Raw genomic sequence first — 57,193 nt, forward strand, 5'->3', positions numbered from 1 at the left:
TACTCGGGGGCGCGGGCGGTGCGGATCGACCCCGCCACCGGCGAGCAGAGCGTCTACGCGACGTTCCCCGATCTTCCGTCCTGCGGTCGCGGCGTGGTGCCGTGCGAGCCGAGCCCGATAGACCGGCCGGCGTGGCCCAACTACCCGGTGTTCGACGGCGACGGGAACATGTACGTCAGTGACCTGAACCAGGCGACGATCTGGAAGGTCGCACCGGGCGGTGGAGAAGCCCGGATCTGGTACCAGAGTGCTGATTTCGCGTCCATCTACAGCGTGAACGGCATGCAGTTCGACGCGCAGGGCCGGTTGGTGTTCGCCGTGACGATCTCACTGACCCCGGACGCGTCGATCTTCCGCGGCAAACTGTTCCGCCTCGGTGTCGAGGCGGACGGATCACCCGGCACGCGGGAACAGATCGCCACGACGTCCCAGGGAGACGGCATCGCCATCGGCAGTTCCGGCCGCATCTACGTCGCCGTGGCGAATCCGGTGATCAACGATGTCGAGGTCGTCGAACCGGGGCGCGGTGTCGTGGACGCTCTGCCGTCGCCTCTGGGCCGATCGATGTTGTCCGTCCCCTTGGTGACGCCGGCATCGCTGGCGTTCCGGGGTACCTCGCTGCTGGCGACCAATCACTCCCAGTACGCACTCGATCCGCGGGAGTGGTCCATCCAGGAGCTGGGTGTCGACGAGGGCGGGCTTCCGCTGTTCCATCCGACTGTCGGGTAGGCGTAAGTGTGCGCGTATCGCTGCCCGGGTACACGGGTAGTAAGGACGCGTGCGTCACGCAGATCAGCAGGAGGCACAGAACCACATGACTCGACCCGACACCCCCACCGCCAAGCCCACGACGAACAACGCCGGTATTCCGGTCGCCAGCGACGAGCACTCGCTGACCGCAGGGGCCCAGGGCCCCATCCTTCTGCAGGATCACTACCTGATCGAGAAGATGGCCCAGTTCAACCGTGAGCGGGTTCCGGAGCGCGTCGTGCACGCCAAGGGTGCGGGAGCTTTCGGAACGTTCGAGGTCACCGGCGACATCTCGAAGTACACGCGGGCCGCAGTGTTCCAGCCCGGCACGAAGACCGAGATGCTGGCTCGTTTCTCGACCGTCGCGGGCGAGCAGGGCAGCCCCGACACCTGGCGTGACCCTCGCGGTTTCTCGCTGAAGTTCTACACCACCGAGGGCAACTGGGACATGGTCGGCAACAACACGCCGGTGTTCTTCGTACGGGATCCGCTCAAGTTCCAGGACTTCATCCGCAGCCAGAAGCGGATGCCCGACTCCGGCCTGCGTGACAACAACATGCAGTGGGACTTCTGGACGCTCTCTCCCGAGTCGGCGCACCAGGTGACCTGGCTCATGGGAGACCGCGGGATCCCGAAGTCGTTCCGCCACATGGACGGATTCGGCTCGCACACCTACCAGTTCATCGCCGCAGACGGCACGAAGTCGTGGGTGAAGTTCCACTTCAAGACCGATCAGGGAATCGACTACCTGACGCAGGACAAGGCGGACGAGCTGGCGGGCACGTCGCCGGACCACCATCGTCAGGATCTGTTCGGCTCGATCCGCAACGGGGACTTCCCCAGCTGGACCGTCAAGGTCCAGATCATGCCGTACGACGAGGCCGAGACGTACCGCTACAACCCGTTCGATCTGACCAAGGTCTGGTCGCAGAAGGACTACCCGTTGATCGAGGTCGGCACCATGACCTTGAACAAGAACCCGGAGAACTTCCACGCGCAGATCGAGCAGAGCTCGTTCGAACCGTCCAACCTCGTTCCCGGAATCGGCGCCAGCCCGGACAAGATGTTGCTCGGTCGCCTCTTCAGTTACGCGGACGCGCACCGGTACCGCATCGGCACCAATTACGCGCAGTTGCCGGTCAATCGCGCCAAGGCGGAGATCAATTCGTACTCCAAGGAGGGTGCGATGAACATCCATTACAACTCCGCGGACACTCCCGTCTACGCCCCGAACTCGTACGGTGGTCCCGCTGCGGACTCCAACGCATACGGCGACGACGGCGCATGGGACTTCGAGCCCCGATTCGTGCGTACCGGGTACGTACAGCATCCCGAGGACGGCGACTTCGTCCAGGCGGGCACTCTCGTGCGCGAGGTCATGGACGACGACGCCCGTGAGCGTCTCGTCGGCAACATCGTCGGTCACGCGCTGAACGGCGTCACCGAGCAGGTGCTGCAGCGCGTGTTCCAGTACTGGAGCAATGTCGATCCTGAGATCGGCAAGAAGGTCGAAGAAGGTGTCCGCGCCGGTCAGGGCGACACAGCGCCGACCACCGGTGCAGGTGCCGTGGACGATCCGGCCGACGAGGCCGCGCGCGTCTGACACGCATGTAATCGACGCCGCCCGTCGCGCCCTCTCGGGGTGCGGCGGGCGTCGTTCGTCCGTGCGGCTGTGACACAAATCACGTTTGGCGGGGAGCCAAGCGTTTTATGTCCGATTCGCTGTTTTGCCGTCACAACCGTTGATCGATCGGCGGATCGTGGCCGGTCGACGTGTGCGCGACGGTTTCCTGTGAGTGTCGACCTCTGCCGGTTCGTGTGACGGCCGGTACCGCCAGACGGCTGGCAAGAAAGGCGGAACGTTCGGTATGTGAAAGCCGAGTAATGGTTCTACAGTTCGCTCGCAGCCATTGAGGAATGGCGCTACGAGCCGAAACGGGGACCGCCATGACGACCGATCTCATCAACCATCAGGAACCCGATCGGCGCGACGACCGGCGCCGTAAGGTTCGTGCGTTGCTCGCCGGCGGACTGGTACTCGGTATCGGAGCGGCGGTCACCCTGGCGGCGTGGACCGACAACGTGTTCGGGCAGGCACAGTTCACAGCCGAGAACTGGAACGTCCAGGGTGACTTCTCGGCCGCGGGCTCCGGCGCGTGGCAGGAGTACAACACCACCGGCACAGCAGGAACGTTCAACTACACGACCGGTTTCGCGGCATTGAGCCCCGGCACGACGGTGTATGCGCCCGTCGCTCTGCGTGTCGGCCTGGGTCCCACGGCCGGCGGCGCATACGACGCCGCGGTGACTCTCGTCGGTGCGACTCCGACGACGGGACCGCTGACGTCCTTCCTTACCTACCAGGTGGTCAGCAATGTCACGGCCGCCAACTGCACCGCAGGAACGATCACCGGTGGGGCGAGCGTCGTCGCGGCGGGAAGCACCCTGGGAACAGGTAGTGCTGCCAAGGCCATCACTCTCCCCAAGGCCGGCACTGCTCTCCCGCTCTGCTTCGCGGTCACGCTGCCCGCGAGCGCCACGGCGGACCAGGTTGCCGGCAAGACCACCAACACCCTGACGTGGCAGTTCCAGGCCGAGGCGGTCGTCCCGGCCACTCCGTAATCGATCGCTGGATCATCTCGACATGTCTCGACATGCAGCCGGTAGCGCCCCGGCCCGGATCTCCGACATCGGTCGGCGGATCCGGGTCGGTGCCGCGCTGGGACTCGTCGGCGGAGTCGTCGTGGCGGCGGTGACGGCTACCGACGTCGCAGCATCGTGGACCGACAAGGTCCTGGGTGGAACATCCTTCTCGACACAGGCTTTCGGTTTCGAATCGTCGGTGAGCGGAGGCGCGTACTCGATGCATCCGCAGAGCGCGCCGGCTCTGCTCTCGCTGACACCCGCGGCGCCCCTGCTCCCGGGCGAGTCGTCCTACGCCCCGATCTCCTTGCGCGCTGCCGTCGGTTCGCCGACCGTGGCAGTGACTGTCGACGGTACGACGCCGACGGGCACGGGTCTGGGAGAGGTGTTGCAGTACGCGGTGATCCGATCGACGATCTGCGGCAGTGCTGCGTTCACCTCGACCGCGTCGTACGTCGTCGGTTCCTCGACGGGCGGTGTCGCGATGTCCGCGGATTCGGCTACCGGCGCCGTGATTCTCCCGGCGGGATCACCTGGTATCGCGGGTTCCGTTGTGCCGCTGTGCTTCCGGGTGACTTTGCCGGACACTCTCGCGGTGTGGACCAGCTCGGCAGCCGCGTCGAAATCTGTGTCCGCCACCTGGACCTTCCCGGGTACCGCGTGACCGACCATTCTTCCGCATCACCAGAAAGCACACGTGACATGTCGACTCGACACGCAGCCCGCCCCCGACGCCGTTCGGCCGTGTCGCGTGCGGGTGACGTGGTGCTGAACGTTCTCGCACTCGGCGGTGTGGTCTGCATCGTTCTGGTGATCCTGTCCTTCACCATGAACATCTCGTTGATCATGTTCAAGACGGGGTCGATGGCGCCGACCATCCCGACCGGTTCCCTCGCCGTCGTCCGAGAAGTCCCTGCAGACTCGGTCGTTCCCGGGGATGTCGTGACCGTCGACCGGGTCGGAGAGCTTCCGGTCACGCATCGAGTGGTGGAGACGTCGCCGGGACGCGACGGTGACACGTTCCTCGAGTTGAAGGGCGACGCCAACGAGTACGAGGACCCGGCGGGTTACAGCGTGCGGGAGGTGCGCAAGGTCCTCTGGTCCGTACCCGGCCTCGCGAAGGTCGTCGTGTGGTTCTCGAATCCCATCGTTCTCGGCCTGCTGACCATCGGCATCACCGTGTTGGTCGTGGCGATGTTCTGGCCACGGTCACCGAAGCGGCAGCAATGACCACCCATCGCTCATGCCCGGCAGCGCTCGCCCTCGCCGCCCTGCTTCTGACCATCGTGTCGACAGTGCTGCGAACCGAGACCACCGACGCCGCCTGGCAAGGACGCGACCATGCTGCGGCCACCGTGACGAGCGGGTCGTGGCCCAATGCCGGAAGCGCCTACGCGGAAGTCGGCCGCGTCGCCTCGGCGTCGGGCGTCGCGTTCGATCTGTTGAGGGGCGGAACCAACCCACCGTGGCCGGGACCGTCGTCAGCCAGGTCGCAGGCGGTTCCGGGTACGGCGACCGGAACGACGGCCGGGCCCTACAGCAGCGCCGGGGTGCTCGGTCTGGCCAACGAGCTGACCTCGCGAGGCGCAGTCGCCGGGACACCGATCACGGGCGCCGCGTGTGCGGCCTACGGATGGGCACCTGCGACTCCTGCGCCGTGTGTCACGGTTCCGTCGCAGAGAGTGAACGCGAGTGCGACTCTCTCCTCCTACACGCTGTACGCATCACTGCTCTCGCTCCTGGGGCTGGGTTCGACGGACGTGGTCGCAGTTCCGTCCCCCGTGACGTCCTCCGTGTCCTGTGACCTGACGTCGTCCGGTCCCACGTACACCGCAGCCGCTCCGAGTGCCGCCAACGTGACGGCATCGAACCCCCGCGGCTCGATCTCCGTTCGAGGCGGAAGCGTCGTTGCCGTACCGCCCGCAGGCGGCACGACGTCGTTCGACTTCCCTCAGAGCGGATCGACAGTGGTCGTTCCCGGAGTGTCGGGGACTCTCCGCAGTGTCATCGGCACGACGACGTCCGCACGCTCGAGCCTCGTGCTGGAGAACGGCAGGATTCTGCGGCTCGGAGTTCTCGGGAACATTCTGCTGGACATCAGGTTCACGCTCGTTCTCGTCGACGCGGCGTGCGGAAGCGGAGCGACGGGTCCTGTCGCGACCACCGCTGCCGTTGCCGCGCGTGTCGCGGCCCCGGAACAACCGACTACGACGACTGCGCCCACGACTGAACCCGCCACGACGACAGCGCCCATGACTGAACCCGCCACGACGACAGCGCCCACGACGTCGATTACCACGACGTCGGAGGATGCCACCACGACCTTCGAGGCCACAACGACGAAGACGACGACACCGCCTGTCACCAGCACGACGACACCGCCTGTCACCAGCACGACGACACCCCCTGCCGTGACGTCGTTCTCGGGGTCGGGTGCTGTCACAGCCATCACGACGTCCGGCGGGACCCGGTGCACGGTCGGCTCCGACGCCGTTAGCTTCGCGTGTTCCGACGGCTCTGTCCTTACCTTCGATCCGGATGCACTGACAGCAGTAGGTGTGGCTGCGAACACGATGGACGGCCTATGGACGCCGGTCACCACCGCCGGTGACGTGGTGACGGTCGCAGCCGCGATGCGCGGCTGATCGTTTGTCCACGGCCCTCCGCGGGTAGCCACCATGCGTGACTTCCCCCGCCGTTCTGTTCGACATCGACGGCACACTCGTCGATTCCAACTACGCGCACGTCCACGCATGGGCGCGAGCGTTCGCCGATGCGGGGATCGCCGCCGACTCGTGGCGTATCCACCGCTCGATCGGAATGGACGGCGCGAAGCTGCTGTCGTCGCTGGCCGGCGACGCGGACGAGGCCGCTGCCTCGCATGCGAAGGAACTGCACACGCAGTACTACGAGGAGATGTCCTCCCTGCTGTCGCCGCTGCCCGGTGCGCTCGATCTGCTCGGCGCGGTAGCGGACCGCGGGCTGCAGGTCGTTCTGGCCACCTCGGCTCCGGAGAACGAACTCGCGATCCTTCGCGGTCTATTGGGGGTCGAGGAGATCGTCTCGGAGTTGACGTCGTCGGAGGATGTGGAGACGGCGAAACCGGAGCCGGGCATCGTTCGTATCGCGCTGGACAAGGCCGGGGTCGACGCTGATCACGCCGTGTTCGTCGGCGACTCGGTATGGGACGTCGAAGCGTCCGTGGCCGCCGGTGTCCCCTGCATCGGTGTGCGGAGCGGCGGAGTGTCGGCCGCCGAGTTGATCGATGCGGGAGCCGTTGCGGTGTATGACGATCCGGCCGATCTACTGGCGAACCTCGACAGTTCCATGGTTGCGCGCCTCGGATGAGAGAGAACGACTACGCGGCGATCGAGGACTACGCCGCGATCGGCGACGGCCGAACCGTCGCGCTCATCGCGAACGACGGACGTATCGACTGGTTCCCGGTACCCAACCTCGACACGCCACCGGTGTTCGCGGCGCTGCTCGACGCCGATGCCGGTGGGTACATCTCGATGCGGCCGGCGGCGGACTTCACGGCGACGCGTCGCTACGCGGACGGCTCGAACGTCCTGGTGACCACGTTCACCACGGATTCGGGTGTCGTGAACGTGACCGATTCGCTCAATACCGGAGTGGCGGGCCGTCTTCCGTGGACCGAGCTCGCCCGACGCATCGAGGGCGTCGAGGGCAGCGTCGACATGGAGTGGACAGTGGCGCCCGGAACGTGCCTGGGGACCGCGTCCCCGTGGTCGTACGAGACCGTGCACGGGACGGTACTGCGGGTGGACGGCGTCAGCCTCGGTGTGCGGACGATGAATGCCGACGACGTCGAGCTCGGATCCCGTTCCATCAGTGGGCGATTCACCACCGAGGTCGGTACCCGGTCACTGGTCGCCGTGGTCGGCACCGAGGTGGAGCCGCTGTATCTCCCGGTGCCGGAGGATGTCGATGCAGGAATCGACCGGACGATCACCAACTGGCAGATGTGGTCCGAAGAATTTCGATACGACGGACCCTGGCACGACGAGGTCCATCGCAGTGCCCTTGCCTTGAAGTTGTTGTTGTACAGCCCGTCCGGTGCCATCGCGGCTGCTGCGACGACGTCGCTCCCGGAGCGGTGGGCCGGTGCGAAGAACTGGGACTACCGCTACGCGTGGGTGCGCGACGCTGCCTACACGATCAAAGCGCTCATCCGTTTCGGTCTTCGCGAGGAAGTGCACGCCGCGGTCGCCTGGTTGCTTCGCATCATCCGCAGCAACGAGCAGATCACGCAGGTGTTCTATACCTTCGACGGTGAAGTTCCCGCGGGGTCGAGCTATCCGGACGTTCCGGGGTGGCGCGGCATCGGCCCGGTCGTCAACGGCAACGAGGCGGCCACGCAGCTCCAGCAGGGTATCTTCGGCGACCTGTTCGACATCGTGTCGCTGTACGTCGACGCGGGCAACATCCTCGACGCCCCCACCGGCCGACTGCTCGCGCAGATCGCGGACACCACGTGCGACATCTGGCGACGCAAGGATGCCGGCATGTGGGAGCTGCCCACCGAGCAGCACTACACGTCCTCGAAGATGGGTTGCTGGCACGCGCTCGATCGCGCCGTCCACCTCTCCGAGCAGGGCATGATCCCGGGTATCGCGGATCGGTGGGTGACCGAGCGCGACCATATCGCGCAGTGGATCGCGGACAACTGCTGGTCCGAGTCTCGCGGTGCGTACATCTGGTACCCGGGAACCGATGAACTGGATGCATCCGTGCTGCTGCACGCGGGCAGTCGGTGCGTCGACGACGACCGTATGTCCCGGACCGTGGACGCTCTTCGCGACGAACTCGGCTCCGGAGATCATCTCTACCGCTACTCCGGAATGCGGATGGTGGAGGGCACCTTCGTCGCCTGCTCGTTCTGGGTCGTCAGCGCACTGGCCAAGCTCGGCCGCGACGAGGAGGCCTCCGCTCTGATGGACCGGCTCGTCACGACCGGCAACGACGTCGGGCTCTTCGCCGAGATGATCGACCCCGACCGATCCGCCGAGGGCGAACCCTCGACGTTCCTGGGCAACTTCCCGCAGGGCCTGTCCCATCTGGCGCTCATCAACGCAGCGCTGACACTGGCCAGCGGTCACGACCACACGACCTCCGACACACGAAAGTAGGACCACACATGGACCTCGGAATCACGGGACGCACAGCAGTCATCACCGGAGCGGATTCGGGAATCGGCTGGTGCACAGCGCAGATGCTTCTCGACGAGGGCGTCCGAGTCTTCGTCACCGACAAGGACCAGGACAAGCTCGCTGCCGGTGCGGCAGAACTGACGGGGCCTGACGGATCCGTCACCGCGTTCGCCGCCGACGTGACCAAGCCGGCCGAGGTGGAGGCGCTGCATGCCAAGGCTGTCGAGGCGCTCGGCACCGTCGACATCCTCGTGCAGAGCGCCGGGATCACCGGCGCGCAGGGCATGTTCCACGAGATCGACGACGACGGCTGGTCGTCCACCATCGAGGTCGACCTTCTCGGTCCGGTGCGCGTCGTGCGCGCGTTCCTCCCGGAGCTGCGCCAGGGCGGGTGGGGACGCATCGTGCTGCTGGCATCGGAAGACGCCGAGCAGCCCTACATCGACGAATTGCCGTACTGCGCAGCGAAAGCCGGAATCCTGTCGCTGGTCAAGGGATTGTCCAAGACCTATGCGTCCGAGGGTGTCCTGGTCAACGCGGTGTCTCCTGCCTTCATTCACACGCCGATGACCGACGCGATGATGGACAAGCGCGCCGACGAGCGCGGTACCGATCGCGACGAGGCCATCGAGAGCTTCCTGAAAGAGGATCGGCCGTTCATGGAACTCGGTCGACGGGGTACCCCGGAGGAAGTGGCGTCGGTGGTCACGTTCCTGTGTTCGGAGCGTGCCAGCTTCGTCAACGGCTCCAACTACCGCGTCGACTCCGGTTCGGTCGCGACCATCTAGAGAGGACCACTTCCCATGACCCGTTTCGGATACACCCTCATGACCGAGCAGAGCGGCCCCAAGCAGCTCGTCGACTACGCGGTGAAAGCGGAGAACGCCGGCTTCGACTTCGAGGTGTCGAGCGATCACTACTCGCCGTGGCTGTCCTCGCAGGGGCATGCCTCCTACGCATGGACGATGCTGGGTGCGGTGGCGCACGCGACGTCGACGGTCGAGCTCTACACGTACGTGACCTGCCCCATCATCAGGTATCACCCCGCGGTCGTCGCGCAGAAGGCAGCGACCCTGCAGATTTTGTCGGACGGCCGTTTCACCCTCGGTCTCGGCAGCGGGGAGAACTTGAACGAGCATGTCGTGGGCCAGGGTTGGCCGTCGGTGGACAAGCGCCAGGACATGTTCGAGGAAGCCGTCAAGATCATTCGGCAGTTGCAGTCGGGGGAGCTGGTCACGTGGGAAGGCGAGCACTACCGGGTCGACTCCGCCCGGCTGTGGGACACCCCCGACACACCGCTCGAGATCGGCATCGCGGTCTCGGGGTCGAAGTCCATCGAGCGTTTCGCCCCGCTCGGTGACCACATGATCTCGACCGAGCCCAAGTCGGAGCTGGTCCAGGGCTGGGACAAGGCGCGGCACATCGGCACCGGTCTGAGTCGTGACTCGAAGAAGATCGGGCAGATCCCCATCTGCTGGGGTCCCGACGAGGACGAGTCGATCCGGATCGCTCACGATCAGTTCCGTTGGTTCGCCGGTGGCTGGGCCGTGAACGCGGATCTTCCGACGACGGCCGGTTTCGCCGGTGCCACCCAGTTCGTCCGACCCGAGGATGTCGCGGGGACCATCGCCTGCGGTCCGGACCTCGATGCGATCGTCGAGAAGGTCAAGCCCTACTGGGAGGCAGGATTCACCGACATCGCCCTGGTGCAGGTCGGCGACGAGACGCAGGATCGATTCCTCGCCGAGGCCGCCGGCCCGTTGCTCGAGAAGCTTCGCTCCGCCTCGTCGTAGAGAAGATCAGAGCGCCGGTCCACGCACAGCGTCGTGGGCCGGCGGATCTGTGTCCTCGGAAAGCTTGTCGCGCAACGACTCCGAGTTCAACAGCAGGTTGAGCACGACCGCGCACAGCGCACCGGCACTGATGCCGGAGTGGAAGATGGTCTGGAACCAGTCGGGGAACTTGTCGTAGAGGTCGGGGGAGACGGTCGGAAGCAGGCCGACTCCGACGGAGACAGCCACGACGAGGATGTTGGTGTTGTTGAACCGCACCTGTGCCAGTGTTCTGACGCCGCTCGCGGCGACCATGCCGAACAGCGCGATGCCGGCTCCGCCGAGCACGGGTAGCGGAACGCCTTCCACCACGGCGCCGAGCTTCGGCAGCAGGCCGAGCAGGATCAGGATGCCGCCGGCGAACGTGGCGACGTGTCGAGTCTTGACCCCGGTGATCGCGACGAGGCCCACGTTCTGTGCGAATGCGGTGTACGGGAACGTGTTGAAGATGCCGCCGAGCATCGTCGACAATCCGTCCGCACGGAGTCCGTCGGCCAGGCGGCGAGGCGGAACCTTCTTGTCGACGATCTCGCCGACAGCGATGATGTCGCCCGTGGTCTCGGTCATGATGACCAGCGCCACGATGCACATGGTGATGATCGCGCTGATCTCGAACGTCGGGAACCCGAAGTGGAACGGCGTGGTCACGCCCACCCAGTCCTGCTCGGCCACTCCACTGAAATCGGTGAGGCCGAACGGGACCGAGATGATCGTGCCGATGACGAGGCCGAGCAGGATGGACAGGCGTTTCGCCGGTGCGGGCCCGAAACGTTCGATCAGCAGAATGATCAGCAAGGTCAGCGCGCCCATGCCGATGTACTTCGGTTCACCGAAGTCGTCCGCACCGGTGCCGCCGCCGAACCATCCCGCCGCGACCGGCATCAGCGAGAGCCCGATGATCAGGATGACCGTACCGGTGACCAACGGCGGAAACAGATGCAGGAGTTTCGCGAACACCGGAGCCAACGCCATCATGAAGATTCCGGAGGCGATCACGGAACCGTAGATGGCGGTGACGCCGTATTGCGAGCCGATCGCGATCATCGGTGTCACTGCGGCGAACGTGCATCCCTGCATCAGCGGTAGTCGCACGCCGAATCGCCAGAAACCTACCGCCTGGATCAGCGTGGCGATTCCCGCCACGAACAGATCCGCGGTGATCAGATACGGGAGATCGCTCGACTGCAGTTCGCCCGCAGCGACGAGAGCACTGCCGACGATCAGCGGGACGGCGACCGCACCCGCGTACATCGCGAGCACGTGCTGCAGGCCCAGCGGCGCCAGCACGGACAGAGGCGGGATGTCGTCGACCGGATGTGTGCCCGCTCGACCCCGTGTGAACTTCGACAACGACACCATGGGAACAGTGTCGGCGCCGTCGGTTTCGTTTGCCGTGTTTCCCGGTTTCCGGATCGTTACGAGCGGGCGACCCGAGGTCAGGAGGCGCCGAGGACGTGCTGCACCGTTCGTGGTTCGCGGCCGAGGAGCGTTGCCAGCAAGGGATCCGTGGCAGCGAAGCCTCGCTGGTGGGCGGCCTGGAATATCCCGAGCGTGAAGCGCGCCATGAATTCGTTCGTTCCTTCTGCGACGCGCGCCGCGACCCACTTCTCCTCTCCGACCACCTCGAGGGAGATCTCGCGGCCCACGGAGGCGGATGCGAGAGCGACGACTTCCCCGAACGTGAGCGCCTCGCGCGCCGTCATCGTCGCAGGTCCGTCGATACCCTCACCCGAGGCAAGGATGACGGCGGCCGCCTCTGCGGAGTCCTCCCTCGCGGTCCACGACACTGCGCCGTCGACGGGGATGGAGACGACGCCGGTAGTGCGCCAGTCGCCCATCACGAGGTCCAGACTGTGCGCGTAGAAGCCGTTCCGCAGGGCCGTCCACGGCACGCCGCAGGCGGCGAGTGCAGTCTCGGTGGCCGCGTGATCACGTGCCGGGCGGAACGGGCTGTCGGCAGCGGCTCCCTGATGGCTCGTGTAGAGGATGCGTCCGACACCGGCCGCCACTGCCGCGTCGATTGCCCTGGTGTGCAGCGCAACGGCGTCGGCACCGGGGTCGCTCGAGGACACGAGAAGTACCTGGTCGGCGCCGGCGAACGCCGTGGACAGCGACGACGGATCGGCATAGTCGGCGTGTCGCACCTCGACGCCGACATCTGCGAAACGGCGTGCCCGGGCGGTGTCGCGCACGGCGACGGCGATGTCGGACGCCGGAAGGCGCTCGAGCAGGTAGTCCACGGTGGCACCGTTGAGTGCCCCGGTTGCTCCGGTGACGACGATCATGAGTTCTCCTGTTATCGACGATATCAATGTCAGCGTAGCACCGGAAACACGGTGGTATCACGGTCTTGTTATCGTTGCTACGTGGCAGACGCGCGTACGACACCCCGAGACGGCGCGAGGTCGAGAATCGTCGACGTCGCAGCGAACCTGCTGCAGGAACGAGGTCGATCCGCGGTGACGACCCGTGGTGTCGCCGATGCTGCGGGGGTGCAGGCACCCACGATCTATCGACTGTTCGGCGACAAGGAGGGTCTCCTCGACGCCGTCGCCGAACACGTCATGGCGACCTACGTGACATCGAAGGCGGTCGCTGTCGATTCCGAGATGGCCGGCCACGGCGACCCTGTCGACGATCTCCGCGCGGGATGGCGTGCACAGATCGACTTCGGACTCGCCAATCCCACCTTGTTCGCGCTTCTCAGCGATCCCTTGCGCGGGCGAGAGTCTCCGGCAGCCCGGCAGGGTCTGTCGATTCTCGCGGCGCGAGTGCACCGTGTCGCCCGCGCCGGGCGGCTGTCCGTGAGCGAGAAGCGAGCAGTCGACATCGTCCACGCGGCAGGCACGGGTGCAGTTCTGACCATTCTCGCGACGCCGCCCGCCGACCGTGACCCGGGGCTCGCCGACGACCTGTTCGACGCTGTGATCCGCCACATCGTCGTCGACACCCCCGCGCGGTCGGAACCGTCGGTGGTCACGTCCGCGATCGAATTACGCTCCACTGCTGACGATTCGGATGCCCTCACGGCATCGGAGCGCGCCCTCCTGATCGAATGGCTCGATCGGATCTCGGCACCGCGGTGAGGTCACGCCCTCAGGTACTTCCGGCCGCGCCGCCGCCCCCGCCTGCTCCGCCGCCGGACACCGTGGCGGAGCTGCCACTGCTCGACGCGAACACCGACGAGAAGACCGCCCAGTTCATCAGCGCGGGGTCGGCTGCGTAGCCGGCGGGTGAGGTGAACGCGCGCAGGGACGTTCCGCTGTCCGTGGCCGCCTCGAGTCGCTTCGCGAACACCGAACCGAGGCCCAGCGCGACGATGTCCGGCAATGCCGCGTCGAGATCGACGACGGCGTCGTCGTCCTTCGCTGCCTGCTTCAGTCCGTCGCGGTAGGCCTCCCACGGGCGGGCCGCGTCGAGTCCCGCGACCGAGAAGCCGGAGTACGCGACGGCCATGACGAGTCCCGTGAGAAGCAGAATCGCGCCGGGGATCGCGGCGACCAGCATGACGAGTGCGCCGGAGGCGGCGACGACGCCCGCGCCCACCATCACGACGCCGCCCAGCACCGCAAGTCCGGCAAGGCTCCACCGCGGGCGTGCTGTCCCGTGCTGCTTCCACCCGTTCGTCTCCAGCACGGCATCGACGACGCCCTTCGTCGTGCCGTGGCCCTGGCCGATCTTCGCCAGCGCGGTGCTCGACACGACGTCACCGTCGGCCTTCTCGGACAGCATCGACCAGACGGCGTCCTGCACGTCGCCGCGCACCTTGCCGTGATCGAGCAGTCGGACGCGGGCCTTGGGCTTGCCGCCGAACTTCCCGGTCGCCGTGTCGGCCTCGATGCTCAGTGCGTCGGCCGCGGCGAGAGCGAGCACGGTCGCCGGCACCGCACTCGCCTGCGCTCCGCGGTGGACCAGGGCGGTCGCGACGGCAGGATCGGTGTCGCGGTCGGGTCGATACGTCGTCGGGGGCTGCGCTGAAACCGTGGGTTGCGGGCGGCGACGGTAGATCGACCAGGCACCGGCCATGCCGAGGAGAACGACCGCCAGACCGGTCCACGGCAGCCAGGTCGATCCCGGCCCGTCCGCGAACTCGTCCAGCGCCGTCACCGGAGGCCCGGATCGGATGGACGACTGCAGACGGTCGATGCCGTTCGTCAGACTGCCGGCGACATCACCGTCGCGCAGCGGCGGAATCAGCGCGTCCTCGATGATCGCTTCCTGCTCGTCGCCGGGAACGTTGCCGTCGTCGAAGGTCGATCCGAGGAAGATGCCTGCACGTGCCTCGTCGACCGTGCCGGGCTCCCGATTGATCAGGATGGCACCGGCGGTGTCCTGCTCGACACCCGCCGCCGCCACCCACGCCTGCTGCAGCGCTTCCACCTGATCGAGGGTGTCGTCGGAGTCGGCGTCGAGTTCCCGCACGTAGGCGATGACGTCGGCTCCGGTGTCCGACCTGACCTCGTCGAGTTGCCGCTCGAGACGCTCCGACTGCGCCGCGTCGAGGGAGTATCCCGTGCTGTCGTAGACGCGTTGTCCCGCGGTGAGACCGTCGAACTGCAGATCCTGCGTCGACGAGCTGTCCGAACAGCCGACGAGACCGAATGCTGCTGTCGCCGAGATGACCAGAACCGCGAGCCGGGTGCGTCTCATGGGGTCATGATAGGCAGACTTCGCGGTCCGTTACCCCCGCTGGGTGGATATCAACGATTGTCGACGGCCTCTGCCAGCTCGCGCAGACGCGGCAGCGCGCGGTCGGTCAGCAACTGCTCACGGGTCTCCGCGGACACCGCCATGCTGTCCTTCCACAGGGACCGGCCCGCCATCGCGCCGCTGGCGCCGTTGGCGACCGCGGTGCGGACCTGCTCGATGAAGGTCTCGTGATCGACACCGGCCGACAGCACGGCCCAGGGAACACCGTTCGCGGCGGCGGTCACCGCGGCGCAGGCCTCGGCCGACCCCGGGTACTGCAGCTTGAGCACCTTCGCGCCGCACTCGACGGAGATGCGTGCCGACTCCGCGACGAGGGACGGGAAGCGCTCCGCGTAGTCGACGGCGGATTCGCCCTCGAGGCGGTAGGTCAGGATCTCGACGATCAGCAGCAGACCCTCCGCCGAGCATGCCTTGACCAGCTCGGCGATCTCCTGGCCGACGCGGGAATCCGCGGTCTGGCGGTCAGGTCGCATGTACCACAACATCTTTGCGACGTCGCCGCCCAGATCGCGGACGACGCGAGGTGTCACACCGTCGACGAATCGGGTGAACTTGAGGCCGTCCACGGTCTCGAATCCCGAGGCGTCCATACCGACCACGAGTGCGGTGTCACGGGAAAGTGTGCCCTCGTCGACGACGCGGGGGAGTGCCACCTCGGGATCGAGAAGGATCGCGGGAGCGTGGTTGCCCAGATATTTCACCAGATCGCCCTTGGCGTCGGCGAGTTGGTCCTTCGAGATCGAGTCGGGGCCGTCCGGAGCGTCGTTCATGACGGCCTTCATGCCGTTGCGCTGGTCGCCGGCGACGATCAGCATGTTGCCGTTCGCCGTGGAGATGGCGGCCATGCCGCGTCGTTCCAGGGTGGTGAGGTCGTTCATGTGTGAGCTCCTGTCGGTGGTGCGAGGTGGGGTCGAAGTGCTCGAATCGAGCAGTCTGGAAGCGAAAAGTGCTGCGCCGTAGGCGGTGTCCTGGGCGCGGCCCGACGTGGTGATGTCGGGGAGGACGGCAGCGCGAGCGGTGCGGACGCACGTCATGCTCGCCCAGCCGCCGGTGAGGATGCTCCTCCGCGCCGGCGGGACCTCACGGTCCAGCGCCTCCACGAGCAGGGCCACCTCGTCGTTGCCGTGCAGCAGCACGGCCCGGAACAGCTCGGCCGCATCGACGCCGTCGGTACGGATGGTCAGCGACAGCACGCCGTCGTCGTTCCGTGCACCGGAGACCGCGATACCGCCCTCGGCGATCGCGCTCTCCGACGGGAGTGCCTGGACGCGGGCGTCCAGCGCGTCGCGTCCGGCGCGGTCGGTGATGTCGCACAACTGAAGTGCGCGCCGCATGAGCAGGCCCGACTTCACCCCTGCTACGAGCATGTACTTACCGGGAACGACATGACGAACGGTGTCGATCAGATGCTCGGCCAACCGTGCACGGCTCGACGCGGGCAGTGGCTCGTCGAGCACGCGGAGCAACACCTCCGCCGTGCCCATCGACACGAGGTAGGTGTCACTGTCGAGCGTCCCACCGGAGATCGCCGAGACGAGGTGATCGTGACCTGCGACAGTCAGTGCTGCACCGTTCACGGCGTCGGGAACCCATGGCGCGTCGGCAATTCCGAGCGCTGCACCGGCTGCGGTGAGCGGCGGGAGGAAGGACGGCTCGATGCCCAGGTAGGCGAACATGTCGAGCCAGGGAGCGCCCGTGTCCTGGTCGAGCAGGCCGGTGCGGGACGCCAACGAGTACTCGCTGATCACGTCACCGCCGAGGGCGGCTAGGACGAAGGCAGGCAGGTCGAGCCATCGCAGACCGGCGAGGTCGAGTCCCCGGTCGCGGAGATGGAGAATCTTGGCGACGGACACCTGCACTCCGAGCGGGATTCCCGTGACACCGGCGAACGCATCCCGCAGGGTCGCAGGAACGGCGGCCACCTGTTCTCCACCACGCGGGTCGAACCAGGCGAAGGCGGGCGCGACGACCTGCAGGTCGGAATCGACCAGGAACCCGGTCTCGCCCATTCCCGACACGGCTATCGCGGCGAGGCGTGCATCGGAGTCGCCGGTGGCCTCGGGCAGACGTCGGGCGACCACGTCGAGCAGCCGACGGACCGTGTCCAGCAGGTCGCCGGCGGTCATGTCGGTCGTACCGCCGGGACCGTGGCTCCACGGCGTCGGGAGTTGCTCGATCAGGACCTCGTCACCCGACGCGTCGCTGACGAGGATCTTGATTCCGGTGCTGCCGAGGTCCAGACCTGCGACGAGTGTGGTGCTCACGGGCGGTACCGCTTTCGGGCGAGGGGAGTCTGTCGGTGTTCGGGGAGCAGGTGTGACGTGCGCTCGACGACCGTGGTCTCGGCGACGTCGGAGATCGGTTCGAGGGTGGGGTCGTCGAACAACCTCAGCAGGCGGTCGACGGCGAGAGACCCGATCTCGTAGGGGTTCTGGTCGATGCAGGTGACCGGCGGATCGACGGCATCGGCCAGCGCGAAGCTGCCGAACGACACCATCGCGACATCCGTCCGCTCGATCTCGTGCAACAGCGAGACGACGGCGCCGGCATGGCGTGCGTTCGAGACGAACAGCGCGGTCGGTGGATCGGGCAGCGCGAGGAGATCGCGGACAACGGGACGCGCTGCGTCCGGTGACGGGAGAACGTCGGGGGCGAGCGCGGCATCGACCGCGATCCCGTGGTCCGTCATCGCGTCGAGGTAAGCATCGCGGCGGCGACGGGCCGTCTGCAACCGCGCGTCGAACCCGACCAGTGCGACGCGGCGGTGACCTGCGTCGAGAAGCACCTGGACCGCTCGGCGAGCCGCCGCGTAGTCGTCGACGGTGACGGAATGGAAGCCGGGAACGGAGCGGTCGACGGTGACCACCGGCAGCGTTCGACGGCGGGGTGTCAAGAACGCGCTGTGGTCACCGACGGGGGCCAGCACGATACCCCGCACGTGCTGTCCGGCCAGGCGCTCGAGCTGGGCCAGTTCGCGCTCGGGGTCGAAGCCGGAACTGCTGACCATGACGCCCATGCCGTGCTCGAGTGCGCGTTCCTCGACGGCGCGCACCAGGGAGGCGAAGAAGATGTCGTCGATCGAGTCGACGACGATGCCGATGGTCGTGCCCGAGCCGGACTTGAGCGACCGTGCCGCGGAGTTCGGCACGTAGTTCAGTTCCGCCACAGCAGCTTCCACGCGCTCACGGAGTTCGGGCAGCACGGTGTCCACTCCGTTGACCACGCGTGAGACGGTCTTGAAGCTCACGCCGGCCAAGGCGGCGACATCCTTGATGCTGGCCCGGTGGGTCACGTGGGGACTCTCTCGACGAGGGGAGGAAGCGGTGAGACGCTGGTGCGAGACAACGTTGTCTCCTATGATCGACATCGTGCCCACCTCCTGTCAAGACGCAGTCGCCGAACGGCCTCCCCATGTGGTGATCGCCGGCGCCGCCGGGAGTGGGAAAACCACCCTCGGAACGGCGCTCGCTCGGGAGCTGGGTGCACCGCTGCTGGATCTGGACACGCTCACGACACCGTTGCTGGACGCCCTCGATCCGCTTCTGCCGGGCGAGCACTGGAATGCGCACGGTCCCGCCACCGACACCGTGCGGCGGGGCCGCTACGCCGTGATGCTCGGTGCTGCCGCGGATCTGACGACGGTCGGAGTTCGCGGTGTTCTCGTCGCACCGTTCACGCGTGAGTTGCGGGGCGGCCAGGAGTGGGCAGAACTCGTCGCTGCTCTCGCGCCGACACCCGTCGTCGTAGTGCATGTCGACGGACCGGACGAACTGCTCTCGCGTCGGCGTGCCGGCCGTGGATTGGATCGGGACATTCATCGTGCCGCGCTCGCATCCGACCCCGTCCAGGTGCCGCACCTCCGTGTCGACGCTTCGCTGACCACCGCGCAGCAGGTGTACCGCGTCCGGCGGTCACTGGGCTCGCGAGACCCGATCATCGACCGCCGCAGCGTCATCGGCTCCACCTTCGACGCGGTTCTGTTCGACCTGGACGGCACGTTGGCCGACTCGACCGCCGCCGTCGCTCGGAGTTGGGACCGCGTCGGTTCCGAATACGGGTTCGACGTCGCCGACATCGCGCACGGCATGACCGCTGCCGCGTCGATGACACTGCTTCTCGGTTCCGACGTCGGCCCTACCGCAGCGCTGCGGCTCGGCGAGATCGAGACCGAGGACGTTCTCGACGTCGTCCCGACGCCGGGTGCGCGCGCATTCCTCGAGTCGATCCCGCCGCAGGTCTGCGCGATCGTCACCTCCGGATCACCGAGCGTGGCAGGTGCCCGCCTGACGGCCGCGTCGATTCCGGCACCGGCGACGGTCGTGACGTCGGCCGACGTGACCCACGGCAAGCCGGATCCCGAGCCCTACCTCACGGCCGCTCGGCGACTCGGAGTTCCTCCGTCACGGTGCCTCGTCGTCGAGGACGCCCCCGCGGGGGTGCAGTCCGCTCGGTCGGCGGGATGCACGGTGATCGGCGTCTCGGGCACCTGTGATCCCGCGGTGCTGGACGCCGATCTGCACGTGGACGCGCTCGATCAGCTCCGCGTCGGAGTGGGACCCGACGGAATCACCCTGCTGCCGAACACGACTCCCGCTCGATGAGCTCCACCGACATGACGTTGCGGCGACGGTACCGACGCCGTGGATTGTCGATCCGCCCGAGCAACCGGTCGATCGCCATCCGACCCAGCTCGGTCGGATTCTGATCGATCACAGTGACGGCGGGGCACAACGCGTCGGCAAGCGGGAAGTCGCCGAACGCCACGTACGCCGGGCGGCGCGCACCGAGAGACTGCAGGGCGGGGATGCAGGCCATTGCAGTGCGGGCGTTGGACAGGAAGAGCGCGGTCGGTGGGTGCGCACCGGCCATCAAGGTCTCTATCGCCTCGTGTGCACGGGGTCTGTCGAGGACACCGGTGACGACCAGGTCGTCGTCGTAGTCGATACCGTTGTCCGACAACGCGTCCCGATAGCCGTTCAGGCGGTTGAACGCCGTGGTGATCTCGAGATCGTCGCCGACCAGTGCGATCCGCCGGTGGCCCTTGCCCAGAAGATGGATCGTCGCCGTGTGCGCGCCACCGTGGTCGTCGTCGACGAAGGTGTCGGCGGTGATACCGGTCGGCGCTCGGTCGACGAAGACGGTCGGGGTGCGTTCGACCCACCGCTTCAGATACGACTGATCGGTGCCGATAGGGGCGATCACCAGACCACTCAACTGACGTCGCAACAGAGACTCGACTTGCGCACTCTCGATCGAGGCATCGTGGCCGAGGCTGGTCATGATCACGGCCATGCCCTGGACGCGGGCACGGTCCTCGACCGCGCGGGCGATGGAGGAGAAGAAGGGATCGTCGATGTCGGGTACGGCGACGCCGATGGCTCCCGACTGCCCCGTCCGGAAGGACGTCGCGATCGCGTTGGGGACGTAGTTCAGCGATTCGAGGGCCGCGATCACGCGTGCTCGGGTGGCGGGGTCGACGTGCGGATCGTCGTTGTAGACACGAGAGACGGTCTTGGCGCTGACGTTCGCCAAGGTTGCGACGTCCTGCATGGTGGTCATGCATTCACCTTCCGATGGTCGACGAGCTCAGCGACTGGTGTATCCGCCGTCGACAGGGAGCGACACCCCGGTGATCATGGACGCGTCGTCACTGAGCAGGAAGGCGATCGGCGCCGCGATCTCCTTCTCGGTGGCCCAGCGACCCAGCGGCATCTGTGCAAGGAACGGTCCCTCGATCTCCGGCCGTCCCCAGTAGAACGCGGACATCTCCGTCATGACGACGGTGGGATTGACGCTGTTCACGCGGATGCCGTGCGGTCCCAGCTCGAGCGCGGAGACCCGAGTGATGTTGTCCAGCGCGGCTTTCGAGGAACCGTAGGAGACGTGGCCGGGCAGGGCGGCAAGACTGGCCTGGCTGGAGACGTTGACGATCGCGCCGCGGCGTGCGGCGATCATGGCCGGTGCCGCGTACTTGATCACCAGCAGGCTGCCGCGGGCGTTGATCGAGATGACCTTGTCGAAGATGTCGATGTCGGTGTCCTGCGGCGTGGCGATCTCGCCGCCGAAGCCGCCGCAGTTGACGACGCCGTAGAGATCGAGGCCGGTCAGCGCGTCACGGATGCTGTCCTCGGAGGTGAGGTCGAAGGGGAGGGGGCGTGCGCCCGTCTCGTCCGCCAAGGCGCCGAGAACTTCCTCGTTCCGGCCGGACGCGATGACGTCCGCACCGTCGGCGACGAGTCTGCGAACGGTGGCGGCGCCGATGCCTCCGCTGGCTCCGGTGACCAGGATGGTGCGGCCGTCGAACTGCGACATGGGAATCTGCCTTCGTCGTCGTGTCTGGTGAGTGTCACCGATGACATGGACCGAGTGGTCGGGTCCTGATGACATCGATGACACGGACCGTACCGACAGCGCGTCACGAATGCGCGTCAATCGGCAAAAATGGTGTTGATCTGCATTGATAGGGGCACCTCACCGCTCATCCTCGCGTCCGTGACGGGTCTTCCAATTCCCGCCATGTCATCGATGACATGAATTTTGCGGAAACGCGTGACAGTCCGAGTTGCGTGGGTCACACTGATCCGCAACGCGATGCCGATACGGGCTCTCGCGGACGCAGTCACCGGGGACAGCACGCGAGAGGACGGGGGTCGGACATGTGCGCAGCATCGAACAGTGACGCACCGAGTTCGCAGCAGCGCCGACTCACACCCGGGGACGTCGCGGACATGGTCGAGACCATGGCAGCGACACTGCGCCAGGACCTCGGTCGTCGCCGGATCGTGGGCGTCACCGGTGCGCCGGGCGCGGGCAAGTCGACGTTCTGCGCACTGCTGACCGCAGCCCTCGGAGGCGACGCGGTGCTGGTGGGTATGGACGCGTTCCACCTCGCCGACGAGGAACTGACGAGGCTGGGCCGGCGGGATCGCAAGGGCGCGCCCGACACTTTCGACGTCGACGGCTACGTGAACCTGCTCCGCCGACTGCGGTCGCAGACCACCGAGACGGTGTACGCACCGCGGTTCGACAGGTCCCTGGAAGCAGCGATCGGCGGCGCCGTCGCGGTGTCCCCGTCCACGCCGCTGGTGATCACCGAGGGCAACTACCTGTTGCTGGACGACCTGTCGGCCGGCGGTTTCCGGTGGAGCGACGTGCGGCCGGAGCTGGACGAGGTCTGGTACCTCGACGTCCCGGCATCGGCACGTGCGGACCGACTGGTGGCTCGGCACGAATCGCACGGCAAATCCCACCACGACGCCTACCGCTGGACCCACGACGTCGACCTCCGCAACGCCGAGATCATCACTGCTGCATCACCTCGCGCCGACCTCGTCATCGAGGTACCGGACGATCCACGACTCGCCGCGCACGGCGACGTCGACACGCCAGGCCACACCGAACAACACGAGGAGCTCCGATGAGCAACGCCCACGACGGCGCGACGCCCGTCCTCGAAGCGCGCGGGCTGTCCCGCAGCTTCGGTAACGTGCGCGCGCTCGACAATGCCGACTTCGAGATCTACGCGGGCGAGGTGGTCGCACTCATCGGTGACAACGGCGCCGGCAAGTCGACGATGGTCAAGGCTCTGTCGGGCAGCCTGGCACTGGACTCCGGAGAGATCCTCTACAACGGATCTCCGGTCGACCTGAACAGCCCCACTGCTGCAGCCGATCTGGGCATCGAGACCGTCTTCCAGGACCTCGCACTGGCGCCGCACCTCAACGCGGCCCAGAACATGTTCCTGGGCCGCGAGATCCCCGCCGCGGGCATCCTCGGTCGCCTGGGATTCCTGAACACTGCCGCGATGCGGACGAAGTCGCGCGAAGCGCTCGACGAGCTCGGTGCCACCGTCCGCAGCCTCACCGACCCGGTGGGTGCGATGTCCGGTGGTCAGCAGCAGGCCATCGCCATCGCGCGAGCGGTGGCGTGGGCCAAGGGAGTCGTCTTCCTCGACGAGCCGACGGCCGCCCTCGGAGTGGTGCAGACCCGCAATGTTCTCGACACCATCCGACGTGTCGCGGACAAGGGTGTCGCGGTGGTGTTCATCAGCCACTCGATGCCGCACGTCATGGAGGTCGCGGACCGCGTCCAGGTGCTTCGCCTGGGCAGCCGCGTCGCGACGCTCGATGCCAAGAACACGACCATGGAAGCACTCGTCGGGGCGATGACCGGCGCGACGGTGGGAGCCGCGAAATGAGCAATCAGACGTTGTCGAAATCAGCGGGCTCCTCGGCCCCGGATCCCAAGTCGAACGGTGGTTCGTTCGACCTGCGGAGCACCCTCGCGGGGCTGGCCCGCGTCCAGGTGTTCCAGATCGTGCTCGTTCTCCTCGCGATCAGCATCCTGTTCTCGATCCTCGCGCCGAACAGCTTCCCCGAGTGGGGCAACATCCGGCAGATCATCCAGAACGTGTCCATCCTGGCCGTCCTCGGCATCGGTATGACGTTCGTGATCGTCACCAGCGGCATCGATCTCTCCATCGGTTCCGTTCTCGTCTTCTCCGGTGTGGTCGCGGCCAAGACGATGCGCGCCGTCGGTGGTGACGGGTGGAGCGTCGCGGTGATCGGCATCGTCGTCGCGGTCGCCTGCGGCCTCGCGTGGGGGTTGCTGAACGGTTTCCTGATCGGCATCGCGAACGTGCCGCCCCTGATCGCGACGCTCGGAACCCTCGGCGGCGCACTGGGTCTGGCCCAGGTGATCACCGGTGGCGTCGACATCCGCGACGTGCCCCCGGTGCTGGTCGACACCATCGGCTACGGCAACCTGCCCGCCACCACCATTCCCCTGATCTCCGTCATCGCGCTGGTGTTCGTGGTGATCTTCGGTATCGTGTTGCACCGCACCAAGTTCGGACTGCACACCTTCGCCGTCGGGTCCAAGGAGCAGTCGGCCCGCCGCGTCGGTATCAAGGTGGATCTCCACCTGATCAAGGTCTACGCGTTGTCCGGCACGCTCGCCGGTCTCGCCGGCATCCTGTCCCTGTCGCAGTACGGCACCACGGCCATCGCCGGCCAGTCGCAGACCAACCTCAACGTCATCGCCGCGGTCGTCATCGGTGGCACCAGCCTCTTCGGCGGTGTGGGCACCATGTTCGGCACCGTCATCGGACTCTTCATTCCCGCCGTGCTCCAGAACGGCTTCGTCATCGTCGGCGTGCAGCCCTTCTGGCAGCAGGTCGCCGTCGGCGCGGTTCTCATCGCGGCTGTCTACTTCGATCAACGCCGTCGAGCCGCCGCCACCCGCGGTGCGTCGACATCCTCTCTCAAACGGTTGTGGGCTCGAAACCCCTGATTCCGCAGCTCATCCCAGATCCACCTCCCTGACGAACAATCCCAGAAAGAACCCGGTACCCATGCGTACATCCAGGACCGTCGCCGCAGCCGCTCTGGCCGCCGCGTCACTCTCCACGTTCGTGCTCGCCGGCTGCTCGTCCGATTCGGGCGGCGGCGGTGACAAGAAGCTGGCCTTCATCCAGGGCGTCAGCGGCGACGAGTTCTACATCAGCATGCAGTGCGGCATCCAGGACGCCGCCGAGGCCGCCGGATACACCGTCGACGTGCAGGGTCCGGCGAAGTTCGACCCCACGCTGCAGAAGCCGATCGTCGACTCCGTCGTCGCCTCCCGTCCGGCGGCCATCCTCATCGCCCCGACCGACGTGTCCGCCATGCAGGCGCCGCTCGATGCCGCGGCGCAGGCAGGGATCAAGGTCGTCCTCGTCGACACGACCCTCGAGGACCCGTCCAAGGCCGTGTCGGCGATCTCGTCGGACAACGTCGGCGGCGGCGCCGAGGCGTTCAAGGCCATCGAGCAGCTGAACCCGCAGGGCGGCAAGGTCATCGTCATCTCGACCGACCCGGGTGTCTCCACCACCGACGCCCGCGTCAAGGGCTTCGAGGACGCCGCCGCGGAGAACTCGAGCTTCCAGTACCTCGGCGTGCAGTACAGCCACAACGACCCGGCAGAAGCCGCCCGTCTGATCTCCGCGGCCATCGCCAAGGATCCCGACATCGTCGGTGTCTTCGCGACCAACACGTTCGCGGCGGAGGGCACGGCCACCGGTGTCCGTCAGACCGGCAAGCAGGACCAGGTCAAGATCGTCGGGTTCGACGCCGGCCCCGCTCAGGTGAAGCAGCTCCGCGAGGGCACCGTGCAGGCGCTCATCGCTCAGCAGCCCGCGACCATCGGCACCGACGGAGTGGAGCAGGCCGTCGCCTCACTCGAGGACAAGGCCACCGAGAAGGACATCTCGACCGGCTTCCACGTCATCACCGCGGACACCATCGACGGTGACGGCGCGCAGTACGTCTACAAGTCGGCCTGCTGACCCGACACGTCCCCTCAGCTGCGGTGGTGCTCCCGATGAGTCGCCGGTTTTCTTCCGGCACCCGGGAGTGCCACCGCTTTCCACTCTCCCCCTTCGAAAGTTGTCGTGCGACGTGACTGTCTCCATCAGCGACGCAGTGTCGTCGCCGCCGGCCGGCACTGCCGTTCCTCGGTACGACCGCACCGGTGACTGCGGCATCGTGCACTTCGGTGTCGGAGCCTTCCATCGCGCCCACGAAGCCATGTACGTGGACCGGCTGCTCGCCGCAGGCCACCACGGATGGTCGATCTGCGGTGTGGGTGTGATGGCGGCGGATGCGGCGCAGCGGGACGCATCCGTGAGCCAGGACCACCTCTACACGCTGACGACGGTGGACCCCGACGGCAGCGTCGACACGCGAATCATCGGCTCGATCTCTCGGTACCTGTTCGCCCCGGACGACCCCGACGCGGTGATCGACGTCCTGGTGGCGCCGACGACTCACATCGTGTCGCTGACCATCACGGAGTCGGGCTACGGCATCGACGACGCGACCGGAGCCTTCGATCCGCGCGACGCGGCGACTCTGCACGATCTGGCCTCCCTCGACATCCCCGAGAGCGTGTTCGGCTTCCTCACGGTCGCACTGCGTCGCCGACGCGACGACGGCACGGCTCCCTTCACGGTGATGTCGTGCGACAACATCGTCGGCAACGGCGCCGTGGCGAGGGCTGCTCTGGTGTCCTTCGCTCGTCGCCATGACGCCGAACTCGCGGACTGGATCGACGACTCGGTGGCGTTCCCGAGCTCGATGGTCGACCGCATCACTCCTGCCACGTCACCTGCGGTGGCGGAGTCGGTGCGTCGTCGCACGGGTATCGACGATGCGTGGCCGGTGCGATCGGAGTCCTTCGCGCAGTGGGTCCTCGAGGACGACTTCTCGGACGGTCGGCCACCGTTCGACGCGGTCGGTGTGCAGGTGGTTCCCGACGTGGTGCCGTACGAGCGCATGAAGCTGCGGCTGCTCAACGCCTCGCATCAGATGCTCGGCTACGTCGGCATTCTCGCCGGCGTGGTCCACGTCCACGAGGTGATGCAGGATCCCGACCTCGGAGCGTTCGTCGAGTCCTTCATGCGACACGAGTCGCGGCCCACGGTCGGAGAGGTACCGGGCGTCGATCTCGACGAGTACATCGACGAGCTCGTCCGCCGATTCGGCTCGCTCGCCGTCCAGGACACGGTGGCGCGGCAGGTCGTGGACGCGACGTCCCGCATCCCGAAGTTCGTTCTCCCCGTCGTGCGGGACAGGCTGCGGGACGACCGGTCGATCGATCATGCAGCCTTGATGCTCGCGGCGTGGTGCGCATGCATCGAAGGGGGAGTGGCGCTGCCCGACCGGGCGGCGGATCAGCTCTGCGCACTGGCGAGGGCCGACCACGACAGCCCCGGCGCATTCCTGGCCCAACCCGACGTCTTCGGGGACCTGACGACGAGCGTGCGGCTTCGCGTGGCGTACCAGCGCGCGAAGCGTCGCCTCCAGGACAACGGCCCGATAGGGGCGGTCCGGCTGCTGGTGGCCTCCTCGGTCTGACGACGGACCCACGACCTCGTCGTCTCGAAGGACTGCACTTCCGGTCCTGCATCGGGACGTCGCCTCTGTGCCGACCTCGAGCGGACGTGATAGAACTATGCATAACGAGGTTCTGTACCTCGCAACGGCTCGTGCACCACGCCTCGATCACCGGCCATGCACCTCACTCGGGTCGACGCGCGTGCTCGCAGTGCTCGGTCGTTCCTCGACGGAAGGCGTCACATGTCCAGCGAAGTACGCAGTGAATTCGCCCCGCACGGTCCCAGCGTCGACGCGCTGATCGCGTTGGCGAGTACCCCGGGCGTGGAATCTTATCTCGCACCCGAGGACATCGACTACAGGTCGTGGAATCACGTGGGTGACCCGTTGTGCGAGGCACTGATTCACGTGATGCGCGAACGCAAACTGATGGGTGGCGACATCTATGCGAACGCCAGAGAACTCGAACGAGAGGGCAATTCGGAGGCTGTCGCCTTCTTTGCCGACGTCGAGGCCGTTCCGAGCTGGCTCGATGTCGATTCCCTCAGGGTGGGTGCGCGGATGGGACGCCGCAATCCGCTGGGCATGTTGTTCGGGATCCACGGGGCCTTGCCCATGACCTACCTGGATCCGGCCACCGCGGAAGTGATGTCGTCGACCGGTCGCCTGGCCGGCGGAGGCGACTTCCGACGCCGTTTCTGGGAGACGGCAACCGGTTTCGTCGGAGCACTCGACGTGGACGGGATGTTGCCGGGTGGTGATCGGTGGATCATGTGGGTACGAATCAGGTTCATGCACACCATGATCCGGCTGGGAATCCACCGCAGCGCGAGGTGGCCCCGATACGAATCGGGAACGCCGATCAGTCAGATGGCCACTGCCGGTGCGACGTACATCTTCGGGCAGTACCGGGTCAACATCATGGAGTATTTCGGGGGAAAGGTGACCCCCGACGAACGCGACGGCTTCGCGCTGATGTGGCGCTGGGTGTCGCGCATCGAGGGTGCGAACAATCAACTGCTCGGGCGAGACCACGCCGAGGAGATGGCGATCCAGATGCGGATCCACGAGACGCTGCTCGGTGAGAGTGACAAGATGAAGACCTTGATGCGCGACGTCGTCGACGGCACAGCGTCGATGGCCGCTTTCGGGAAGTCGACATGGTTGAACCATGCGGTGGCGCGGCAGGTTCTGAAGCCGTCCATGATCGCCACGCACCCCGGTGGCGATGCTCGGGACGCGTTGGGCCTCGAGGCACGGCCCACGGCGGAGGCGGTGGTGCGACTGGGGGCGGGCGCGATACGAGCAGTGAGTTCGGTGACGAGGCTTCCGGGAGTGCGCCGTATCGCCGAAGAGGGCGGTTTCCGGCTGTTGGAGAGCTCGCTGGAACGCGGACTCGACGGCGTCCGAGCCGACTATCGCGGAACGGCGGTGGCGGGACGACCGACCGACGAGTGACGACGTCGTCGATGTCCGGTCCGAGAGTCAGGCCGACGCTGTGTCGTACGGCGACGGCTTGTTCTGCCGCGCCCACGTCTTCTCCGCGTCCGAGAACGGCGGCGGTGGTGTCATGCCGTCGATCATCCAGCTCTTGAAGAGTCCTTCCACAACCGCTGTCTCCCAGCGCAGCCCACGATCGTCGACGAACGGTCGGATGATCCCGGCGAAGCTCTCTCGCATCAACGAATACAGGTCGTCCTCGGTCATCGTCGTGCCGAGCTTCTCGGACAGCTCGTCCATGTTGCGGGCGACATGAACCACCTCGATCAGGACGAAATCGTCTGTCGGTTCACCCCCGAGGAAGAAGTTCTCGGGATCGAATTCATGGAAGACGACGCTGGTGTAGAACTTCGGCAACCCGACGACGTCCAGGTAGAACGACGTGATGCTGTCGGCGAACGCCTTCTTGTCGTCGGCGGTGTACACATTCTTCGCGGTCCTGATGTTCCAGAGCGGCATGCTTTCTCCTGTGGGTCGGTTCGATTCCAAGGTTCGACTCGCACACCGAACTCGCCCGCCCCCTCGCGGGCGAGTTCGGTGGTTGTCGATCCTCCGGGCTGATCTCGCCGTGGTGCGTATTCTCAGCTGTCGGCTGTCACGCTCGAGTCCACGAGTTCGATGCGTACCGGGACATTCTTGTGCCACGGATTTCCGAAGAACTTGTCACGTCGCGTGACCGTGGTCAGCGTGTTGAGCGGCACCCCGACCACGGTGTCTCCGTTCTCTCCCGGGTAGGAGACACCCATGCCGTTGGGCAACGACACGTGTCCGGGTTGCATCATGTCGCTGATCTCCACCGTCGTTGTCGCGATGCCCGTCTCGGTGATCAGACGCACGACATCACCTGTATCGACAGCGAGATCAGCGGCGTCCTGCGGGCTCATGCGCAACGCCCCATCTTTGTCGCGTCGACGCCACTCGGGGTCGCGAATGATGACGTTCGCAGTGAATGCCCGTCGCTCACCCGCCGACAGGATGAACGGAAACTCCTCGCTGGTGTAGCACGGTTCCTCGGCGTCGAGCAGGCGTAGCTCGTCCATGAGCTCCGGGATCGCGACGTGGATCTTCTTGTCCTCGTGGCGAATGTAGGACCAGGCGTCGGAGTAGCGATCCTCGGTGAAGATCACGCCCTCGCGGCGATCACGGATCGCTTCGAACAGCTTTTCGCCCTGTCCTTCACCGTCGTGGGTGAACCCAGCCCGCCGTACCGCGTCGGGCTGTGCAATGGCTGCGAGATGGGCAAAACTCCAGACGAGTGATTGTGCCTCGTCTCCCGGAGCGAATGTTGCGCCCAATGTGCGGTAGACGAGGTACGGCACGATTCCGGCGAGTTCGGGCTTCTGCTCGATCGTCGAGAACAGCGCGAGGCTGTAGGCGGATCGACCCACCCGCGCGGACGCCGTCAACGACGCGATGATGCCCGGATCCACGAGGTCGAGCCTGTCCATCAGAGCGGCGTAGATCTCCGGCTCCGATCGGGTGCCCGGCATCGGCGGCATCAAGGGGTGACGCATCTGAAAGGTGTTGTGCGGGAAGTGCAAAGTGAACAGTGACGCCTCGTACTTCTCGAACTGACTGGCTGCTGGCAGCACGTAGTCCGCAGCCCTGGCGGTCTCGGTCAGGGCGACATCGATGACGACGGTGAGGTCGAGGCTGCGCATCGCCTGCCGGAAGCGCTCCGAATCGGCCAACGAATGCAAGGGATTCGACGATTCGATGAACATCGCACGAAACCGATCCGGGTGATCGGTCAGAATCTCGTCCGCGATGGAGTTGGCCGGGATCAAGCCGGCCATGATGCGCGCGCCGGTCACCGGGGTCACTCCGGCATCACGGTCCACGTTGCCGGCGAGTCGTGCTATCGGATCGGCCGCTGCCACCGACACCGACGGGAAGAAGAAGTGCAACGCGGATCGGGCAACGTTCTCGGCCACCTTCCCGGAGGTCGCATGCCCGTCGAGGCGAGAGAAGACCGCGCGCATCGCGGCAGCGCCGTGACGCATCGACTGGAGTCCGACAGCGCGTCGCGCCCCGGAGAACCGCACCGGCTCGTCCCGTTCGATGGGGAACCACGGCCCTGCGAGCGGAAAGATCCACGAGTGGATGTGCATGCCGCCGGGCTTGGCGAAGTTGCCGGTCAACACCCAGAGCATCTTCTGCAGATAAGAGCATACGGTGCTGTTGGGGGACTGCTGGATACCCAGATCCTCGTACGTGGCGACACTCTTCGCTCGCGCGATGCGGCGGGCGGCTGCACGAATGTCGTCCTCGGGCACACCGCATCGTCGGGCGTAGTCGGTGATGTCGATGTCGCGGAACAGCTGCAGAACTTCGTCGACCCCGACCGCATGGGTGTTCAGCCACTCCGACGCGATCAGGTTTTCCTGTACGAGGGTGGCGTCGAGGGCGCCGAGACACCAGACGTCGGTCCCGGGCTTGATCTGCAGGTGATGGTCCGCCATCGCTGCGGTCTCGCTCTTCCGGGGATCGATCACGATGATCGCCCGGTCGGGGTCGCGCGCCAATTCCTTCAAGGTGGGTCGGGCCCGGGCCATGCCGTGCGACTGCCACGGGTTCTTGCCGATGAACACGGCAACTTCGGAGTTCTCGAAGTCGCCCGCCGTGTGGGCGCCGTACAGGTGCTTGTCGACGTACGCTTCGCTGGTCTTCTCCTGGCCGAGGGCGTTCGACATGTACTTGCCGCCCACGCCGTTGAACAGCGCGCGGCCGTATCCGCCACCGAGGTGGTTGCCCTGACCACCGCCACCGTAGAAGAAGATTCGCTCACCGCCGTGTTCGTCCCGCACGGCAGCCAGTCGAGCGGCGATCTCGTCGAGGGCTGTGTCCCAACTGATCTCCTCGAACGTGCCGTCGGGACGTCGGCGCAGCGGGCTGTCGATCCGGTGGGCGCCGTTCTGATAGCGATCGAGACGTAGCGGCTTCTCGCAGCTGTATCCCTGTGAGTTGGGATGGTCCTTGTCGCCTCGGATCTTGGTCAGCGCCCGGCCCTCGAGCAGTACCTCGATGCCACAATTGCACTCGCACAGAATGCATGCGGTCTTCTGCCAGTCGGCTGGTGTCGCGTCCTGCGTCATGTCGGTGATCCCTTCGCGTCGTGTGAGCGATCGTACATAACAAAGTCATGTACGGGGGGATCCGATCGGAGGTCCGACCGACTAGACGTGCGGACGATGGGTACGATGACCAGATGCATAACCTCATTATAAATTCGCGTCCCCTCCGAGTCGCCATCGTGGGAGCGGGGCCGGCCGGGATCTATGCGGCGGACGCGCTGATGAAGTCCGACACGGCCTCGGAGCGTGGCGTGTCGATCGATCTGTTCGAGCGGATGCCCGCGCCGTTCGGATTGATTCGCTACGGCGTGGCACCGGATCACCCGCGCATCAAGGGCATCATCACCGCCCTGCACAAGGTCCTCGACAAGCCGCAGGTCCGACTGCTGGGCAACGTCGACTTCGGCACCGACATCACCGTGGATGATCTCCGGTCGCTGTACGACGCGGTGATTTTCTCCACCGGTGCCACCGAGGACCGCGCGATGGACGTCCCCGGCATCGATCTCGACGGCTCCTTCGGTGCCGCGCAGTTCGTGGCCTGGTACGACGGACACCCCGACTTCTCTCGTACCTGGCCTCTGGAGGCGGAGAAGGTTGCCGTCATCGGCGTCGGCAATGTGGCGTTGGACGTCGCGCGGGTGCTCGCCAAGACCGCCGACGAGCTGCTGCCCACGGAGATCCCGCCGAACGTCTACGACGGGCTCGCGGCCAACAGAGCCGTCGAGGTGCACGTGTTCGGGCGTCGCGGCCCGGCCCAGGCCAAGTTCACGCCGCTCGAGTTGAAAGAGCTGGACCACTCCCCGACGATCGAGGTGATCGTCGACCCCGAGGACATCGAGTACGACGAGGGGTCCGCGGTCGCGCGACGCGCCTCCAAGATCACCGATCAGGTTGCCACGATCATCGAGAACTACGCGATCCGCGAACCCGGTGACCGTCCGCACAAGCTGTTTCTGCACTTCTTCGAATCACCCGTGGAGATCCTCGGCGCCGACGGCAAGGTCATCGGTCTGCGCACCGAACGCACCCGACTGGACGGGAGCGGCAACGTGACGCCAACCGGTGCGTTCACCGACTGGGAGGTCGGTGCGGTCTATCGCGCGGTCGGGTATCTGTCGGACGATCTGCCGGGGATCCCGTTCGACACCCGGGCCGGTGTCATCCCCAACGAGGCCGGACGCATCGTCGACGAGGGCACCCACCTGGCCGGGCTCTATACGACGGGCTGGGTCAAGCGGGGACCCATCGGCCTGATCGGGCACACCAAGGGCGACGCCAACGAGACCGTCGAGTGCATTCTCGACGACATGAGGGCCGAGTCGCTGAACACCCCGGCCACGCCGCAGGAATCCGCCGTTCTCGAGCTCCTGGAATCGCGCGACGTGCAGTTCACGACCTGGGACGGCTGGTATCGACTGGACGAACACGAACGCTCACTGGGCCGGGTCGAGGGCCGCGAACGCATCAAGGTCGTCGAGCGTGACGACATGCTCGCCGCCGCCGAACCCGACAAAGTTTCCGCCCGCCGACGTTCGTGACGGACAACCACGCCGGATGCGCGCTAGGGCTGCGACTGCTGCCGTCGCTTCCACCATCGCACGGCTTGCTTCGCGCCGGCCTCTGACAGATCGCGCGGGTATCCCATCCCGACGAAGTGGTTGACAGCCATCGGTTCCAAAATGGTGGCCACGGGGTCTGTGAAATCTGCGAATTGCCCGCTGATTTCCAGCGTGACGAAGCCGTGGACGAGACTCCACAGTTCTGCCGCCATCTGCTCTCCCGCGATCGGCGACACCCCCGTGCGAGCCAATTTCTCGCAGGTGGCGGCCAGGACGGCATAGGCGGGACCGAACCCGTCGGTGGACATCCGATTCGTCGAAGCGACGTATCGGTACGTGCCCCGAGTGGAGAGGCCGAACATCATGTCGTAGAGGTGGGCGTTGCGTTGGGCAACATCGCGGGTGCTCAGTGCCATTGCGAACAACTGTGCGCCCGGGTTCATTCGTGCCGCTGATGCTGCGAGCAATGCAGCACGAAGGTTGGCGTATCCGCGGATGACGACCTCTTGCAACAGTTCCTGCAAACCGCCGAAGTGGTGATAGATGGTGATCGTCGAGACGCCGGCGCGATCGGTGATCGTCCGCACCTTCAACTCGCTCGGACCGGCATCGGCCAGCAACTCCATCGCCGAGCGGATGAGCCGCTCGCGGACGGGTTCGTCGTCGACGCTCCCGACGAGGGGCGTGTGAGCGGATGCCATGAGTCGATCGTTTCACATCGGGACGGGACACCCGGCTGACGGCACAGGGGACCGCTTCGGGGTGCACGGCAGGCAGCGTCTGCTATAACTTCATTATGTCTCTCACCCGCCCACTCTCCACTAGCGCCGTCAACAAGACGGCCGTCCTCGCGACGCTCTGTCTAGCGGTATTCGTTGTCAACGTGTCCACGACCGTCATCAACATCGCTCTGCCCACGCTGGTCAGGGAGCTGGGGGCCAGCACCCGGGACCTGCTCTGGATCGTCGACGCGTTCAATCTTGCGTTCGCCGCGCTGGTGCTGGCGGGTGGATCGCTCAGCGATCGATTCGGTCGTCGTCGGCTCCTGCTGCTCGGACTCATCATCTTCGTCGCGGCATCCGCAGGCGGAGCGCTCAGCGGCAGCCCCGGCGTACTCGTCGCCTGGCGCACACTCGCCGGTGTCGCCGCTGCACTGGTTTATCCGGTAACGCTGTCGATCCTCGCCAACGTGTTCACCGATCGGACCGAACGGGTGAAAGCTCTCGGGTTGTGGGGAGCGGCCACCGGCCTTGCGGTGGCCACCGGTCCGGTCGTCGGTGGTGCCCTGATCGAGCACTTCTGGTGGGGATCGATTCTCGTCTTCAACGGCATCGCTGCGGCGGTCACGCTGTTCTTCGCCGCGCGCTTCATCCCCGAGTCGCGCGACCCCGCTACGCCGCCGCTCGACTACGTCGGCCTCGTACTGTCGACCGTCGCACTCGGCACGCTCGTGTACTCGATCATCGAGGCACCCGACCGCGGATGGGGCTCGCCACCTACCGTGATCGGCTTCGTGGTGGCTGCGGTGGTGTCGACTGTGTTCGTCATCCACGAGATCCGGAGCGACCATCCCATGCTCGATGTCAGGTTGTTCGCGAACATGCGGTTCACCGCCGCAAGTGGAGCGGTCACCGGCGGATTCTTCGCCCTGTTCGGCTTCATCTTCCTGGTCACCCAGTACTTCCAGTTCGTGCGCGGGTACGGCGCTCTGGAGACCGGCGTCCGAATCCTGCCGGTCGCGGGCTCGATCGCGGTGGCAGCGCTCGTCGGGCCTCGGATCGCCGTCGCAATCGGCACGAAAGTGGTCGTCGCCTTCGGATTGTTCTCTCTCAGCGTCGCATTCGTGTGGGCGTCGACTCTCTCTGCCGACGCCGACTACTGGGTCATCCTGCTTCAGATGCTCCTGTTGGGTGGCGGCATCGGACTGACCGGCACGCCGGCAACCGAAGCGATCATGGGTGTGGTGTCACCGGACAAGGCCGGCATGGGGTCGGCGGTCAACGACGCCACGCGTGAGCTCGGCGGTACCCTCGGCGTCGCGGTGATCGGATCGGTCGCACTGTCCGCGTATCGCGATCATCTCGATGTCGGATCCTTTCCCGAGCCGCTGCGGGAGCCCGCGAGCGAATCGGTCGGCGCGGCACTCTTCGCTGCCGACAGGGCGGCGGAACTGTTCGGTCAGGCCGGTGCCGATGTAGGCGCACGACTGACAGAGGTCGCAAGGGTGGGCTTCGTCGACGGAATGTCGCTCGGATGCATGGTCGCGGGAGGCGTGACTGCCGCTGCTGCCGTTCTCACCCTCATTTTTCTGCCTGCCCATCCCGTCGCGCACGATGACATCGATGCCGAACTAACCGGTCCGGATGACGCGACGGAGAGCACGGTCGCTCGGGGCAGCGCTCGCTGAACCGCTGCGCAGAAGCACGAAAGCCCCGACCAGGTTTCCCCGGTCGGGGCTTTCTTTCGTGTCTCAACCACGAGTCGGGGTGGCGGGATTCGAACCCACGACCTCTTCGTCCCGAACGAAGCGCGCTACCAAGCTGCGCCACACCCCGTGATCGAACACCGCCCTTTCAGGCAGCCGTTCGACTCTATCGCACCACTGCTTCGGAACGCGAAACGCCCAGCTCAGGAGCCGTGCGATCCGGCCTGTCCGCGGGAATCAGCGTGATCAACGTGGCCTCCGGGCGGCAGCAGAACCGGTACGGCGCATACGGCGACGTGCCCAGACCGGCGGAGACGTGCAGGCGGGTGTGCTCGCCCCATCGCGACGGACCCTTCACACGTGAGCGGTCGAGTTCGCAGTTGGTCACGAGCGCTCCGTAGAACGGAACGCACAGCTGGCCGCCGTGCGTGTGCCCGGCGAGGACGAGGTCGTATCCGTCGGCGGCGAACTTGTCCAGGACTCGGGGTTCCGGCGAATGCGTCAGACCGATGCTGACGTCGGCGACCGGGTTCGGTGCGCCGGCAACCGTGTCGTACCGGTCCCGCTTCAGATGTGGATCGTCCACTCCGGCCGTGGCGATCCGTACCCCGGACACCTCGAGTTCGCGGCGCACGTGTGTCACGTCGAGCCACCCGCGCTCGGTGAACGCGGCCCGCAGATCCTGCCAGGGCAGGGGGTCGCCGAAGACCTTCTTGTGGTTCTTCCGGAAGTACTTCAACGGGTTCTTCGGGACCGGCGCGAAATAGTCGTTCGACCCGAAGACGAACAGACCCGGCCGCCCGAGCAATGCCCCGAGCGACTGGACGACCGCGGGAACCGACTTCTGGTGGGACAGGTTGTCCCCGGTGTTCACCACCAGATCGGGCTCCAGACGATCGAGCTCACGGATCCAGTTCTGCTTCAGCTTCTGGTTCGGCATCATGTGGAGATCGCTGATGTGCAGCACGCGCAGCGACGATGTGCCCGGTGCGAGAACCGGCAACGTCGTCTCGCGGAGCGCGAACGCGTTCCGCTCGATCGTCGTGGCGTACGTCAGGCCCAGGGCGGCAGATCCCGCGGCGAGTGCGGCGACACCACCCGGAGTCGCAAGAGCGCGGGCAGTGGATCCGAGTGCCGACCGTGAGGTCAGCGAGCGCGAATTCACCGTGATGCGAGGCGATGCTGATGTACCGGACACCTCTTCGACAGTACCGTTTCGTGCATGGCCGAGAACTGTGACATGGAAAAGCGTTTGCGAACCGACCTCACGACATCGATGAAGGCGAAGGACAAGCTCCGCACGGCAACTCTGCGGATGTTGCTGGCAGCAGTACAGACCGAGAAGGTCTCGGGCAAGGAAGCGCACGAGCTCACCGACGACGACGTGCTGCGCGTGCTGGCGAAGGAGTCGAAGAAGCGCGGCGAGTCGGCCGAGATCTACACCCAGAACGGACGCGGCGAACTCGCGGCGACCGAGCACGCCGAGGCGCAGATCATCGACGAGTACCTGCCCACTCCGCTGACCGACGCGGAACTGGCCGATGTCGCCGACACGGCGATCGCCCAGGTGGCCGAGGAACTCGGTGAACGCCCGGCGATGCGTCAGATGGGCCAGGTCATGAAAGCCGCCACGGCGATCGCCGCGGGCAAGGCCGACGGCTCCCGTATCTCGGCAGCCGTCAAGGCCCGTCTCTGACCTGATCTACCTCTAGCGCGGCGGCGCTGTCAGCCCGGGGATCGCCGGAATGGTGACCCCGGGTGGCAGTGCCGGCAGCTGGATACCGGGTGCGGGCGCAGCCGGTGCGGCGCGCACCGATCCGTCGCTGATGTACAGCGTGACCGTCGAGCCGGGAACGGCCGAACCCGACGGAGACGTACTGACCACCGTCCCGCGGCCGGCGGACGACGCGCTCGTCGCGATCTGCACCCGGAAGCCTGCGGCCTGGAGCTGCGACGTGGCCGAATTCTGGGTGAGTCCGGTGACGTCGGGAACTTGGCCGTTGGCGGACCCGCGGACGTACTTCTGATCCACCGCGGGCAGCGCGATGTCACCGAAGTTGGTCGCCACCGGATCCATCGCGTCGTACCAGGTCCGGGCAGGTTCGTTACCGCCGAAGAGGTTTCCCGACCCGCACGGGCGGAGCGGGAAGGAGCAGATCTCGCTCGGAGTGGGGGAGTCGCCGTACGTGTAGGCGGCCGCCGCGTACCGGTTGGTGTACCCGAGGAAGCCGGACGAGCGGTGCGACTCGGTCGTCCCCGTCTTGCCGGACATCGGCAGCGACCATCCGACCGACGACGCAGCCGACGCCGACGTGCCGCCGGGCTGATCGTCCTTGCTCATCGCGTTGGCGAGCGTGTTCGCCAGGCCCGGCTCGACGACCTGCTCGCATCCCTGCTCGGTGATGGGAATCTGCTTGCCGCTGCGATCGAAGACGCTGTCGATGGGCGTCGGCGGGCACCACTTTCCGCCCGAGGCGAGGGTCGCGGCCACGTTCGAGAGCTCGAGCGGGTTCACGTACGTCGGTCCCAGCGTGAAGGAACCGAGGTTCGCTTCCTTCTGGTAGTCCGCGAGGCTCTGGTCGGTTCCCTGGCCCGCGGTGCCCGGGAGTGTGTAGGACCGCAGTCCCAAGCGGACGGCCATGTCGACCGTGGGGGTGACGCCGACGGATTCGATGAGCTTGACGAAGGCAGTGTTGGGGGACTGGGCGAGTGCGTCGGTCACCGACAACGACTGCGGGTAGTTACCGGCGTTGGTGACGCAGTAGGTGGACGGAGGGCAGCCACGAGCGCCGCCGTCTCCGAGTCCCTTGACCTCGACGCGGCTGGGAACCTGCAGCACTGCCGAGGTCCCGAGGCCCTGTTCCATCGCCGCGGCGGTGGTGAAGATCTTGAAGATCGAGCCCGCGCCGCTGCCGACCAGCGAATACGGCTGGGGTTGGACGGTCTCGTTCGCGTCACCGTTCAATCCGTACCGACGCGAGGAGCCCATCGCGAGGATGCGGTGCGAGTCCTGTCCCGGCGCGATCACGTTCATGACCGTCGCGACACCGTCGAGGTTCGGGCTGCTGTTGCTGGTGAGCGAGGAGTTGGTGGAGTTCTGGACGGCCGGGTCCAGCGTGGTCTTGATCAGGTAGCCGCCCTTGTCCACCTGCTCCTTGCTGATGCCGGCGTCGGCCAGGTACTGCAACGCGTAGTCGCAGAAGAACCCGCGGTCACCGGCGGAGATGCACCCGCGGGGCAGCTGGTTCGGTTCGGGGAGAACGCCGAGAGGCTCGGCCTTGGCCGCCTGGATCTCGGAGGCGCGCTCGGGGATGTTCTGGATCATCGTGTCGAGAACCGTGTTCCGACGCTCGGTCACGCCCTCGACGTTCGTGTACGGGTTGAGCGCCGAGCTGGACTGCACCATGCCGGCGAGCATCGCGGCCTGCGTGAGGTTCAACTGGCTGGCGTCGATGCCGAAGTACGTCTGCGCGGCGTCCTGGATGCCGTAGGAGGAATTACCGAACGGCACCAGGTTCAGGTAGCGCGTGAGGATCTCGTCCTTGGTCAGACGCTTGTCCAGCGTCAGGGCCATGCGGATCTCGCGGATCTTGCGGGCGGGCGTGGTCTCGATGGCCGCCCGACGCTCGGCGTCCGTCTTGGCGACGACGAGCAGCTGGTAGTTCTTCACGTACTGCTGGTCCAGTGTCGATGCACCCTGCTGGACCTGACCGCTGGTGGTGTTGGTGAGGAACGCGCGCACCGTGCCCTGCCAGTCGACGCCCTCGTGCTCGGCGAAGCGCCGGTCCTCGATGGAGACGATGGCGAGCTTCATCTCGTTCGAGATGCGGTCGCTGGGTACTTCGAAGCGACGCTGCTCGTACAACCACGCAATGGGATTGCCTGCCGAGTCCACCATCGTCGAGACGGCCGGGACCGTTCCTTCGACCAGTTCGGCGGACACGTTGTCGACGGTGTCGGCTGCGCGGTTCGACGCGAAACCGAAGCCGCCGGCGAGCGGGAACATGACTCCGGCGAGCAAGGCGCCGGCCAGGGCGGAGCATCCCGCGAGTTTTGCGACTGTCTTGGCGATCGGCACGGTCTACAGAGTACGTGGCGAGGACCGACATGCCCGCTTCTCTTACACGGTGCTCGCCGATGTGACCCACTGACCAGGGAATATGTGATCGACCGCACGGGCGTACCAGAAAAGTGATCCCCCACCTTGCTTCGCTCGTGGGCTTTCCCCTACATTGATGGACATGATGTGATTCAGATAACAATCACATCGGTTAGTGGGGTGCTCCTCAGTTCGTTGTGCAGCGGGAGCTGTCACACACGGGGACGCCCGGAACGCCAGAAACACCGGTGTTCTCCGACGGTAAGGGGTCAACAATGCACACAGGAACGTCGAATGCCGCGCTCGACATCGGGGAAGCCGAAGCGCGCATCGCATGGGTATCGCAGGCTCGATGCCGAGGAGTAGACCCTGACCAACTGTTCGTGCGCGGTGCCGCGCAACGCAAAGCAGCGACGATCTGCCGTCACTGCCCGGTCCTGATGCAGTGCGGTGCGGATGCGCTGGACAACCGCGTCGAGTTCGGCGTCTGGGGCGGCATGACGGAGCGTCAGCGTCGAGCCCTCATCAAGCAGCATCCCGAGGTCGATTCCTGGTCGGAGTTCTTCGAGACCCAGAGGCATCACCAGTCGGCAGTCTGACCCGGCCGTCAGTTCTTCTTCGTGATCTCCCACCGTGATGTCCGATTCGCGGTGGGAGATTTGCGTAGGTCCGGTGTGAACACTCGATGAACCCCTGGCGTCGCGTCGAGGTCCGGACCCTCACAGCGGCGTGACGCTCGCTGTCAGCACGGCGGTGATCGCACCCGCCGGTGTCGACAGATTTCAGCTCGCTGCGATGTTGTTGTGAGGCAACAGGATCGGACCCTCCGGACATTCCGTGACGGCCGGTATTCTGCCTCCACGCTCCGCCCGGTCCTCTGACCTGGCCGAATGTCGACAGTCGCCGCTCCGACGCGCACTCTCCGCGACGATTTCCACACGACGACCCGACCGGTGCACGCGCTGTGGCTGCGGGCGCCGATGCGCTCCGATTCCGCCGTCGACCGACCCTCGCTGTCGGCCTCCCGTTCGCCCGGGCGTCGATTGACACCGGTCACGGCTCACCGTTGAATCCTGCTCGGCACATCGGCTTTCGATCCTCGTTCCTCGATCGGGTCGATACGCCATGCCGTGAATCCGACGATCGGCGCGGATTCGCTCCCCCTGCGAAAAGGACTCGACGGCCATGAAGATGAACAAGATTGCGGTTGTCGCCGCGATGACGATCGCGTCGTTGGGCGCAGCGTCCGCGACCGCATACGCAGACCCCGCCCCGCAGCCTGCTCCCGAGGTGCACTGGAACGCTGTCGCTGCCGGCACCAGCCTGCTCGTGACCACTGATTCCGGCACGCTGAGCAACGAGAACAACCACCTCGTGATCCGCGACGCGTCGGGTGTCATCGTCGACTCCGTGCCGCTCGCCCTGGCCGTCGACGGCCTGGCACACCCGGTGTCCGCTCAGGTCGAGGGCAACACCGCCACCCTCGCCGTCGATGCCGCAGCCCCGACCACGCCGGTCTACGACATTCCCGGCCTGAACCAGGTGGACCTTCCGGCTGCCGTCGCCGGCGTCAAGGACAACCTGAGCCTGACAGCGTCGATCGGCGGATTCCTCGGCGGTGCAACCGGTCTCGTGGGCGGATGCCTCCTCGGTGCCGCCGCTGCCGGCGTCGTGTCGGCTCCCGTAGCCCTGCTGTTCGGTGCCGGACCGATCGCCGGATGCATCGGCGGCGCGCTGCTGCTCGGTGCCGGTGGATCGCTCGCCGGAACCGCCATCGGCGGACTCGGCTCGGCAGTGGCCAACGCGCAGCAGTTCGTCACGCTGCTCGAAGCTCCGCCCGCAGTGAAGAAGTAGTCACCCCATGAGGCGACTGCTCACGACCGCTCTGGCGGTCTCCGCTGTCCTCGCCTCGCTCGCGCTCGGCGGTGGAGGCCATGCCTCCGCCGCCGAGCGCGTGGTGCTGGGTGGAGGCTCGGGAATCGTTCTGACGCAGGGTGATCAGCAAACCCTGTGCAGTCTGACCGTCATCGGCAGCGACAGCGAGAACCGGCTCGTCGGACTCACGGCGGGACACTGCGGTGACGTGGGAGACGCGGTCGCGGCGGAAGGCGATTCCGAATCCGTTGGCCGTATCACCACGGTTCTGCCCACCTACGACACGGCTGTCATCGAGTTCGACGCGGCGCGTGTCGCACCCGTCTCGATGGTCGGAAGCACCACGATCGCCGGTATCGGTGATCCCGCACGTCTCGCGGACACCGTCTGCAAGCAGGGACGTACGACCGGGTCGAGCTGCGGGTTCTCCTACGGTGATCTGCTCCACTCGCATCAGATCTTCGCGCAGATGTGTGTGAACTCGGGGGACTCCGGCGCCCCCGTCGTCCTCGGAACATTGTTGGTGGGCATGGTGAATGCCTACCTCGTAGCGCCGTGCGTCGGACCCGCGGTGATCACCGACATCGTGGCCGTTCTCGGTGAGATCGACCGTGTCGGTGGACCGGGCGCAGGTTTGCGTCCCGCGGCCTGACGAGCTGTCAGGCGGTGCCGGTGAGCTGATCGGCCACCGCGCGGAGGGCATCGAGGTCGGAGACCTCGAACGGTAGCGACGGCACTCCGACCACCGGCACCTGCGGATGCGCGGCGGTGAATCGGCGGAGCAGTCCTATCTCGCGTTTCGCGGTCACCGCTCGATGTGCGTGTACGCGAAGCACTCCCGCAGTCAAGGCGGCGTCGTCGGTACCCAGTTCGTCGAGTCGGTCGGCCGCCGTGCGCGCGTGGTCGGCCGACAACGAACTCAGGGTGGGGTGCGTGCGGTTGAGCACCAGCCCGGCGAGGGGCATCCCGTCCTCGGTGAGACGGTCGACGAAGAACGACGCCTCGCGCAGAGCATCCGGTTCGGCGGCCGCGACGACGACGAAGTGCGTCCCGTCCTGACGCAGCAACTCGTACGTGTGTCGCGCGCGTTCGCGGAACCCGCCGAACATCGAATCGAGGGACTGCACGAAAGCCGATGCGTCGGACAGCATCTGGCTTCCGACGATGGAGGAGACACCCCGCATCGCCAGACCGAACGCGCCCGTGAGCACTCGTCCGATTCCGCGACCCGGTGCCATCAGCAGCTTGATCATGCGTCCGTCGAGGAACGATCCCAGACGCTGCGGTGCATCGAGGAAGTCGAGGGCGTTGCGCGACGGCGGAGTGTCCACCACCACCAGGTCCCAGTCGCCGCTGGACGCCAGCTGGCCCAGCTTCTCCATCGCCATGTACTCCTGCGTGCCCGAGAACGACGACGCCACAGTCTGATAGAAGGAATTGTCCAGGATCTGACGAGCCTTCTCGGGCGTCGAATGCTCGATCACCATCTCGTCGAACGTACGACGCATGTTCAGCATCATCGCGTGCAGTTCGCCGGTCGCACCGGGGCCCAGGGCCACCGGCTGCGGGGAGTTGTCCAGCTCGCCGACTCCCAGCGCCTGCGCGAGCCGTCGTGCCGGGTCGATGGTCAGTACCACGACACGCCGACCGCTCTCCGCGGCGCGCAGTGCCATGGAAGCGGCAGTCGTCGTCTTGCCCACCCCACCGGATCCGCAGCAGACCACGATGCGAGACGCGGGATCGGTGAGGATCCGCGAGATGTCCAGCGTGGGAACGGTGCTCATCGCACTCCCTGTTCCGTGAGGTGTTGGGCGAGCTCGTACAGTCCGCCGAGGTCCATGCCGTCGGCAAGTGCGGGAAGCGTGAGGCGGGGGACGTCCAGGTCCGCCAACCGTCGCTCGCTCTCGCGCTGCGCGTTCAGAGTCGACGCGTGTTCGATCGACTCGGTGAGCAAGCCCGCGAAGTCGTCCGCGCTCAACGTGATTCCGACGTCGCCGAGGTTCTTCTCGATCGCCGCCGAATCCAGGTCGCCGGCCGCCGCGCCCGCCAGTGTGTCCGGCGGAAGGAACGAGGTGTCGCCGCGATTGACGACGACGGTGCCCAGTCGCAGGTCCGCGGCAGCCAATTCCTTCGCGGCATCGGCAGTTTCCTGCACGGGCAGAGCTTCGAGCAAGGTGACCAGATGCACCAGTGTCTGCTCGGAGTGCAGCAACTTGACGACGCCTTCGCTCTGCGAGCGCACGGGGCCCGTCTTGGCCAGATCCCGCATCGCCGTCGTCACGTCGAGGAAGCTGCCGATGCGTCCCGTCGGAGGGGAATCGACCACGATCTCGTCGTAGAGCGGACGACCGTCCTTACCGATGCTCACTGCACGTTCCTTCACCTTGCCGGTGAGCAGCACGTCCCGCAGGCCCGGCGCGATGGTGGTCGCGAATTCGATGGCTCCGACGCGTCGCATGGCCCGGCCGGCGAAACCCAGGTTGTAGAACATGTCGAGGTATTCGAGGAAGGCGGTCTCGATGTCGATGGCCAACGCGTAGACCTCGCCGCCGCCCTCGGCGGACGCCACCTTGGTGTCCACCGGCTCCAGCGGGGGCACGTCGAAGAGTTGGGCGATGCCCTGTCGCCCCTCGACCTCGACCAGCAGAACCTTGCGTCCGCCCGCTGCCAGAGCGAGTGCGAGAGCCGCCGCGACGGTGGACTTACCCGTCCCACCCTTTCCCGACACGAAGTGCAGACGTGCTCGATCCGCTTCGGGTGGCCATCCGGTGGGGTGCGACGTTGCACCTGCTGTCTCCGACACCCCTCGACACTACTGATACCGGACACCGGCGTTCTATAGGCTCAGCACATGAGCGCATCGACGACGTGGGAATACTTCACCGCACCCCTGCTGATCCACAACACCAAAGCCATCCTCGACAACTTCGGTGCCGACGGGTGGGAACTGGTCACGGTGATGCCCGGCCCCACCGGCGAGAACCTGGTCGCCTACTTCAAGCGTCCCAAGAGCTGACATGGGGGCCACGGACAAGCTCGCCGAGCTGGGGCTGACTCTTCCTCCCGTGGTGCCCCCGGTGGCGTCGTACGTCCCGGCCGTCCGGTCGGGCAACCACGTCTACACCTCGGGGCAGTTGCCGATGGTCGACGGCACGCTGACAGCCGTCGGCAAGGTCGGCGCCGACGTGACCGCCGAGGACGCCACCGCGGCGGCCCGAACCTGCGCACTGAACGCGCTGGCGGCGATCGACGCCCTCGTGGGGATCGAGAAGATCGTGCGCATCGTCAAGGTCGTCGGTTTCGTGGCGTCGGCACCGGGTTTCACCGGTCAGCCCGGCGTCGTCAACGGTGCATCCAACCTGCTCGGCGACGTGTTCGGCGACGCCGGCATCCATGCGCGGTCGGCGGTCGGAGTGGCGGAACTGCCCCTCGGCGCGGCCGTCGAGGTGGAGATGATCGTCGAGGTCAGCGACTGACGAGACTTCGGCACTGTTCGATGACCCGCTGCAACTCCACGCCGCGGTGCACCGAACACTCGTGCGGCACTCCGGTGCGCACGGAATTCAGGAACTCGTCCAGCAACACCGCATAGCAGTGGTCGGGCGGAGTGGTCCGGTCGGACAACTCGACCAGTCCGCCCGATCCGCTCGCGCTCACCCTCAGGACCGACGGGCGGACCGGCGTCCGCATCGACATCGTGACCAGACTCGTACCCCGCTGTGCATGGGTCAGCGCCAGTGACCACGTGTCGGACTCCTCGTCGCGTCGCGCGGAGTCGACGGACGTGACCGGCCCCAGCACCGCCATCGCCAGATCCAGGACGTGCGGGCCGACGTCCATCAACGCGCCGCCCTCCTGGCGCCACGTCGACCCGGCGTACTCCCCACCGAGCAGCGCCCCGGACAACCACGTCGCGGTGACGGTGGCGACGTCCGTCCCCGCGACGGCTGTCAGAAAGTCGCGTGTCTCGGGAGCGAAACGACGGGTCAGCGTGACCATCGACGAGACGCCGGCCACGTCGATCGCCGAGGCGAGCGTCTCCGCGTCCTGTGCCGACGCGGCAATCGGCTTGTCCAGCAACACGTGTCGGCCCGCGGCGACGGCGCGCATCGCCAGGTCGAACTGGATGTCCGGGGGAACGGCGAACGCGACGGCATCGACGGCGTCGATCAGGGCGTCCACGTCGTCGAAGATGCGAGTGCCCGGCGCCGTCGCGGCGGCAGCGTCCGGTCTCCGGGCCCAGATGCCGGCGAGCTCCACGTCCGGATGCGCCTCGATGGCGGGTGCCGCTGCTTGTCGAGCCCAGGGACCGGCTCCGATCAGTCCGATTCTCATTCCGCGAGCCTAGGTGCTCGCATCTCGTCCGCGCGGGACGGTCGTGGCAAGGTGGTTCCATGGAATCGGAGAAGCATCCTGCGTACGAGCGGCTGCGCCAGGTCACGCCGACCGCCTCGGTCCTGCTGGCGGACAACCCCGGCAAGATGACCTTGGACGGGACCAACACCTGGATCCTCCGAGCGCCCGGCCGTGAGGACTGCATCGTGGTCGATCCCGGTCCGCGGAAGCGCTCGCACGTCGATCTGGTGGCTGCTCACGGTCCCGTCGCCCTGGTGCTGATCACCCACCGTCACCACGACCACACCGGCGGCATCGCCAGGCTGCACAAGCTCACGTCCGCTCCGGTACGCGCTGTCACGCCCGCACACTGCCGCGGCGACGCGGCGCCTCTGGTGGACGGCGAGGTGATCTCGGCGGCGGGTGTGGAACTGACGGTCGCGGCGACACCCGGTCACACGGCGGACTCGATCAGTCTGGTCATGGAGGACGCGGTCCTGACCGGCGACACCATTCTGGGCTCCGGGTCGAGCGTCCTCGACGGCAAGGACGGCAGTCTGGCCGACTACCTGTCCTCTCTCGACCGCCTGGAGCAGCTCGGGGAGGGCCGGGTCGCCCTTCCGGGCCACGGACCCGACCATCCGGACACGGCTCTGCTGGCGCGCACCTACCGAGCGCACCGTGAACAGCGGCTCGACCAGGTGCGCGAGGCACTGTCGGTGATCGGCGCGGACGCCACACCCTTGAAGGTGGTGCGCCACGTGTACGCCGACGTGGACAAGAAGCTGTGGCCGGCGGCTCGTATGTCCGTCAAGGCCCAGCTCGAGTATCTGAGAAGTTAGCGGGCGCGCCGGGCGAGTCGCTCGGAGTCGGAGATCAGTACGCTCTTGCCCTCGAGGCGCAGCCAACCGCGGTGAGCGAAGTCGGCGAGCGCCTTGTTGACCGTTTCGCGGGATGCGCCGACGAGCTGCGCGATCTCTTCCTGCGTGAGGTCGTGGACGACGCGGAGCGAACCCGCCTCCTGCGTGCCGAAACGCTGTGCCAGCTGCAGCAGAGCCTTGGCGACGCGGCCGGGGACGTCGGTGAAGATGAGGTCGGCGAGGCTGTTGTTGGTGCGACGCAGACGACGAGCGAGCACGCGCAGAAGCTGCTCGGCGATCTCGGGGCGCTGGTCGATCCAGGCCTTGAGCGCTTCGCGGTCCATGCTCACGGCGCGGACCTCGGTGACCGTCGTGGCGGTCGAGGTGCGGGGGCCCGGGTCGAAGATCGAGAGTTCACCGAACATGTCGGACGGTCCCATGATGGTCAGCAGGTTCTCACGACCGTCGGGTGAGCGGCGTCCGAGCTTCACCTTGCCGCTGACGATGATGTAGAGCCGGTCTCCGGGCTCACCCTCGTTGAAGACGACATGACCTCGAGGAAAGTCGACCGGCTGCAGCTGCTTGGTCAGAGCCGACACCGCGGACGGCTCGACTCCCTGGAAGATGCCGGCTCTTGCCAGTACCTCGTCCACGTGTACTCCTTGCGCTGAAAGATCGGCCGATCTACGAATATGAACTCGGTCGTACTCTACGTCGCGACAGCGTCCTAGGAGTGATCACAGCCACCATCGACGCGTCGCGGCTCCGCCGGAGGTGTCAGCTGGCGCGACGTTCACGATCGGCGAGGAGTGCGACATCGTCGTCGATCACGTCGCCACCGCGGCGACGTCGACTACGGAAACGTGCGAGTGCGTGCGGAAATCCTTCCGCGGCGAGCGTGGCGACCTCGGCCGAGCTGGCGGAATCCAGGAATTCCTGGACTTCCTGCTCGCGGACACCGACGCGGTTCAGGCGCGCCTCGAAGCGTTCCATGGCGAGAGCGAACAGCATCAGCAAGACCGGGAACAGAACCACAGCGAGTGCTTGCATACCGAGGAGTAAACACTGTCGACGTCTCGAAAAGAACACGGCGGGGTCACCGACGCGGACACGATCGCCGTGTGTTGTCAGGGGCATTCCGTAGAGTCGTGGCGTGCAGAAATCATCCGGCGACACCTCCCACGTGGGCAAACGCGACGAGTCCGCCCTCGCCCTCACACGGCGGGCGCGCCGGATGAATCGGAGCCTCGGAGTGGTGTTCCCGCACGTCTACTGCGAGCTCGATTTCACCACTCCGCTCGAACTCGCGGTCGCCACCATCCTGTCGGCGCAGTGCACCGACAAGCGGGTGAACGAGGTGACGCCGCCCCTGTTCGCGGCGTACCGGTCGGCCCGCGACTACGCAGAGGCGGACCGCACCGAGCTCGAGGAGTACATCCGGTCCACGGGTTTCTACCGGAACAAGGCGAACTCGCTCATCGGCCTCGGCCGGGAACTGCTCGAGCGGTTCGACGGCGAGGTCCCCGCATCGCTGAAAGATCTGGTGACGCTTCCGGGCATCGGACGCAAGACGGCCAACGTCGTGCTGGGCAATGCGTTCGACATCCCGGGCATCACCGTCGACACGCACTTCGGGCGGTTGGTGCGTCGATGGGGATGGACGGACCTCGAGGACCCGGTCAAGGTCGAGCACGCCGTCGGTGAGCTGATACCCCGAAAGGAATGGACGATCCTGTCCCACCGGGTGATCTTCCACGGTCGACGCGTGTGTCACTCCCGGACGCCGGCGTGCGGCGTCTGCATCCTGGCCAAGGACTGCCCGTCCTACGGTCTGGGTCCCACCGACAAGGTGAAGGCCGCGGCCCTGGTCAAGGGTCCCGAGACCGACCACATCCTGGAACTGGCGGGCATCGAGTCGTGAGCAGATCGTCCGCAGCGAGGTGGAGCCTCGCCGCGCTGGTCGTCGTCGTCGCCCTGATCGTGGCCATCTGGCCGCGTGGCTCCGACGAGGGCACGGGCCCCACCAGCTTCGCCGACTACCGCGACACCTTCGGCACCACCGCGACGGACGATGCGACGGCATCGGATCTGGCGCCCCTGCGCGAGCGCGCCGACCTCGCGGCGTGCCCCCAGCCGGCTCCGGACGCGGCGGCGTCGGGTCCCTTGGCAGGTGTCCGCACCACCTGCCTGGCCGACGGGTCGCCCGTCGATATCGGAGCGGCGATCGCCGGGCGTCCGACGGTGGTCAATCTGTGGGCGTACTGGTGCGGTCCGTGCGCCGAGGAGCTGCCGTTCATGGCGCAGTACGCGGAACGCGCAGCGGGTGCCGTTACCGTGTTGACGGTGCACGAGGATCCCCAGCAGGGCAACGCCCTGGCCCGCCTGTCCGACTACGGCGTCCGGTTGCCCGGAGTCCAGGACGCGTCCGCGTCGGTGGCCGCAGCGGTCGGTGCGCCCGCCGTGCTGCCCGTGACGGTCCTCGTCGCCGCGGACGGAACCGTCGCCAAGGTCCTGCCGCAGCCGTTCCGGTCCGTCGACGAGATCGCCGCCGCCGTGTCCGACTACCTCGGAGTCGCTGCGTGAGCACCCCTGCGTGGCTCACCCGCATCGCATCCGTCGAGTCCGTCGACGACGAGGCCGGCAATCCGGTGATTGCCCGGCACGCCCCCGACGGCACAGTGGTCCGTCCCGCGTCGGTACTCGTCCTGTTCGGCGGCCGTCCGGATTCGCTCGAGCTGCCCTCCGACGCGAGTGTCCTTCTGACGCAACGTGCCTCGTCGCTCCGGCAGCATCGCGGTCAGGTCGCGTTTCCCGGCGGTGCGGCGGACCCGGGCGATGACGGACCCGTCGGCACGGCGCTGCGTGAGGCGCAGGAGGAGACGGGCGTCGACCCGTCGGGTGTCGAGGTGCTCACGGTTCTCGAGTCGATCTTCGTGCCGCCCTCCGGGTTCGAGGTCACGCCGGTGGTGGCGTACTGGCGTACCCCGAGTGCCGTGGCCGTCGTCGACACCGGGGAGACCGAACGCGTCGTGGCGGTGCCGTTGACCGACCTGCTCGATCCGAGCAACAGATTCGTGGTGCGCCACCCCATGGGATATCGGGGTCCGGCGTTCGCAGTGGAAGGAATGCTCGTGTGGGGTTTCACGGCCGGAGTGCTGTCGGGCGTTCTCGAGACGGCGGGGTGGAGTGCCCCGTGGGACAACGGCGACGTCCGTGACCTCGAGACGGCCCTCGCGGCCGTCGGAGAGGAACTGCACCCGTGACCGGCTCCACGTGGCTCGACATCGGTGTGCTCCTGGTGGCGCTGCTCGCGGCGTCGTCGGGGTGGCGGCAAGGCGCCGTGGCGTCGGCGTTCGCGTTCTTCGGTGTGGTCCTGGGCGCCGTCGCCGGCATCCTGCTCGCGCCACGGGTTCTTACCCATGTCGACGAAGGTCGCATGCGCGTCCTCGTCGGTATCGGTCTGATCGTCCTGATGGTGATCGTCGGTGAGATCGCCGGCATGGTGCTGGGTCGCGCTCTCCGCAGCGGTATCCACAGTCCCGCGGCGCGGTCGATCGACAGCCTGATCGGCGCCGGTCTGCAGGCCGTCGCCGTTCTCGTGGCGGCATGGTTGCTCGCGATTCCGCTGACAGCGGCGTCCCAGCCCCAGATCGCCGCGGCAGTCCGTGGATCCTCGATCCTCGGAGCGGTCGACGACATCGCCCCCGAGTGGGTGCGCGAGATCCCCAACGACTTCTCCGCCCTGCTCGACACCTCCGGACTGCCCGACGTCATCGGTCCCTTCGGCCGTACACCCGTCGCCGACGTGGGTCCGCCCGATCCCAGTGTTCTCGCATCGCCCGTCGCGGCCGACCTCCAGGACAGCGTGCTGCGGATCCGCGGCATCGCCGAGAGTTGCCAGAAGGCGCTCGAGGGATCCGGATTCGTCATCGGTCCCGGCCGCGTCATCACCAACGCGCACGTCGTCGCGGGCACGTCGTCGGTGGTGGTGGACACCGACGCGGGTGCGCTCGATGCCGAGGTCGTGTTGTTCGATCCGTCGGTCGACATCGCCGTCCTGAATGTCCCGGATCTGCAGGCCGAGGTCCTGCCGTTCGTGACCGAGAGCGCGGACCCGGGTACCGACGCCGTCGTGCTGGGGTATCCGGGAGGCGGGCCGTACACGGCGTCGCCGGCCAGGGTGCGCGAGACGCTGAACCTGACGGGTCCGAACATCTACCGCACGGGAACGGTCGACCGCGAGGTCTACACCGTGCGGGGGTCCATCCGACAGGGCAATTCGGGCGGTCCTCTCGTCACCACGGACGGCCGAGTGCTCGGTGTGGTGTTCGGTGCGGCCGTGGACGATTCGGATACCGGATTCGTGCTCACCGCGTCGGAAGTCGCCGATGAGGTGGCACGGGGGCTGCAGAACGGGGTTCCTGCCGGTACCGGCTCCTGCGTCGCCTGAGACCCCCGCGCAGGACATGCCGTAGGGCGCACTTACCGCGTACGGTGACCTGAGGCGGTGCGTGGTCCGACAACCCACATCGCCCGGCTCGACGGGGGGAGCAGCCGATGCGCGATTGTCGACACCATGACTCTGCCGGTGTAGAAGGGGCTCCTGGTCGCCACCACGTGTGGTCGATTGGGAATCTGCGGCACGGGGAAGTAGACGACGAGATGCAGACGGGTCGTCACGGGTGACGGCCACGACAACAGGAGAGAAGGAAAGGATGAGCCGCGGCAGCGGTCGCCGGTCACGTATGACCGGTGACTCCTTCGACATGCGGTCGAAGGCTGTCATGGCCAGCGCATCGGGTGCGCTTCCTCTCCTGATCATCGCCATCGTCCAGCCCACGTTCATCCGTGCGGGCACGCTGCCGATCCTGGCCGTCATCGTCGCCTTCACGCTGGTCACCGTCGCCGTCACGTTGCGGTCCGGGCGACTGTCGGACAGACAGTTCACGATCCTCGGATCGGGCGGCATGGTGGGTGTCGCGATCTCCGCGTTCCTCATCGCCGACCCGTCCGGTTCGCGTGCCGTCACGGCGATGCTGGCCGTCGTACCCGCCATCGCGGCGTCCGGGTCGCCTCCCCGCGTCACCGTCTCGCTCACCAGCGCTGCCGTCGTCCTGGCGACCGCGCTGAGCATAAACGGTTCCGAGGGCGCGGTGCGGTTCGTCGCCGCCGGTGCTGCCGTGACGACGGTGGTCGTTCCGGCAATCCTCATCGCGACCATGCGCAGCTCGCTCGAGGCGGTCACCGCGCGTCTCGAGACGCTGGCCAACACGGATCCGCTGACCGGCCTGCTCAACCGCCGCGGGATGTTGCCGCGCGTGCAGACCATGCTCGACGAGGCGTCGGAGACCAGTAACTCGATCGTCGTCTCTCTCGTGGACGTCGACCACTTCAAGTCCGTCAACGACACCCGCGGGCATGCTGCCGGAGACGTCGTCCTGACGACGGTCGCCGAGGCCATCGCGGCATGCGTGCCGGAGGACGCCGTGGTTGCTCGACTCGGCGGCGAGGAGTTTCTCGTCCTGGGACTGAGCAAGTCCGTCGCGGGACTCGAGGACGACATTCTCGAGAGTGTCCGGTACGCGTGCGACGTGACGGTCAGTATCGGTGTGGCACAGGCGAGTGTGGTGTTCGACGAGAACGGTGCGAACGACGTCGAGGCCACCTTGGACCGGTTGACGTACGCGGCCGATCGCGCGCTCTACTCCGCGAAGACGGCCGGCCGCGATCGTGTCGCGTTCGCTCTGGAGGATGTAGTGCTGTGGGCGTCCGCGACGTCGCAGCGCCGCGACCGGACCGAACCGCTGCCTCGCCCGACGACCAGCTGACAGAGCGACAGGAGTGGTGAGTGTGAGCGAGCATGTGGTCCTCGATACCTCCGACGAGGACGACGCAGCCCGGATCGAGCATCTGCTCGGCACGGAGGCGGTCCTGGACTCCACCGACGGACAGCTGGCGTCGCTCCGTGAGTTGATGCCCACTCCGCCGGACGATCTGCTGTCCGAACCGACCCGCTGGGTGCACTATCCGTGGCGGCGCTCGATGGTGCGCGTCCTCGGACCGCGCGGCTTCCGGCGGCTCCGTCTGGACAGGAACCGCAACAAGATCACTCTCGACGAGCAGAACGCCGCGGTCGGCATCCGGATCGGCGTGGTGGGCCTGAGCGTCGGTCATGCGGTGGCGCACACGCTGGCGCTCGAGGGTCTGTGCGGCGAGCTCAGACTCGCCGACTTCGACGAACTCGATCTGTCGAACCTGAACCGGGTACCCGCGACCGTCTTCGACCTCGACGTCAACAAGTCCGTTCTGGCCGCTCGTCGTATCGCCGAGCTCGACCCGTACCTCGCGGTCGGCACGTTCGAGCGAGGTGTGGACGAGTCGACTCTCGACGCGTTCCTCGACGGTCTCGACATCGTCGTCGAGGAGTGCGACTCCATCGACGCGAAGATGCAGGTCCGTGAACACTGTCGGCGCCGCGGCATCCCGGTGATCATGGAGACCAGCGACGGCGGCGTCCTCGACATCGAACGATTCGACCTCGAACCGGACAGGCCGTTCTTCCACGGTCTCCTCGGTGACGTCGATGCCGCCTCGGTGGCAGGGATGTCTCCACGGGAGAAGGCTCCGCTCGCGGGTCGCATCCTGGGGATGGACAGCATCACGGCGCGGATGGCCGCCTCACTGCCCGATATCGGGACGACGCTGTCCACGTGGCCGCAGCTCGGGAGCGACGTGGCGCTCGGCGGCGCATCAGTCGCAGCGGTGGTCCGGTTGTTCGGTCGAGGAACCCCGCCGCCCTCGGGGCGTGTGCGCGTCGGCCTCGAATCGATCATCGAGCGGGACCTTCTCGACCCACTCGCCGGCTGACGTCAGCGCAGGTGGTCGACCAGGATGTCGGCTACCTCGTCGGGGCGTTCCTGATGCACGTAGTGGCCGGACCCGGCGACCGTGTGCTCGATCAGACGCGGCGCCCACCTCACGTCGCGCCGGGCTGTCGCTGCCAGCACGTACGGGTCGTCGGATCCGAGTATCTGCACGGCCGGAAGATCGAGTGTCTTGTCGACGGCGGCGCGGAATCGTCGGCCGTCGGAGCGGAACTGGCTCCGGAAGGCCCACCGCTGATATTCCAGAGTGCTGTGGGCGACGCCGGGAATGCGGATCGCCGAGCGCATCCGGGACATGACGTCGCCGAACTCCTCGCTCCGTTGCCACTGCTCCGACGAGCGGCTGCGCACCAGGCGCTCCACTTCCAGGCCGTTGTCGGCGGTGAGCGTGCGTTCGGGGACGCGGGGAATCTGATAGCGCAGGAACGACGGCATCAACGCGGACCGCTGCGCTGGATCGCGCGTCGCAGCGCGGCGAAGCGAGATCGGGTGCGGCGACGCGATGAGGGCGATCGAGCGCACCGCGCGGGGATGCAGTGCTGCGGTCGCCCAGCACACGAGTCCACCGTCGGCGTGTCCCACCAGTGCCGCGTCGTCGTGACCGAGCGCTCGAACGAGTCCGGCGATGTCTCCGGCGAGTGTCCACCCGTCGTATCCGCGGGGCGGCTTGTCGCTGTCGCCGTATCCGCGCAGGTCGACCGCGACGGCATGGAACCCGGCTGCGCCGAGTGCCCTGAGCTGGTGCCGCCACGACCACCAGAGATCGGCGAATCCGTGCACCAGGATCACCAGGGGAGCCGCCTCACGCGTCGCAGCTGCCGGCTCCACCTCGACGACGTGGAAACGGATGCCGTTGGCGCGGACGTCGCGATGCTGCCACGGACCGGGGTACCGGACGGTGGACGGATCGGGTGCTGCCACTGCGCGCTGACTCAGCGCGACAGCGGAGCGCGCACGTCCAGCGCGTCCAACTGCTTCGCCGAGGAGTCGCCCTGACCCGGGAGTACGGACGACGCGGCCTTGAGCGAATCGATCGTCTTGGCCGGCTTGCGCAGTTTCTTCACTCGCAGGTAGCCGAGGAACGCGAGCAGCGCGGTGATGACGATCATGATCAGGAAGACGATCAGGAAGGCGAGCCAGCGCGTGACCCAGACGTTGAGCAGCTCCGCGAGGAAGAAGAAGAAGAAGAACGAACTGAAGATGAGGACTGCCAGCGCGAGGATGAACAGGACGCTGCCCTGCAGGCCCTTCTTGATCTCGCCGGTGACCTCGGCCTTGGCCAGCTCGACCTCGGCGCGGACCAGAGTCGAGACCTGCGCGGTCGCGTCCTTGACCAGCGTGCCGATGCTGGCGGTGGACGGGTTGCTGCGGCTGTCGACGTCCGTCAGCGGGATCGAGGAGATGCTGGCCGGTGCAGTCGTCTGACCACCCTTGTCGGTGCCTCGGCTGCTGCTCACGTGCGAATCCCTTCGATGTGCTGACTTCTGGCGCGGTGGGTCCTGGTCTCGAACTGAACCGTTACGGACTGAACCCCACCCTATGTCCTTACCCGGTCCGCGCTCACCCTATCGCCGTCGGGCGACAGTGCTCCGGCCGCGGGTTGGGACCGGTCACGAACCGAGTGGACGGTATCGGTCCTGAACTCACATGTCGTCCGGTAGCTTCCTGCTGACGAACCCGCCTCCTCACCAGGAGGCTTTCCGCAAACAGGAGCCCAATCCGTGACAAGTACATCAGCGGACCGCATGCCGAACCCCGACGGTTCCCGCGTCTCCGGTCCGACGTCCGACGACGTGGACGGCGTACCCCGCAGCCGCATCGTCATCGCCTCGATGGTCGGAACGTCCATCGAGTTCTTCGACTTCTATATCTATGCGACGGCCGCCGTCCTGGTCTTCCCGCGCCTGTTCTTCCCCGCGGGCAATGACACGACCGCGCTCCTCGCCTCGTTCGCGACCTTCGGGTTGGCGTTCGTCGCCCGCCCCATCGGTTCGGTTCTGTTCGGGCACTTCGGTGACCGCATCGGCCGGAAGGCGACCCTGGTCGGGTCCCTGCTCACCATGGGTATCGCGACCTTCCTCATCGGACTGCTTCCCACCTACGACAGCGTGGGCATCATCGCCCCGATGCTGTTGGCGCTCATGCGTTTCACGCAGGGTGTCGGCCTGGGCGGCGAGTGGTCGGGCGCCGCACTGCTGGCGACCGAGACCGCCAAGGAGGGCAAGCGGGCCTGGGCCGCGATGTGGCCGCAGCTCGGCGCGCCCATCGGCTTCCTGATGGCCAACGGCATCTTCCTGATCCTGACGTTGTCGTTGGACTACGACTCCAAGACCTCCGGTGCCGATCACGCGTTCCTCACCTGGGGCTGGCGAGTGCCGTTCCTGCTCAGCGCCATCATGGTGATCATCGGCCTGTACGTGCGTCTCAAGCTCGAGGAGACGCCGGTGTTCAAGCGCGCCGTGGCCAACGGCCAGCGCGTCAAAACGCCTGTGGCAGAAGTCTTCAAGACCAGCTGGCGTCCGCTGATCCTGGGCACGTTCGTCATGCTCGCGACGTACACGCTGTTCTACGTCATGACGACGTGGGTGGTCAGCTACGGCACCGGCAAGGTGGTCGATCACAGCGGTGTCGCCGTGACCATCGCCTACACCGACTTCCTCGGTCTGCAGCTCATCTCGGTGTTGTTCTTCGCCGCATTCGTCCCGGTCTCGGGATGGCTCGCCGATCGGTTCGGCCGCCGCATCACGCTGATCGTCATCACCACCGCGATCATCCTGTTCGGCCTGTCGTTCAAGTGGTTCGCCGCTCCCGAGTCCGCGACCGAGAGCCGGATGCTGCTGTTCATGTGCGTCGGGCTGGCGCTGATGGGTCTGACCTTCGGACCGATGAGTGCTGTTCTGCCCGAGCTGTTCCCGACCAACGTGCGCTATACCGGATCGGGAATCTCGTACAACACCGCCAGCATCCTGGGTGCTGCGGTGGCACCGTTCATCGCGACCTGGTTGGTGAACTCGTACGGCGTCGCGTGGGTGGGCGTGTACCTCGCCATCGCCGCGGCGCTGACCCTGTTCGCGCTCGTCGTCATGAAGGAGACGCGCGGACGAGACCTCGACGCCGTGTCCTGACCGGTGACAGCAGAAAGGGGCTCGTGCACACGGTGCACGAGCCCCTTTCTCTGTGCGTGTTACTTCTGGCTTGCCTTGGTGATCGCGTCGAAGACCGCCGGGTCGACGAGGGTGGAGGTGTCACCGAGGTCGCGGCCCTCGGCCACGTCGCGGAGCAGGCGGCGCATGATCTTGCCCGAGCGGGTCTTGGGCAGCTCCGGCACGACCGTGATCTGACGCGGCTTGGCGATCGGGGAGATCTCCTTGGACACCTGAGCCTTCAGTTCCGCGATGAGAGCGTCGCCGGTGTTCTCGACTCCGCCGCGCAGGATCACGAACGCGACGATGCCCTGGCCGGTGGTGTCGTCCGCGGCACCCACGACGGCTGCTTCCGCGACACCGTGGTGGCTGACCAGTGCCGACTCGACCTCGGAGGTGGAGATGCGGTGGCCGGAGACGTTCATGACGTCGTCGACCCGGCCGAGGACCCAGA

The 57,193-nt window shown here is 66.6% G+C and carries 54 protein-coding genes and 1 tRNA gene (2 of these 55 running past the window's edge); 34 read left to right on the forward strand and 21 right to left on the reverse strand.

Annotation, left to right across the window (positions count from 1 at the left end; genetic code table 11):
- From AC0IX4_RS00785 to AC0IX4_RS00830, 10 genes are all read left to right on the forward strand, one after another.
- Positions 1–729, forward strand: partial view of an SMP-30/gluconolactonase/LRE family protein gene (locus tag AC0IX4_RS00785; RefSeq protein WP_471827702.1) — the 3' portion only. It extends 369 nt beyond the left edge of the window; 729 of the gene's 1,098 nt are visible here — the last part of the coding sequence; its start codon lies beyond the left edge, outside the window; its stop codon occupies positions 727–729.
- An 85-nt stretch (positions 730–814) separates the two neighbouring features.
- Positions 815–2,353, forward strand: a complete 1,539-nt coding sequence (locus AC0IX4_RS00790) for a catalase (protein ID WP_042575943.1) — start codon at positions 815–817, stop codon at positions 2,351–2,353.
- A gap of 344 nt (positions 2,354–2,697) precedes the next feature.
- Positions 2,698–3,372, forward strand: coding sequence for a SipW-dependent-type signal peptide-containing protein (locus AC0IX4_RS00795; RefSeq protein ID WP_042575316.1), 675 nt, complete (start codon positions 2,698–2,700; stop codon positions 3,370–3,372).
- A 22-nt stretch (positions 3,373–3,394) separates the two neighbouring features.
- Positions 3,395–4,057, forward strand: coding sequence for a hypothetical protein (locus AC0IX4_RS00800; protein ID WP_042575315.1), 663 nt, complete (start codon positions 3,395–3,397; stop codon positions 4,055–4,057).
- Between the two features lie 38 nt (positions 4,058–4,095).
- Positions 4,096–4,623, forward strand: coding sequence for a signal peptidase I (locus AC0IX4_RS00805; protein WP_042575314.1), 528 nt, complete (start codon positions 4,096–4,098; stop codon positions 4,621–4,623).
- Positions 4,620–6,038 (forward strand): hypothetical protein, encoded by a 1,419-nt coding sequence (locus tag AC0IX4_RS00810; RefSeq protein WP_471827703.1) that lies wholly within the window; start codon positions 4,620–4,622, stop codon positions 6,036–6,038. The genes AC0IX4_RS00805 and AC0IX4_RS00810 overlap by 4 nt, the downstream gene beginning before the upstream one ends.
- Before the next feature lie 37 nt (positions 6,039–6,075).
- A complete protein-coding gene (locus AC0IX4_RS00815) occupies positions 6,076–6,741 on the forward strand; it encodes an HAD family hydrolase (RefSeq protein ID WP_042575312.1) in 666 nt (221 codons plus the stop codon).
- Positions 6,738–8,546, forward strand: a complete 1,809-nt coding sequence (locus AC0IX4_RS00820; protein WP_042575311.1) for a glycoside hydrolase family 15 protein — start codon at positions 6,738–6,740, stop codon at positions 8,544–8,546. The genes AC0IX4_RS00815 and AC0IX4_RS00820 overlap by 4 nt, the downstream gene beginning before the upstream one ends.
- A gap of 8 nt (positions 8,547–8,554) precedes the next feature.
- On the forward strand, positions 8,555–9,355 hold the full coding sequence (locus AC0IX4_RS00825) for an SDR family NAD(P)-dependent oxidoreductase (RefSeq protein ID WP_471827704.1): 801 nt from the start codon (positions 8,555–8,557) through the stop codon (positions 9,353–9,355).
- A 15-nt stretch (positions 9,356–9,370) separates the two neighbouring features.
- Complete coding sequence (locus tag AC0IX4_RS00830; protein WP_471827705.1) at positions 9,371–10,360, forward strand: LLM class F420-dependent oxidoreductase; 990 nt, start codon at positions 9,371–9,373, stop codon at positions 10,358–10,360.
- A gap of 6 nt (positions 10,361–10,366) precedes the next feature.
- On the opposite strand, the gene AC0IX4_RS00835 is transcribed toward AC0IX4_RS00830, so the two are convergent.
- Both AC0IX4_RS00835 and AC0IX4_RS00840 read right to left on the reverse strand, forming a co-directional pair.
- On the reverse strand, positions 10,367–11,758 hold the full coding sequence (locus tag AC0IX4_RS00835; RefSeq protein WP_471827706.1) for a nucleobase:cation symporter-2 family protein: 1,392 nt from the start codon (positions 11,756–11,758) through the stop codon (positions 10,367–10,369).
- A gap of 77 nt (positions 11,759–11,835) precedes the next feature.
- Positions 11,836–12,684 carry an NmrA family NAD(P)-binding protein gene (locus AC0IX4_RS00840; RefSeq protein WP_471827707.1) on the reverse strand — a complete coding sequence of 283 codons (849 nt, stop codon included), beginning with the start codon at positions 12,682–12,684 and terminating at the stop codon, positions 11,836–11,838.
- Positions 12,685–12,765: 81 nt separating this feature from the next.
- Between AC0IX4_RS00840 and AC0IX4_RS00845 the strand changes: the two genes are divergently transcribed.
- Positions 12,766–13,485, forward strand: coding sequence for a TetR/AcrR family transcriptional regulator (locus AC0IX4_RS00845; RefSeq protein WP_471827708.1), 720 nt, complete (start codon positions 12,766–12,768; stop codon positions 13,483–13,485).
- Between the two features lie 10 nt (positions 13,486–13,495).
- Here the strand turns inward: AC0IX4_RS00845 and AC0IX4_RS00850 are convergent, their stop codons facing one another.
- From AC0IX4_RS00850 to AC0IX4_RS00860, 3 genes are read right to left on the reverse strand one after another with little or no spacing between them, the layout of a single operon-like run.
- The gene (locus AC0IX4_RS00850; protein WP_471827709.1) at positions 13,496–15,049 is read right to left on the reverse strand and encodes a DUF2207 family protein; all 1,554 of its coding nucleotides are present in this window, start codon (positions 15,047–15,049) and stop codon (positions 13,496–13,498) included.
- 50 nt (positions 15,050–15,099) lie between these two features.
- Positions 15,100–17,373, reverse strand: a complete 2,274-nt coding sequence (locus AC0IX4_RS00855; protein WP_471827710.1) for an FGGY family carbohydrate kinase — start codon at positions 17,371–17,373, stop codon at positions 15,100–15,102.
- A complete protein-coding gene (locus tag AC0IX4_RS00860; protein ID WP_042575305.1) occupies positions 17,370–18,401 on the reverse strand; it encodes a LacI family DNA-binding transcriptional regulator in 1,032 nt (343 codons plus the stop codon). Before AC0IX4_RS00860 ends, AC0IX4_RS00855 begins: the two co-directional genes overlap by 4 nt.
- A 76-nt stretch (positions 18,402–18,477) precedes the next feature.
- Between AC0IX4_RS00860 and AC0IX4_RS00865 the strand changes: the two genes are divergently transcribed.
- Positions 18,478–19,710, forward strand: coding sequence for an HAD-IA family hydrolase (locus AC0IX4_RS00865; protein ID WP_471827711.1), 1,233 nt, complete (start codon positions 18,478–18,480; stop codon positions 19,708–19,710).
- On the opposite strand, the gene AC0IX4_RS00870 is transcribed toward AC0IX4_RS00865, so the two are convergent.
- Entirely contained in the window at positions 19,676–20,668 is a 993-nt protein-coding gene (locus tag AC0IX4_RS00870; protein ID WP_471827712.1) for a LacI family DNA-binding transcriptional regulator, read from the reverse strand. The two genes, AC0IX4_RS00865 and AC0IX4_RS00870, sit on opposite strands and share 35 nt — an antisense overlap.
- 27 nt (positions 20,669–20,695) lie before the next feature.
- On the reverse strand, positions 20,696–21,421 hold the full coding sequence (locus tag AC0IX4_RS00875) for an SDR family oxidoreductase (RefSeq protein WP_471827713.1): 726 nt from the start codon (positions 21,419–21,421) through the stop codon (positions 20,696–20,698).
- Between the two features lie 344 nt (positions 21,422–21,765).
- On the opposite strand from AC0IX4_RS00875, the gene AC0IX4_RS00880 reads away from it, so the two are divergent.
- The 6 genes from AC0IX4_RS00880 (at position 21,766) to AC0IX4_RS00905 (ending at position 28,440) form a co-directional block, all read left to right on the forward strand.
- On the forward strand, positions 21,766–22,530 hold the full coding sequence (locus tag AC0IX4_RS00880) for a nucleoside/nucleotide kinase family protein (protein WP_082043139.1): 765 nt from the start codon (positions 21,766–21,768) through the stop codon (positions 22,528–22,530).
- A complete protein-coding gene (locus tag AC0IX4_RS00885; RefSeq protein WP_042575301.1) occupies positions 22,527–23,306 on the forward strand; it encodes an ATP-binding cassette domain-containing protein in 780 nt (259 codons plus the stop codon). The genes AC0IX4_RS00880 and AC0IX4_RS00885 overlap by 4 nt, the downstream gene beginning before the upstream one ends.
- Positions 23,303–24,400 (forward strand): ABC transporter permease, encoded by a 1,098-nt coding sequence (locus tag AC0IX4_RS00890; protein ID WP_042575300.1) that lies wholly within the window; start codon positions 23,303–23,305, stop codon positions 24,398–24,400. Before AC0IX4_RS00885 ends, AC0IX4_RS00890 begins: the two co-directional genes overlap by 4 nt.
- A gap of 61 nt (positions 24,401–24,461) precedes the next feature.
- A complete protein-coding gene (locus AC0IX4_RS00895) occupies positions 24,462–25,433 on the forward strand; it encodes an ABC transporter substrate-binding protein (protein ID WP_082043138.1) in 972 nt (323 codons plus the stop codon).
- A gap of 112 nt (positions 25,434–25,545) precedes the next feature.
- On the forward strand, positions 25,546–27,003 hold the full coding sequence (locus tag AC0IX4_RS00900; RefSeq protein WP_471827714.1) for a mannitol dehydrogenase family protein: 1,458 nt from the start codon (positions 25,546–25,548) through the stop codon (positions 27,001–27,003).
- Between the two features lie 222 nt (positions 27,004–27,225).
- Positions 27,226–28,440 (forward strand): oxygenase MpaB family protein, encoded by a 1,215-nt coding sequence (locus AC0IX4_RS00905; RefSeq protein ID WP_471827715.1) that lies wholly within the window; start codon positions 27,226–27,228, stop codon positions 28,438–28,440.
- Positions 28,441–28,467: 27 nt separating this feature from the next.
- Here AC0IX4_RS00905 and AC0IX4_RS00910 read toward each other — a convergent pair whose 3' ends face one another.
- Both AC0IX4_RS00910 and AC0IX4_RS00915 read right to left on the reverse strand, forming a co-directional pair.
- Positions 28,468–28,941, reverse strand: coding sequence for a tautomerase family protein (locus tag AC0IX4_RS00910; protein WP_042575297.1), 474 nt, complete (start codon positions 28,939–28,941; stop codon positions 28,468–28,470).
- Positions 28,942–29,063: 122 nt separating this feature from the next.
- Entirely contained in the window at positions 29,064–31,577 is a 2,514-nt protein-coding gene (locus AC0IX4_RS00915; RefSeq protein WP_042575296.1) for a molybdopterin-dependent oxidoreductase, read from the reverse strand.
- Positions 31,578–31,690: 113 nt separating this feature from the next.
- On the opposite strand from AC0IX4_RS00915, the gene AC0IX4_RS00920 reads away from it, so the two are divergent.
- On the forward strand, positions 31,691–33,097 hold the full coding sequence (locus tag AC0IX4_RS00920; RefSeq protein WP_042575295.1) for an FAD-dependent oxidoreductase: 1,407 nt from the start codon (positions 31,691–31,693) through the stop codon (positions 33,095–33,097).
- Positions 33,098–33,120: 23 nt separating this feature from the next.
- Here the strand turns inward: AC0IX4_RS00920 and AC0IX4_RS00925 are convergent, their stop codons facing one another.
- Positions 33,121–33,819 (reverse strand): TetR/AcrR family transcriptional regulator, encoded by a 699-nt coding sequence (locus AC0IX4_RS00925; protein ID WP_042575294.1) that lies wholly within the window; start codon positions 33,817–33,819, stop codon positions 33,121–33,123.
- A 95-nt stretch (positions 33,820–33,914) separates the two neighbouring features.
- On the opposite strand from AC0IX4_RS00925, the gene AC0IX4_RS00930 reads away from it, so the two are divergent.
- The gene (locus AC0IX4_RS00930) at positions 33,915–35,525 is read left to right on the forward strand and encodes an MFS transporter (protein ID WP_471827716.1); all 1,611 of its coding nucleotides are present in this window, start codon (positions 33,915–33,917) and stop codon (positions 35,523–35,525) included.
- A gap of 74 nt (positions 35,526–35,599) precedes the next feature.
- Here AC0IX4_RS00930 and AC0IX4_RS00935 read toward each other — a convergent pair.
- Positions 35,600–35,673, reverse strand: a tRNA-Pro gene (locus AC0IX4_RS00935).
- 36 nt (positions 35,674–35,709) lie between these two features.
- Positions 35,710–36,606, reverse strand: a complete 897-nt coding sequence (locus AC0IX4_RS00940; protein ID WP_235579549.1) for a metallophosphoesterase — start codon at positions 36,604–36,606, stop codon at positions 35,710–35,712.
- A gap of 177 nt (positions 36,607–36,783) precedes the next feature.
- Between AC0IX4_RS00940 and AC0IX4_RS00945 the strand changes: the two genes are divergently transcribed.
- Entirely contained in the window at positions 36,784–37,239 is a 456-nt protein-coding gene (locus AC0IX4_RS00945) for a GatB/YqeY domain-containing protein (RefSeq protein WP_442971130.1), read from the forward strand.
- Between the two features lie 12 nt (positions 37,240–37,251).
- Here the strand turns inward: AC0IX4_RS00945 and AC0IX4_RS00950 are convergent, their stop codons facing one another.
- Positions 37,252–39,621 carry a penicillin-binding protein gene (locus tag AC0IX4_RS00950; RefSeq protein WP_197074799.1) on the reverse strand — a complete coding sequence of 790 codons (2,370 nt, stop codon included), beginning with the start codon at positions 39,619–39,621 and terminating at the stop codon, positions 37,252–37,254.
- 296 nt (positions 39,622–39,917) lie between these two features.
- Between AC0IX4_RS00950 and AC0IX4_RS00955 the strand changes: the two genes are divergently transcribed.
- From AC0IX4_RS00955 to AC0IX4_RS00965, 3 genes are all read left to right on the forward strand, one after another.
- Entirely contained in the window at positions 39,918–40,241 is a 324-nt protein-coding gene (locus AC0IX4_RS00955; protein ID WP_042575723.1) for a WhiB family transcriptional regulator, read from the forward strand.
- Between the two features lie 586 nt (positions 40,242–40,827).
- Positions 40,828–41,496: a DUF8020 domain-containing protein gene (locus AC0IX4_RS00960; protein WP_471827717.1), complete on the forward strand. Its 669-nt coding sequence runs from the start codon at positions 40,828–40,830 to the stop codon at positions 41,494–41,496.
- A 7-nt stretch (positions 41,497–41,503) separates the two neighbouring features.
- Positions 41,504–42,169 carry a chymotrypsin family serine protease gene (locus AC0IX4_RS00965; protein ID WP_471827718.1) on the forward strand — a complete coding sequence of 222 codons (666 nt, stop codon included), beginning with the start codon at positions 41,504–41,506 and terminating at the stop codon, positions 42,167–42,169.
- 7 nt (positions 42,170–42,176) lie between these two features.
- Here AC0IX4_RS00965 and bagB read toward each other — a convergent pair whose 3' ends face one another.
- A complete protein-coding gene (bagB, locus tag AC0IX4_RS00970; protein ID WP_471827719.1) occupies positions 42,177–43,301 on the reverse strand; it encodes an ATPase BagB in 1,125 nt (374 codons plus the stop codon).
- Positions 43,298–44,320, reverse strand: a complete 1,023-nt coding sequence (bagA, locus tag AC0IX4_RS00975) for an ATPase BagA (RefSeq protein WP_471827720.1) — start codon at positions 44,318–44,320, stop codon at positions 43,298–43,300. The genes bagB and bagA overlap by 4 nt, the downstream gene beginning before the upstream one ends.
- A gap of 48 nt (positions 44,321–44,368) precedes the next feature.
- Between bagA and AC0IX4_RS00980 the strand changes: the two genes are divergently transcribed.
- Both AC0IX4_RS00980 and AC0IX4_RS00985 read left to right on the forward strand, forming a co-directional pair.
- Entirely contained in the window at positions 44,369–44,533 is a 165-nt protein-coding gene (locus AC0IX4_RS00980) for a DUF4177 domain-containing protein (RefSeq protein ID WP_197027831.1), read from the forward strand.
- A gap of 1 nt (position 44,534) precedes the next feature.
- Positions 44,535–44,993: a RidA family protein gene (locus AC0IX4_RS00985; RefSeq protein WP_056072030.1), complete on the forward strand. Its 459-nt coding sequence runs from the start codon at positions 44,535–44,537 to the stop codon at positions 44,991–44,993.
- Here AC0IX4_RS00985 and AC0IX4_RS00990 read toward each other — a convergent pair.
- Complete coding sequence (locus AC0IX4_RS00990) at positions 44,983–45,852, reverse strand: Gfo/Idh/MocA family protein (RefSeq protein WP_471827721.1); 870 nt, start codon at positions 45,850–45,852, stop codon at positions 44,983–44,985. The two genes, AC0IX4_RS00985 and AC0IX4_RS00990, sit on opposite strands and share 11 nt — an antisense overlap.
- A gap of 59 nt (positions 45,853–45,911) precedes the next feature.
- Here AC0IX4_RS00990 and AC0IX4_RS00995 point away from each other — a divergent pair, with 59 nt between their 5' ends.
- Positions 45,912–46,694, forward strand: a complete 783-nt coding sequence (locus AC0IX4_RS00995) for an MBL fold metallo-hydrolase (RefSeq protein WP_471827722.1) — start codon at positions 45,912–45,914, stop codon at positions 46,692–46,694.
- Here the strand turns inward: AC0IX4_RS00995 and AC0IX4_RS01000 are convergent.
- The gene (locus AC0IX4_RS01000; protein ID WP_042575732.1) at positions 46,691–47,365 is read right to left on the reverse strand and encodes a Crp/Fnr family transcriptional regulator; all 675 of its coding nucleotides are present in this window, start codon (positions 47,363–47,365) and stop codon (positions 46,691–46,693) included. The genes AC0IX4_RS00995 and AC0IX4_RS01000 overlap by 4 nt on opposite strands.
- A 124-nt stretch (positions 47,366–47,489) precedes the next feature.
- Complete coding sequence (locus AC0IX4_RS01005) at positions 47,490–47,762, reverse strand: hypothetical protein (protein ID WP_056072022.1); 273 nt, start codon at positions 47,760–47,762, stop codon at positions 47,490–47,492.
- Positions 47,763–47,946: 184 nt separating this feature from the next.
- Here AC0IX4_RS01005 and nth point away from each other — a divergent pair, with 184 nt between their 5' ends.
- The 6 genes from nth to AC0IX4_RS01035 all read left to right on the forward strand — a co-directional run bounded on the left by nth (position 47,947) and on the right by AC0IX4_RS01035 (position 53,579).
- Entirely contained in the window at positions 47,947–48,633 is a 687-nt protein-coding gene (gene nth, locus AC0IX4_RS01010) for an endonuclease III (RefSeq protein ID WP_082043199.1), read from the forward strand.
- Positions 48,630–49,295 (forward strand): TlpA family protein disulfide reductase, encoded by a 666-nt coding sequence (locus tag AC0IX4_RS01015; protein WP_471827723.1) that lies wholly within the window; start codon positions 48,630–48,632, stop codon positions 49,293–49,295. Before nth ends, AC0IX4_RS01015 begins: the two co-directional genes overlap by 4 nt.
- The gene (locus AC0IX4_RS01020; protein ID WP_052493328.1) at positions 49,292–49,975 is read left to right on the forward strand and encodes an NUDIX hydrolase; all 684 of its coding nucleotides are present in this window, start codon (positions 49,292–49,294) and stop codon (positions 49,973–49,975) included. The genes AC0IX4_RS01015 and AC0IX4_RS01020 overlap by 4 nt, the downstream gene beginning before the upstream one ends.
- Entirely contained in the window at positions 49,972–51,162 is a 1,191-nt protein-coding gene (locus AC0IX4_RS01025; RefSeq protein WP_042575736.1) for a MarP family serine protease, read from the forward strand. The genes AC0IX4_RS01020 and AC0IX4_RS01025 overlap by 4 nt, the downstream gene beginning before the upstream one ends.
- 265 nt (positions 51,163–51,427) lie before the next feature.
- Positions 51,428–52,540 (forward strand): GGDEF domain-containing protein, encoded by a 1,113-nt coding sequence (locus tag AC0IX4_RS01030; RefSeq protein ID WP_042575737.1) that lies wholly within the window; start codon positions 51,428–51,430, stop codon positions 52,538–52,540.
- Between the two features lie 22 nt (positions 52,541–52,562).
- Positions 52,563–53,579 (forward strand): Rv1355c family protein, encoded by a 1,017-nt coding sequence (locus tag AC0IX4_RS01035; RefSeq protein ID WP_471827724.1) that lies wholly within the window; start codon positions 52,563–52,565, stop codon positions 53,577–53,579.
- A gap of 2 nt (positions 53,580–53,581) precedes the next feature.
- Here the strand turns inward: AC0IX4_RS01035 and AC0IX4_RS01040 are convergent, their stop codons facing one another.
- Positions 53,582–54,517, reverse strand: a complete 936-nt coding sequence (locus AC0IX4_RS01040; RefSeq protein WP_471827725.1) for an alpha/beta fold hydrolase — start codon at positions 54,515–54,517, stop codon at positions 53,582–53,584.
- 11 nt (positions 54,518–54,528) lie between these two features.
- Positions 54,529–55,053, reverse strand: coding sequence for a phage holin family protein (locus AC0IX4_RS01045; RefSeq protein ID WP_056072007.1), 525 nt, complete (start codon positions 55,051–55,053; stop codon positions 54,529–54,531).
- A 288-nt stretch (positions 55,054–55,341) separates the two neighbouring features.
- Here AC0IX4_RS01045 and AC0IX4_RS01050 point away from each other — a divergent pair, with 288 nt between their 5' ends.
- Entirely contained in the window at positions 55,342–56,721 is a 1,380-nt protein-coding gene (locus AC0IX4_RS01050; protein ID WP_471828319.1) for an MFS transporter, read from the forward strand.
- Between the two features lie 59 nt (positions 56,722–56,780).
- On the opposite strand, the gene acs is transcribed toward AC0IX4_RS01050, so the two are convergent.
- Positions 56,781–57,193, reverse strand: partial view of an acetate--CoA ligase gene (gene acs, locus AC0IX4_RS01055; RefSeq protein WP_056072001.1) — the end only. 1,528 nt of this gene lie beyond the right edge of the window; the window shows 413 of its 1,941 coding nt (coding positions 1,529–1,941); its start codon lies off the right edge, out of view; it ends in the stop codon at positions 56,781–56,783.

This window comes from Rhodococcus sp. AC861, from assembly GCF_979256035.1.

Coding starts and splice junctions, on each gene's coding strand:
- AC0IX4_RS00870 (WP_471827712.1), bottom strand. CDS start 20,668: ATGACCACCATGCAGGACGTCGCAACCTTGGCGAACGTCAGCGCCAAG.
- AC0IX4_RS00895 (WP_082043138.1), top strand. CDS start 24,462: ATGCGTACATCCAGGACCGTCGCCGCAGCCGCTCTGGCCGCCGCGTCA.
- AC0IX4_RS00850 (WP_471827709.1), bottom strand. CDS start 15,049: ATGAGACGCACCCGGCTCGCGGTTCTGGTCATCTCGGCGACAGCAGCA.
- AC0IX4_RS00880 (WP_082043139.1), top strand. CDS start 21,766: ATGTGCGCAGCATCGAACAGTGACGCACCGAGTTCGCAGCAGCGCCGA.
- AC0IX4_RS00830 (WP_471827705.1), top strand. CDS start 9,371: ATGACCCGTTTCGGATACACCCTCATGACCGAGCAGAGCGGCCCCAAG.
- AC0IX4_RS00985 (WP_056072030.1), top strand. CDS start 44,535: ATGGGGGCCACGGACAAGCTCGCCGAGCTGGGGCTGACTCTTCCTCCC.
- AC0IX4_RS00905 (WP_471827715.1), top strand. CDS start 27,226: ATGTCCAGCGAAGTACGCAGTGAATTCGCCCCGCACGGTCCCAGCGTC.
- AC0IX4_RS00820 (WP_042575311.1), top strand. CDS start 6,738: ATGAGAGAGAACGACTACGCGGCGATCGAGGACTACGCCGCGATCGGC.
- AC0IX4_RS01050 (WP_471828319.1), top strand. CDS start 55,342: ATGCCGAACCCCGACGGTTCCCGCGTCTCCGGTCCGACGTCCGACGAC.
- AC0IX4_RS00810 (WP_471827703.1), top strand. CDS start 4,620: ATGACCACCCATCGCTCATGCCCGGCAGCGCTCGCCCTCGCCGCCCTG.
- AC0IX4_RS00980 (WP_197027831.1), top strand. CDS start 44,369: ATGAGCGCATCGACGACGTGGGAATACTTCACCGCACCCCTGCTGATC.
- AC0IX4_RS00800 (WP_042575315.1), top strand. CDS start 3,395: ATGTCTCGACATGCAGCCGGTAGCGCCCCGGCCCGGATCTCCGACATC.
- AC0IX4_RS00990 (WP_471827721.1), bottom strand. CDS start 45,852: ATGAGAATCGGACTGATCGGAGCCGGTCCCTGGGCTCGACAAGCAGCG.
- AC0IX4_RS00795 (WP_042575316.1), top strand. CDS start 2,698: ATGACGACCGATCTCATCAACCATCAGGAACCCGATCGGCGCGACGAC.
- AC0IX4_RS00840 (WP_471827707.1), bottom strand. CDS start 12,684: ATGATCGTCGTCACCGGAGCAACCGGGGCACTCAACGGTGCCACCGTG.
- AC0IX4_RS00835 (WP_471827706.1), bottom strand. CDS start 11,758: ATGGTGTCGTTGTCGAAGTTCACACGGGGTCGAGCGGGCACACATCCG.
- AC0IX4_RS00825 (WP_471827704.1), top strand. CDS start 8,555: ATGGACCTCGGAATCACGGGACGCACAGCAGTCATCACCGGAGCGGAT.
- AC0IX4_RS00915 (WP_042575296.1), bottom strand. CDS start 31,577: ATGACGCAGGACGCGACACCAGCCGACTGGCAGAAGACCGCATGCATT.
- AC0IX4_RS00890 (WP_042575300.1), top strand. CDS start 23,303: ATGAGCAATCAGACGTTGTCGAAATCAGCGGGCTCCTCGGCCCCGGAT.
- AC0IX4_RS00805 (WP_042575314.1), top strand. CDS start 4,096: ATGTCGACTCGACACGCAGCCCGCCCCCGACGCCGTTCGGCCGTGTCG.
- AC0IX4_RS00945 (WP_442971130.1), top strand. CDS start 36,784: ATGGAAAAGCGTTTGCGAACCGACCTCACGACATCGATGAAGGCGAAG.
- AC0IX4_RS00920 (WP_042575295.1), top strand. CDS start 31,691: ATGCATAACCTCATTATAAATTCGCGTCCCCTCCGAGTCGCCATCGTG.
- AC0IX4_RS01030 (WP_042575737.1), top strand. CDS start 51,428: ATGAGCCGCGGCAGCGGTCGCCGGTCACGTATGACCGGTGACTCCTTC.
- AC0IX4_RS00965 (WP_471827718.1), top strand. CDS start 41,504: ATGAGGCGACTGCTCACGACCGCTCTGGCGGTCTCCGCTGTCCTCGCC.
- nth (WP_082043199.1), top strand. CDS start 47,947: ATGAATCGGAGCCTCGGAGTGGTGTTCCCGCACGTCTACTGCGAGCTC.
- AC0IX4_RS00925 (WP_042575294.1), bottom strand. CDS start 33,819: ATGGCATCCGCTCACACGCCCCTCGTCGGGAGCGTCGACGACGAACCC.
- AC0IX4_RS00790 (WP_042575943.1), top strand. CDS start 815: ATGACTCGACCCGACACCCCCACCGCCAAGCCCACGACGAACAACGCC.
- AC0IX4_RS00955 (WP_042575723.1), top strand. CDS start 39,918: ATGCACACAGGAACGTCGAATGCCGCGCTCGACATCGGGGAAGCCGAA.
- AC0IX4_RS00930 (WP_471827716.1), top strand. CDS start 33,915: ATGTCTCTCACCCGCCCACTCTCCACTAGCGCCGTCAACAAGACGGCC.
- AC0IX4_RS01005 (WP_056072022.1), bottom strand. CDS start 47,762: ATGCAAGCACTCGCTGTGGTTCTGTTCCCGGTCTTGCTGATGCTGTTC.
- AC0IX4_RS00910 (WP_042575297.1), bottom strand. CDS start 28,941: ATGCCGCTCTGGAACATCAGGACCGCGAAGAATGTGTACACCGCCGAC.
- bagB (WP_471827719.1), bottom strand. CDS start 43,301: ATGAGCACCGTTCCCACGCTGGACATCTCGCGGATCCTCACCGATCCC.
- AC0IX4_RS00875 (WP_471827713.1), bottom strand. CDS start 21,421: ATGTCGCAGTTCGACGGCCGCACCATCCTGGTCACCGGAGCCAGCGGA.
- AC0IX4_RS00995 (WP_471827722.1), top strand. CDS start 45,912: ATGGAATCGGAGAAGCATCCTGCGTACGAGCGGCTGCGCCAGGTCACG.
- AC0IX4_RS00885 (WP_042575301.1), top strand. CDS start 22,527: ATGAGCAACGCCCACGACGGCGCGACGCCCGTCCTCGAAGCGCGCGGG.
- AC0IX4_RS00960 (WP_471827717.1), top strand. CDS start 40,828: ATGAAGATGAACAAGATTGCGGTTGTCGCCGCGATGACGATCGCGTCG.